General features: G+C 36.0%; 46 protein-coding genes, 2 tRNA genes, 1 other RNA gene and 1 pseudogene (1 of these 50 running past the window's edge). 19 read left to right on the top strand and 31 right to left on the bottom strand.

What is annotated here, in order from left to right:
• From murD to ettA, 13 genes are all read right to left on the bottom strand, one after another.
• Positions 1-873: the 5' portion of a UDP-N-acetylmuramoyl-L-alanine--D-glutamate ligase gene (gene murD / locus ACFIL2_RS07195; protein ID WP_375680372.1), read on the bottom strand. It extends 522 nt beyond the left edge of the window; 873 of the gene's 1,395 nt are visible here — the first part of the coding sequence; the start codon lies at positions 871-873; the stop codon falls past the left edge of the window.
• A 4-nt stretch (positions 874-877) separates the two neighbouring features.
• The gene (gene mraY, locus ACFIL2_RS07190) at positions 878-1,948 is read right to left on the bottom strand and encodes a phospho-N-acetylmuramoyl-pentapeptide-transferase (RefSeq protein ID WP_375633003.1); all 1,071 of its coding nucleotides are present in this window, start codon (positions 1,946-1,948) and stop codon (positions 878-880) included.
• A gap of 21 nt (positions 1,949-1,969) precedes the next feature.
• Positions 1,970-3,391 carry a UDP-N-acetylmuramoyl-tripeptide--D-alanyl-D-alanine ligase gene (gene murF / locus ACFIL2_RS07185; protein WP_375680371.1) on the bottom strand — a complete coding sequence of 474 codons (1,422 nt, stop codon included), beginning with the start codon at positions 3,389-3,391 and terminating at the stop codon, positions 1,970-1,972.
• Complete coding sequence (locus ACFIL2_RS07180) at positions 3,388-4,839, bottom strand: UDP-N-acetylmuramoyl-L-alanyl-D-glutamate--2,6-diaminopimelate ligase (protein ID WP_375633007.1); 1,452 nt, start codon at positions 4,837-4,839, stop codon at positions 3,388-3,390. The genes murF and ACFIL2_RS07180 overlap by 4 nt, the downstream gene beginning before the upstream one ends.
• Before the next feature lie 23 nt (positions 4,840-4,862).
• Positions 4,863-6,605, bottom strand: coding sequence for a peptidoglycan D,D-transpeptidase FtsI family protein (locus ACFIL2_RS07175; RefSeq protein ID WP_375633009.1), 1,743 nt, complete (start codon positions 6,603-6,605; stop codon positions 4,863-4,865).
• Positions 6,605-7,009, bottom strand: coding sequence for a hypothetical protein (locus ACFIL2_RS07170; protein ID WP_375634628.1), 405 nt, complete (start codon positions 7,007-7,009; stop codon positions 6,605-6,607). Before ACFIL2_RS07170 ends, ACFIL2_RS07175 begins: the two co-directional genes overlap by 1 nt.
• Positions 7,006-8,004 (bottom strand): 16S rRNA (cytosine(1402)-N(4))-methyltransferase RsmH, encoded by a 999-nt coding sequence (gene rsmH / locus ACFIL2_RS07165; RefSeq protein ID WP_375633013.1) that lies wholly within the window; start codon positions 8,002-8,004, stop codon positions 7,006-7,008. The genes ACFIL2_RS07170 and rsmH overlap by 4 nt, the downstream gene beginning before the upstream one ends.
• 264 nt (positions 8,005-8,268) lie before the next feature.
• Positions 8,269-8,659, bottom strand: an RNA gene (gene rnpB, locus ACFIL2_RS07160) — RNase P RNA component class A.
• 83 nt (positions 8,660-8,742) lie between these two features.
• Entirely contained in the window at positions 8,743-9,252 is a 510-nt protein-coding gene (locus ACFIL2_RS07155; protein WP_375633015.1) for a lytic transglycosylase domain-containing protein, read from the bottom strand.
• Between the two features lie 1,306 nt (positions 9,253-10,558).
• Positions 10,559-10,936, bottom strand: a complete 378-nt coding sequence (locus ACFIL2_RS07150) for a hypothetical protein (protein ID WP_375618214.1) — start codon at positions 10,934-10,936, stop codon at positions 10,559-10,561.
• 1,566 nt (positions 10,937-12,502) lie between these two features.
• The gene (locus tag ACFIL2_RS07145; protein ID WP_375633017.1) at positions 12,503-12,763 is read right to left on the bottom strand and encodes a hypothetical protein; all 261 of its coding nucleotides are present in this window, start codon (positions 12,761-12,763) and stop codon (positions 12,503-12,505) included.
• A gap of 650 nt (positions 12,764-13,413) precedes the next feature.
• Positions 13,414-14,352, bottom strand: a complete 939-nt coding sequence (locus ACFIL2_RS07140) for an ArsR/SmtB family transcription factor (RefSeq protein WP_375680370.1) — start codon at positions 14,350-14,352, stop codon at positions 13,414-13,416.
• 586 nt (positions 14,353-14,938) lie between these two features.
• A complete protein-coding gene (gene ettA / locus ACFIL2_RS07135; protein WP_375633021.1) occupies positions 14,939-16,588 on the bottom strand; it encodes an energy-dependent translational throttle protein EttA in 1,650 nt (549 codons plus the stop codon).
• A 160-nt stretch (positions 16,589-16,748) separates the two neighbouring features.
• Between ettA and ACFIL2_RS07130 the strand changes: the two genes are divergently transcribed.
• Together ACFIL2_RS07130 and pncA are read left to right on the top strand one after the other, a co-directional pair.
• Positions 16,749-17,285: a hypothetical protein gene (locus ACFIL2_RS07130; RefSeq protein WP_375618210.1), complete on the top strand. Its 537-nt coding sequence runs from the start codon at positions 16,749-16,751 to the stop codon at positions 17,283-17,285.
• A gap of 46 nt (positions 17,286-17,331) precedes the next feature.
• Entirely contained in the window at positions 17,332-17,940 is a 609-nt protein-coding gene (gene pncA, locus ACFIL2_RS07125; protein WP_375618209.1) for a bifunctional nicotinamidase/pyrazinamidase, read from the top strand.
• A 451-nt stretch (positions 17,941-18,391) separates the two neighbouring features.
• Here the strand turns inward: pncA and ACFIL2_RS07120 are convergent, their stop codons facing one another.
• Positions 18,392-19,444, bottom strand: coding sequence for a DUF475 domain-containing protein (locus ACFIL2_RS07120; RefSeq protein WP_375633023.1), 1,053 nt, complete (start codon positions 19,442-19,444; stop codon positions 18,392-18,394).
• Positions 19,445-19,802: 358 nt separating this feature from the next.
• Between ACFIL2_RS07120 and ACFIL2_RS07115 the strand changes: the two genes are divergently transcribed.
• Both ACFIL2_RS07115 and ACFIL2_RS07110 read left to right on the top strand, forming a co-directional pair.
• Positions 19,803-20,342: a helix-turn-helix domain-containing protein gene (locus ACFIL2_RS07115; RefSeq protein ID WP_375611979.1), complete on the top strand. Its 540-nt coding sequence runs from the start codon at positions 19,803-19,805 to the stop codon at positions 20,340-20,342.
• 390 nt (positions 20,343-20,732) lie between these two features.
• Positions 20,733-20,912 (top strand): YegP family protein, encoded by a 180-nt coding sequence (locus ACFIL2_RS07110; protein ID WP_375680369.1) that lies wholly within the window; start codon positions 20,733-20,735, stop codon positions 20,910-20,912.
• Between the two features lie 529 nt (positions 20,913-21,441).
• Here ACFIL2_RS07110 and ACFIL2_RS07105 read toward each other — a convergent pair.
• From ACFIL2_RS07105 to ACFIL2_RS07095, 3 genes are all read right to left on the bottom strand, one after another.
• A complete protein-coding gene (locus ACFIL2_RS07105; protein ID WP_375621377.1) occupies positions 21,442-21,612 on the bottom strand; it encodes a hypothetical protein in 171 nt (56 codons plus the stop codon).
• A 52-nt stretch (positions 21,613-21,664) separates the two neighbouring features.
• Entirely contained in the window at positions 21,665-21,976 is a 312-nt protein-coding gene (locus ACFIL2_RS07100) for a hypothetical protein (RefSeq protein ID WP_375613354.1), read from the bottom strand.
• A 306-nt stretch (positions 21,977-22,282) separates the two neighbouring features.
• A complete protein-coding gene (locus ACFIL2_RS07095) occupies positions 22,283-22,531 on the bottom strand; it encodes a hypothetical protein (protein WP_375633025.1) in 249 nt (82 codons plus the stop codon).
• 756 nt (positions 22,532-23,287) lie between these two features.
• On the opposite strand from ACFIL2_RS07095, the gene ACFIL2_RS07090 reads away from it, so the two are divergent.
• Positions 23,288-23,602, top strand: coding sequence for a helix-turn-helix domain-containing protein (locus ACFIL2_RS07090; protein WP_007347852.1), 315 nt, complete (start codon positions 23,288-23,290; stop codon positions 23,600-23,602).
• Here the strand turns inward: ACFIL2_RS07090 and ACFIL2_RS07085 are convergent.
• Entirely contained in the window at positions 23,526-23,717 is a 192-nt protein-coding gene (locus ACFIL2_RS07085; protein ID WP_375633027.1) for a hypothetical protein, read from the bottom strand. The genes ACFIL2_RS07090 and ACFIL2_RS07085 overlap by 77 nt on opposite strands.
• Before the next feature lie 1,698 nt (positions 23,718-25,415).
• A tRNA-Ile gene (locus tag ACFIL2_RS07080) sits at positions 25,416-25,492 on the bottom strand.
• A 171-nt stretch (positions 25,493-25,663) separates the two neighbouring features.
• Between ACFIL2_RS07080 and ACFIL2_RS07075 the strand changes: the two genes are divergently transcribed.
• Positions 25,664-26,407, top strand: a complete 744-nt coding sequence (locus tag ACFIL2_RS07075; protein WP_375633029.1) for an SIMPL domain-containing protein — start codon at positions 25,664-25,666, stop codon at positions 26,405-26,407.
• A gap of 29 nt (positions 26,408-26,436) precedes the next feature.
• Here the strand turns inward: ACFIL2_RS07075 and ACFIL2_RS07070 are convergent, their stop codons facing one another.
• From ACFIL2_RS07070 to dnaG, 3 genes are all read right to left on the bottom strand, one after another.
• Positions 26,437-26,898, bottom strand: a complete 462-nt coding sequence (locus tag ACFIL2_RS07070; RefSeq protein ID WP_375680368.1) for a YcgN family cysteine cluster protein — start codon at positions 26,896-26,898, stop codon at positions 26,437-26,439.
• A gap of 610 nt (positions 26,899-27,508) precedes the next feature.
• Positions 27,509-29,524 (bottom strand): RNA polymerase sigma factor RpoD, encoded by a 2,016-nt coding sequence (gene rpoD / locus ACFIL2_RS07065; RefSeq protein ID WP_375611971.1) that lies wholly within the window; start codon positions 29,522-29,524, stop codon positions 27,509-27,511.
• 373 nt (positions 29,525-29,897) lie between these two features.
• A complete protein-coding gene (gene dnaG / locus ACFIL2_RS07060; protein ID WP_375680367.1) occupies positions 29,898-31,835 on the bottom strand; it encodes a DNA primase in 1,938 nt (645 codons plus the stop codon).
• Positions 31,836-31,969: 134 nt separating this feature from the next.
• Between dnaG and ACFIL2_RS07055 the strand changes: the two genes are divergently transcribed.
• The 4 genes from ACFIL2_RS07055 (at position 31,970) to ubiC (ending at position 37,725) form a co-directional block, all read left to right on the top strand.
• Entirely contained in the window at positions 31,970-33,181 is a 1,212-nt protein-coding gene (locus ACFIL2_RS07055) for a mechanosensitive ion channel family protein (protein ID WP_375680366.1), read from the top strand.
• Positions 33,182-33,255: 74 nt separating this feature from the next.
• Positions 33,256-34,947 carry a Na/Pi cotransporter family protein gene (locus tag ACFIL2_RS07050; protein ID WP_375633036.1) on the top strand — a complete coding sequence of 564 codons (1,692 nt, stop codon included), beginning with the start codon at positions 33,256-33,258 and terminating at the stop codon, positions 34,945-34,947.
• Between the two features lie 856 nt (positions 34,948-35,803).
• Complete coding sequence (locus tag ACFIL2_RS07045) at positions 35,804-36,055, top strand: GlsB/YeaQ/YmgE family stress response membrane protein (RefSeq protein ID WP_375611967.1); 252 nt, start codon at positions 35,804-35,806, stop codon at positions 36,053-36,055.
• Between the two features lie 1,163 nt (positions 36,056-37,218).
• The gene (gene ubiC, locus ACFIL2_RS07040; protein WP_375633038.1) at positions 37,219-37,725 is read left to right on the top strand and encodes a chorismate lyase; all 507 of its coding nucleotides are present in this window, start codon (positions 37,219-37,221) and stop codon (positions 37,723-37,725) included.
• A gap of 675 nt (positions 37,726-38,400) precedes the next feature.
• On the opposite strand, the gene ACFIL2_RS07035 is transcribed toward ubiC, so the two are convergent.
• Positions 38,401-38,853 (bottom strand): GatB/YqeY domain-containing protein, encoded by a 453-nt coding sequence (locus ACFIL2_RS07035; protein ID WP_375609255.1) that lies wholly within the window; start codon positions 38,851-38,853, stop codon positions 38,401-38,403.
• A 259-nt stretch (positions 38,854-39,112) separates the two neighbouring features.
• Here ACFIL2_RS07035 and carA point away from each other — a divergent pair, with 259 nt between their 5' ends.
• Positions 39,113-40,309: a glutamine-hydrolyzing carbamoyl-phosphate synthase small subunit gene (gene carA, locus ACFIL2_RS07030; protein ID WP_375680365.1), complete on the top strand. Its 1,197-nt coding sequence runs from the start codon at positions 39,113-39,115 to the stop codon at positions 40,307-40,309.
• Positions 40,310-41,178: 869 nt separating this feature from the next.
• Here carA and ACFIL2_RS07025 read toward each other — a convergent pair.
• Positions 41,179-42,399 carry an MFS transporter gene (locus ACFIL2_RS07025; RefSeq protein ID WP_375680364.1) on the bottom strand — a complete coding sequence of 407 codons (1,221 nt, stop codon included), beginning with the start codon at positions 42,397-42,399 and terminating at the stop codon, positions 41,179-41,181.
• Positions 42,400-43,157: 758 nt separating this feature from the next.
• Here ACFIL2_RS07025 and ACFIL2_RS07020 point away from each other — a divergent pair.
• Positions 43,158-43,997 (top strand): DUF1460 domain-containing protein, encoded by an 840-nt coding sequence (locus tag ACFIL2_RS07020; protein ID WP_375638346.1) that lies wholly within the window; start codon positions 43,158-43,160, stop codon positions 43,995-43,997.
• A 1,291-nt stretch (positions 43,998-45,288) separates the two neighbouring features.
• On the opposite strand, the gene ACFIL2_RS07015 is transcribed toward ACFIL2_RS07020, so the two are convergent.
• Complete coding sequence (locus ACFIL2_RS07015) at positions 45,289-46,197, bottom strand: cation diffusion facilitator family transporter (RefSeq protein WP_375680363.1); 909 nt, start codon at positions 46,195-46,197, stop codon at positions 45,289-45,291.
• Between the two features lie 762 nt (positions 46,198-46,959).
• Between ACFIL2_RS07015 and ACFIL2_RS07010 the strand changes: the two genes are divergently transcribed.
• Positions 46,960-47,769 carry a TrmH family RNA methyltransferase gene (locus ACFIL2_RS07010; RefSeq protein WP_375680362.1) on the top strand — a complete coding sequence of 270 codons (810 nt, stop codon included), beginning with the start codon at positions 46,960-46,962 and terminating at the stop codon, positions 47,767-47,769.
• Positions 47,770-48,044: 275 nt separating this feature from the next.
• Here ACFIL2_RS07010 and mnmA read toward each other — a convergent pair whose 3' ends face one another.
• Positions 48,045-49,268, bottom strand: coding sequence for a tRNA 2-thiouridine(34) synthase MnmA (gene mnmA, locus ACFIL2_RS07005; protein WP_375633044.1), 1,224 nt, complete (start codon positions 49,266-49,268; stop codon positions 48,045-48,047).
• A gap of 390 nt (positions 49,269-49,658) precedes the next feature.
• Here mnmA and ACFIL2_RS07000 point away from each other — a divergent pair, with 390 nt between their 5' ends.
• Complete coding sequence (locus ACFIL2_RS07000; RefSeq protein WP_273758311.1) at positions 49,659-49,934, top strand: DUF1153 domain-containing protein; 276 nt, start codon at positions 49,659-49,661, stop codon at positions 49,932-49,934.
• A 141-nt stretch (positions 49,935-50,075) separates the two neighbouring features.
• Here ACFIL2_RS07000 and ACFIL2_RS06995 read toward each other — a convergent pair whose 3' ends face one another.
• On the bottom strand, positions 50,076-50,462 hold the full coding sequence (locus tag ACFIL2_RS06995; RefSeq protein ID WP_375634637.1) for a flagellar export protein FliJ: 387 nt from the start codon (positions 50,460-50,462) through the stop codon (positions 50,076-50,078).
• Positions 50,463-51,027: 565 nt separating this feature from the next.
• Between ACFIL2_RS06995 and ctrA the strand changes: the two genes are divergently transcribed.
• Positions 51,028-51,729: a response regulator transcription factor CtrA gene (gene ctrA, locus ACFIL2_RS06990; RefSeq protein WP_273790819.1), complete on the top strand. Its 702-nt coding sequence runs from the start codon at positions 51,028-51,030 to the stop codon at positions 51,727-51,729.
• A 224-nt stretch (positions 51,730-51,953) separates the two neighbouring features.
• Here ctrA and chpT read toward each other — a convergent pair whose 3' ends face one another.
• The gene (gene chpT, locus ACFIL2_RS06985; RefSeq protein WP_375632317.1) at positions 51,954-52,592 is read right to left on the bottom strand and encodes a histidine phosphotransferase ChpT; all 639 of its coding nucleotides are present in this window, start codon (positions 52,590-52,592) and stop codon (positions 51,954-51,956) included.
• Positions 52,593-52,806: 214 nt separating this feature from the next.
• Here chpT and ACFIL2_RS06980 point away from each other — a divergent pair, with 214 nt between their 5' ends.
• Genes ACFIL2_RS06980 through ACFIL2_RS06970 form a run of 3 tightly spaced genes read left to right on the top strand, consistent with a single transcriptional unit; the run spans position 52,807 to position 54,073 of the window.
• Entirely contained in the window at positions 52,807-53,403 is a 597-nt protein-coding gene (locus tag ACFIL2_RS06980; RefSeq protein WP_375613340.1) for a DUF1134 domain-containing protein, read from the top strand.
• A 27-nt stretch (positions 53,404-53,430) separates the two neighbouring features.
• Positions 53,431-53,817, top strand: coding sequence for a hypothetical protein (locus ACFIL2_RS06975; RefSeq protein WP_375611956.1), 387 nt, complete (start codon positions 53,431-53,433; stop codon positions 53,815-53,817).
• The gene (locus ACFIL2_RS06970) at positions 53,807-54,073 is read left to right on the top strand and encodes a hypothetical protein (RefSeq protein ID WP_375634638.1); all 267 of its coding nucleotides are present in this window, start codon (positions 53,807-53,809) and stop codon (positions 54,071-54,073) included. Before ACFIL2_RS06975 ends, ACFIL2_RS06970 begins: the two co-directional genes overlap by 11 nt.
• Positions 54,074-54,397: 324 nt before the next feature.
• On the opposite strand, the gene ACFIL2_RS06965 is transcribed toward ACFIL2_RS06970, so the two are convergent.
• Both ACFIL2_RS06965 and ACFIL2_RS06960 read right to left on the bottom strand, forming a co-directional pair.
• Positions 54,398-55,516 carry a DegT/DnrJ/EryC1/StrS family aminotransferase gene (locus ACFIL2_RS06965; RefSeq protein WP_375618185.1) on the bottom strand — a complete coding sequence of 373 codons (1,119 nt, stop codon included), beginning with the start codon at positions 55,514-55,516 and terminating at the stop codon, positions 54,398-54,400.
• A 49-nt stretch (positions 55,517-55,565) separates the two neighbouring features.
• A complete protein-coding gene (locus ACFIL2_RS06960; RefSeq protein ID WP_375633056.1) occupies positions 55,566-56,522 on the bottom strand; it encodes a Gfo/Idh/MocA family protein in 957 nt (318 codons plus the stop codon).
• Positions 56,523-56,686: 164 nt separating this feature from the next.
• Between ACFIL2_RS06960 and ACFIL2_RS06955 the strand changes: the two genes are divergently transcribed.
• Positions 56,687-56,763 (top strand) — tRNA-Met (locus ACFIL2_RS06955).
• A gap of 176 nt (positions 56,764-56,939) precedes the next feature.
• On the opposite strand, the pseudogene ACFIL2_RS06950 reads toward ACFIL2_RS06955, so the two are convergent.
• A pseudogene (locus ACFIL2_RS06950) lies at positions 56,940-57,671 on the bottom strand (DnaB-like helicase C-terminal domain-containing protein); the annotation flags it as partial.

Genomic DNA, 57,671 nt, shown 5'->3' with positions numbered 1-57,671 from the left:
ACTCCCACGTAACACCGCCATAGGAGCAAGATCTGCAAGCATATGGCGCTGTCCTTGACGAACAGAAAAGAGCTTGGTCCCATCTGCATAAAAACCATTTTCAACAAAATGATCCTTGGAAACTGCCTCAATTTGCTTCCCATCATGAAGTAACTGTTGATATAAAACCCGACAAGCTGCATCATCAACTGAAATGAAAGCCTGAGAAGCCTGAGCAATCAGATGCCTTTTGGTTTGCACATAACAGGCAAAACTCCCATGTCGATCAATATGATCAGGTGTTAAATTCAATAAAAGTCCAATGGTCGGCTGAAGAGAGGGAGTAAGATCAATTTGAAATGATGAACATTCAATCACATAGATACGTTTTTTAACAAATGGCTTAAGCGTCAATATTGCCTTTCCGATATTCCCCCCCACCTGCACATCATAACCCATTTTTTCCAACAAATGCGCAAGTAAAGCCGTTGTGGTTGACTTTCCATTCGTCCCCGTAATCGCAATGAAAGGAACATCTTGGTCACAAAAACCATAATGCTGTAAAAAATGCTGGCGCGCACGAACAAATAATTCAATATCACCGATAATTTCTATATTTTTTTTTCGTGCTTTTTCAACAACCCAATGGGGTTGAGGATAATTTAAAGGAACTCCAGGAGCTACAATCAATGCAACAAATTCTGACCAATCTTCATAACGGAGATCTCGCGTTGGAATATTGTGCCGAAAAGCCATCTGCACGCTTGAAGGACTATCATCCCACGCCACCACTTCTGCACCGCCACGCATCAATGCTTGTGCCGTTGCTAGTCCAGACTGTCCCAACCCAAACAGAGCAACTTTTTGACCTTTATAACACGTAACAGAAATCACATTCTCACCGCAATTTAAGTGTTGAAAGACCTATGAGAGCGAGAACAATTGAAATAATCCAAAAGCGTATCACGACTTGGCTTTCAGTCCAGCCTTTTTTCTCAAAATGATGATGTATCGGTGCCATAAGAAACACTCGTTTTCTTGTTAATTTGAAATAACCAACCTGAATAACGACCGAAAAAGCTTCCACAACAAAAAGCCCACCAATAAGAGCCAAAACAATTTCGTGCTTCGTAGCGACTGCAACAGTCCCTAATAATCCTCCAAGAGCCAACGAACCAGTATCTCCCATAAAAATAGCTGCAGGTGGTGCATTAAACCATAAAAAACCAAGCCCTGCCCCAACAACAGCTCCCAATAAAACAGCCAATTCACCTGCTCCCGATACATAATGGATTTGGAGATAATCAGCAAAATTCATATTACCAGAAAGATAAGCAATCAGAGCAAAAGATAAGGCTGCAACCATCACAGGAACAATAGCAAGGCCATCAAGTCCATCCGTCAAATTAACCGCATTACCCGTCGCGACAATAACAAAAGCAGAAAAAGGAATAAAAAACCAGCCCAAATTGATAAGATAATCTTTCAAAAAAGGCAAAGCGAATCCAGATGAGCCAATTTGTAGGATGACAAAAGCAGCAATTGCGGCAACACAAAACTCCAAACTTAACCGTGCTTTCCCAGAAAATCCTTTGTCTGTTTGTTTTGTGACCTTAAGATAATCGTCATAAAATCCAATTGCCCCAAAAGAAAGCATAACCAATAGCGATACCCAAAAATAAATATTCGATAAATTACACCACAAAAATGCCGATACCACAATACCGGTTAAAATCATCAATCCACCCATTGTAGGTGTTCCAGCCTTTTTAAAATGTGTTTGAGGACCATCCGCACGAATCGGTTGCCCCTTACCCTGCCGCAATTTAAGAGAAGCAATGATGCTAGGTCCAAACAAAAAGACGATGAGCCCCGAATTAAGCATAGCCGCTATCGTGCGAAAAGTAATATAACGAAATACATTCACACCTGGAAGCCAATCACTAAACGAAGAAAAAAACAGCATCATGGTACAAAAAACCTCTTAAAACTATGAAGAAACCGCTTTATAGCGGTCAAGCAATGCAGTCACAATATTTGATGAACAAAGGCTATTGGATGATTTAACCATAAGCAGATCCCCAGAAGAAATTTCTGCTAAAAGGAGAGATAAAATTTTCTCAATATTTTCAGCATAATGAACCTTAACACCAGCAGACAAATCACTGACTAAAGATTTCATCGCCTCACCAAATAGAAAAACCGGATTAGCACCGGAAAGACGTATTGGCTTTATTAAATCACGATGAAGCTTTTCACTATACTCCCCTAACTCTAGCATATCTCCTAAAATAGCAATTCGCCGCCCTTCTTCCCCGACTGGTCCTGTAGCAAGAAGCTCAAGCGCAGCACGCATAGAAGCAGGATTTGCATTATAGCTTTCATCAATGAGATAAAATTCACCCCCATTTGATAAAGACAGTCGATAACGAACACCTCGCCCCTTTTGAGAAGAAAAATAGCGAAAAGAAAGAAGAACAGGCTCTAACTCAACTCCCATAGCATCACAAGCAGCAATAACCCCTAAACTATTTTGCACAATATGGCGTCCTGGAGCACTAATTTGAACCTTCCTATCCCGCCCCCCAATACGCACAATCATAGAAGTACTATCAGCTAGAAGACGTATATCTCGCGCTTGATAATCAGCATCTTTAGTCTCACCAAAGCTTAAGATCTTCTTTACACCGTATTTCTTTGCTTTTTGAACAAGATAAGAAAAAAAATCACTATCCGCATTTAAAATGGCAATTCCTTTTTCATCTAATCCTTCAAAAATTTCAGCTTTTGCCTTTGCTATTTCTTCAAGATCTTTGAAAAAACCCATATGTCCTGCACAAATATGCGTAATGAGAGCAACATGCGGACAAACAAGTTTGACCAGAGGGCGAATCTCATCTCTATGATTCATGCCAATTTCAAAGATACCATAATCACTCTCCATAGGCATCCGCGCTAAAGTGAGTGGAACCCCCCAGCAATTGTTTAAAGAAGCGAGATTCGCATGAACATTCCCAACCGTTGCAAGTGCTTGTTTCAAAGCCTCTTTTGTCGTTGTTTTTCCCACCGATCCTGTTATCGCGATAATCTTAGCTCTTGAACGTTTGCGTGCAGCTTGTGCAAGTTTTTCTAAGGCTTGCAAAACATCAGGAACAACAATAAGTGGAGCCGATATCTTTTTCATATCCCTCAAACGGTGTTCCGCAACGATAAGAACGCCTGCACCTCGTTCATAAGCTTGCGCAGCAAAATCATGACCATCAAGATGATGCCCTTTAATACAGAAAAAAACATCCCCTTCCGCAAGAGTACGGCTATCAATGGAAACCCCAGAAAAAGTTTCTGGCAGGCTTCCCATTACAACACCATTAACTGCAGCAACAAGTGCTTGCTTATCCCATAAAGTTGTCATTTCTTTCGGTCCTCTAAAGCTTCTATCGCTTTCAGACGATCTGAAAAAGGATAAGTTGTCTGCCCTATAATTTGGCCATCCTCATGACCTTTTCCAGCAATGATTAATGTATCACCAACTTTCAAAAGCTCCACCGCGTAAGAAATAGCCTCTCCACGATCTGCTATCTCTATTGCTGTTGGCACCGCCTGTAAAATATCCTTGCGTATTTTTTCTGGCATTTCTGTGCGAGGATTATCATCCGTTACAATAACAATATCCGCTTTATCCGCCGCAATTTTTCCCATCAAAGGTCTTTTTCCTTGATCACGATCTCCTCCACAACCAAAAACAACGATCAAACGCCCTTGCGTAAAGGGACGAACAGAAAGCAAAACCTGCTCCAAAGCTTCTGGTTTATGGGCATAATCAATATAAACAGGCGCATTATTTTCTGTCTTTCCCACAAATTCCAACCGCCCAGGTGCCCCCTGCAAAGTTTCAAGCGCAGAAAAAACCTTACGAGGTGAAACACCAGTTGCAATTGCTAACCCCGCTGCCATAAGCGCATTGGCTACCTGAAAATCTCCAGCCAAAGGCAAATCAAATGTATAAATATTATTTTCCACACGACACTCAATACACTGTTTTGAGCGTTGATGTTCAACACGATTAATCGTGATAAATTGCCCCTTACGACCAATTGTCAAGACACGGCGGCGTGCTTGTGTAACAACATCAATAACCTTTTGTGAATAAACATCATCAGCAAAAATCAAAGCAGGAGAAGATACAGGCAAAAGTGTATCAAACAACCTCATTTTAGCCCGCAAATAATCCTCTACCCCCGTGTGATAATCCATGTGATCTCGCCCTAAATTAGTAAAGGCACCAGCCGTTAAACGGACTCCATCAAGTCGTCCTTGATCAAGCCCATGCGAAGAAGCTTCAAGAGCTGCATGAGTCACACCTTCATGAGAAATTTCATAAAGAAGACGGTGCAAGACGACCGGATCAGGTGTTGTGAGAGAACCATAAACATTCCGTTTAGGAGAAACAACACCAACCGTTCCTATACTCGCAGCACAAAATCCAGCATAAGTCCAAATTTGCCGAAGAAAAGAGACAACAGATGTTTTACCACTTGTACCAGTCACAGCAACGACCGTTTCAGGCTGAGAACCGTAAAAACGTGCAGCTGCCAACGCTAAACTATGACGAACATTAGAAACACGTAAAATGGGAACAGATAAATCCTCAAGAACAGCAGGACAGTCTGTAACGATTGCTCGTGCGCCACGCTTTATCGCATCATCTATATAGTGTCTTCCATCACTTTTTTTCCCCTGAACAGCGACAAAAACATAGCCCGGCAAAACTTGCCGAGAATCCACACTTATTCCTGTTATTTCTATTGAAGAAAGACTTTCATCTTCAACACATTCTGTAAAAACTGTTCCAAACAACATAACGATGCACCTTTGTATTTATTTTACTGTTGTTTAACGAAACTTGAATTGCTCTTTTTACTTAAAAGAAGCTCATATTCTTTTTTAAAATCGGGTTTTACACCAAGAAAACTAGCTGTGCGACGAACAATATTAGCAAGCATTGGTCCAGCATTCATTCCCGCTGTTGCTGAGCGCTGTCCCTCTGCAGGCTTTGGTTCATCAATAATTGTTAAAACAACATAAGCAGGATCTTCAATAGGAAAAGCAGCAAGAAAACTATTGAAATTTTTTGTTTTAGAATATTTTCCATTTTCAACTTTTTCAGCTGTTCCTGTCTTACCACCTACACGATAGCCTTCTACTTTTGCATTACGTCCAGAACCAATATCACTATTTAATTGATAAAGGTAACGCATATTTTGACTTGTTTTAGCCTGCAAAACCCGTTTTGCATGGTGCAGAGTTTGTTCTTTTGTCCGTTTTAAAAATGTCGGAGCAATTAACCAACCACCATTCATTAAAGCAGCAGCCCCGACAGCTGTTTGCAAGGGTGTTGTTGCCATACCATGCCCAAAAGAAATCGTCATAGAATGGATATCCTTCCAATGATGTGGTACAATAGGGTGGGCAACTTCAGGCAACTCTGTTGTGAGACGATCCAGTAATCCAAGTTTTTGCAAAAAACCACGATGTTTATCAATCCCTATCGCCAATGCCTCTTTAGCAGAACCAATATTAGAAGAATAAATAAAAACCTCCCATAACGTTAAGGGTCGATTTTTTCCATGAAAATCATGAATAGTATACCCACTACTTGTTTTTATTGGTTTTGAAGCATCAATAATACTGTTTAAATAAAAAATATTGGAATCAAGTGCCATAGCTGTCGTAAAACTTTTAATAATTGATCCCATTTCAAAAGCTCCTGCCGTCATCCGATTGAGACGATCACTTTTTAAAGCTTCGATAGGATTTCCAGGATCAAAATCTGGTAGTGATGCCAAAGCCAAAACTTCCCCCGTATGTATATTTAAAATAACAGCTCCTGCAGCAATTGCCTTATAACGCTTCATAGCCTGAATAAGTTCATCATGAACAATTGCCTGAACACGCACATCAATCGAAAGCTGAACTTGTTTTAATGATTCTTCCATGGCAAGACCAGCGGCACGCAAAGCACTCAACCCCGCATCATCAATATATTTTTCCATACCTGCAATGCCCTGATTATCAACATTCACCATACCGAGAATATGGGAAGTTACAGGTCCATCAGGATAAAAGCGACGAATTTCAGTCCGAAAACCAATTCCTGGTATACCAAGAGCCATAATTTGCGTCTTCTGCATTGGTGTTAACCCCCGCTGTATCCAAGAAAAACTAGATTTTCTTTTTAAGCGCTTATAGGTTTCCTGCCAATTAAGATCAGGCAAAACTGTTGAGAGCAATTCAATTGTTTCATCCACATCAATAATACGTCGTGGCTCAGCAAAAAGTGAATAAGTTTTAATATCTGTTGCCAATAAACGACCATTACGATCAACGATATCAGGCCGTGCCATCAATTGAAGAACTCCTGGCCCTTTTGCTTCTTCAATCTGTCCACCTTCCAACCCATAAGAAATAAGGCAAGCCCCCATGATGCCATATAAAATTAAAAAGCAGAACAACGAAAAAAGCAAACGTGGACGACTAGAATAGGGACGACGAACAGAAACATTATGATTATTCAACGAATTCTTTAAGCGCTTTTTCTTCTGTGAGAATAAAAAAGTCGATTTCATTACTGCGCGCCTTTTTGGACAACACTATTGATCTGAGAAGCCCGATTATTTGTCAAAATATTTTGATTATCTTCCAAGATATTTTGTTTAATCACTTCTTCAATTTGATCATGTACCCATACCGGAATGTCTTTAAACTCCACGATTTGACGCGGCTGTATAACCTCTAACCCAAGTTCTTTCTGATAACGTTTCGCAAGTTTTTGCATGCGTGAAGGACTTATCATCACAGCCCACTCAGCATGAAGCAAACTTACCGTATTTTTTGCTGCAGCAATTTCATGCTCAAGATGAAGAACTTCGTTCATTCGTTTTTGAACATCATATTTTACCTTATAAGTAAGTCCTGCCATACAAATCATAATCAACACTAAAATCATATCAAATGTACGAAAAACTGTCATTTTTTGCTGCCTTCAAAACTGGCAATCTCTGCTAAACCAAATAATTTCATATCTGCTGCAAGAGCCTCTGCTTCAGTCCGTACACCAATACGCAACCTCGCAGAACGTGAACGAGGATTTTTCTGTAACTCCTCTTTAGTTGCCGTGATCCCACCTCTAAACAAAGGAAAAAATGTTGCTGGAGCAGCCTTTATTTCTGGCAGATAGCGTGATCTCATACATTCTCCAGAACGAGCCGAAAAAAATCTTTTGACCATACGATCTTCAAGAGAATGAAAACTGACAACCCCCAAACGGCCTCCAGCTTTTAAAACGCGTTCAGCAGCAAATAAACCACATGCCAATTCACCAATTTCATCATTAACATAGATACGAAGAGCCTGAAATACACGTGTTGCCGGATGAATACGATCTCCCGGTTTACGTCCTATCAACGTTTCGATAGCATCCGCCAAATCACCTGTACGCAAAAAAGGCTGCACAACACGACGCTTTTCAATCATCCGTGCAATTCGCCCCGCATAACGCTCTTCCCCTAATATCTTAAAAATACGCGCCAAATCCCTTGCTTTTAAATGATTGACAACATCGCTGGCTGTAAAACCAGTCTGAGCCATTCGCATATCCAATGGACCATCTTTTTGAAAAGAAAAACCTCTTTCTGCTTCATCAAGCTGCATTGAAGAGACACCAATATCCAAAATAACTGCATCCACCTTCTCTTCAACGACACGATCGAGCTGTGAAAACGCCATATGGACCAAAAGAAGGCGTGGAAAAAATTCTTCAACAAGCGATTGTCCTGCACTTATAGCATGAGGATCACGATCAAGAGCAATCACCTGTGCCCCTGCCTTTAACAAAGCGCGCGTGTAACCACCAGCACCAAAGGTGCCATCAATCACTTTTGCTCCAACCAATGGCATAAGCCCAGCCAAAACTGGCTGTAACAACACTGGAATATGGCGTTCAGCTCTTTGATCCTGCTTTATCAAAATAATCCGTCTTGAAGTTAGGCTGTCTTAAATCAACAGCTCTCTCATGGCAACTGATCTTAGAATAACCTGGCCTTCAACTTTCACATTAATCACAATGAACGAAAAAACTAAAGTTATCCCAAAACAGATCCTAACGCATTATACTTAAAGAAATGTTATAATTTTTTAAAACACTCTTTGCTCAAGTGTCCATTTCAAACACATAGACTCCATAAAAGACCATATATAATTGATCTTATAAAATATCGCGTATCATCATGAAATATCAGTCGGCCTATAAGCCGGGTTCTGTAGAGTAAAGCTTACACTTTACATGGCAACCATTCATCTGGGACGGATGTTACCATCCGCCTCGTGCAACCTACCCGAATGACTCGCCCGGAAATCGGCTGCAAATTAAATTTTGCACGTCATTTCTATTTGGTCTTGCTCCCGGTGGGGTTTACCTTGCCACATTCATTACTGAATGCGCGGTGGGCTCTTACTCCACCCTTTCACCCTTACCTATAAAAATAGGCGGTTTACTTTCTGTGGCACTTTCCCTAGGGTCACCCCTGCCGGGTGTTACCCGGCACCGTCTTTCCATGGAGCCCGGACTTTCCTCACCTGCCGTATTTCAGTATCAGACAAGCGCGGCTGCCCAGCCGACTGACATACTAATTTATAAAACATTTTCTGCTCCGTGAAAATAGCATCTTAAAATATTTTATGACAAACCTCTCTCAACAGATGTTTTTATTTTAATGAAGCCAGATAAGTCTTTACTTTTGCGCAATATTTCGCTGAAATAGAATTCATTTTTTTTGCAGCATGGCCTGCATTATATTTAAGGATTGTACCACATGTACTTCCACCACTGAGTTTATAGGCCCGTGCCAAATAACGCATACCATATTCAAGATTGGTCGCAGGATCATACAAATCCTGTACAGAACCACTAAAGCCCAACCCTCGTGCCGTAGAGGGTTTAATTTGCATTAAACCTATTTCGCCAGCAGCCCCCTTTATACCTGCCTTATAATTACTTTCAACTTTTACAACAGCATGTGCTAAATTAACGGGAACATTATATTTATTCGCAAGTTTCTGAATAAGAAACTCATAAGGACGATCAGGAATCTTAGAAGCAACAATCACTGAGGATTCTCCTGATTCCGCAACATTTAAGACACTATGAGTCCAACTTACATCAAATACAAAAAATACAGCACACGCTGTATTTAACAAGATTTTCAAAAATTGCATTTTCTTTCTCTTTACTCAAACATTCTCAAATTCTAGCTGCAAATAATTTGCAAACGTATTGTACAAAAAAAGAAAGCAAAAGAACGGCTTGAAAAAGGAAAGAGTAAGACAATTTCAAGATAAAATTCTGCAACAAAAGAAAATCTCTTTATGCACAAATTATAGATTTATCTATATCATAAAGTAAAAAAATAAAGAGACTATAATTAATCTTATATCGTATTAAATAAAATGATATAATTTGTAAATTTCTGCTATCACTATTGTATCACTCAATTTTTATATTAAAAAAATAGCATCTTAAAGAGAGACAAGAACATCTTTTTACCGAAGATCCTCAATATCAAAAAAGTTTCACAAAAAATATAAACTGTTATCAACACTTCTCTCTGGTTAATAAACACCCACAGCACTCTTTATGTCCGATAAAACCCCAACAAATCATAAAACAAATCCCCGCTCCCATCATTGCGCATAAAAAATTCATAAATATACTAAAACCATCATACTCTTTATCAATTCAAAATATTGCAACAGACTTTTAGCTCTCAAGATGCCTCAAAGAAGCTTTTTACTTCTTTTTTTGAAAGAGCTTTTATCCACACAAGCCTCTCACTTGTAGTGCACAAGAAAGTGATTTTGATTTTTTCACCATGAATAAATTTAAAACGAGAGAATTTTGCAATTCTTAAGATTCTCACTTAATATGAAAATGACAAATTATCATTATAAAACAATATGCTAAAAAAGCTATATCCGTCTTTATCTCTACAACAAAGCTTAACAATTACTTTTGTCTGTTTTTTTGAAAAATGTTAGGAAACTCAATACCCCCAAAGCCTTTTAAATAAAAATAAACCCTCATCTTCATTCAAATATTTTTTCTTTGTCACAGACTACCATCTTATCAGCCTTGCACCTCATTTTCAGAAATCATACAAGTGGATAAATATCCTAAAATCCGTAGAACAAAGAAAGCTTAAATCCTTTAAAAAATTTTTATTTTCTCATATCAAATAAAAAAATAACCGGCATATAAAACACGGTTAACGTGTTTTTTTATAGTCAATACTGCTTTTGTCATTGTAGCGATTGATAATGCAATTAACTTGGACCAATACCCTTGATAGACTTTCTATCACTCCTGTAATGATTGCAACATTACCCTTATACTCCAATTGCTTACCTTTTGAGAGATAAATTTTGTTAATACCTTACAAATTAATTATCTCCTCGCACTTTTCAAGACTTCACGAAAAGCTCTTGCTCCTTAAAATAAAACCCAAAAGCGCGATTAAAAAAATAGCTAAAAATAAGCATTAGCAATGGAAGGACGAGAAATCGCTTTTGAAAGAGCCATAGCAACAGTTTCACCAGATTTGTGAGCCTGCTCACGACTCTGACCACTTTTAAAAGCAAGCGCAATTACATCACGACGCAGCTGCGCAATAAACACCTCTTGCTGTTGAGGACTCATCTTAGAAAGATGCTTGATAATATCTGGAAAAGATACAGACAATCTCTCTAACAACTCCTCCTCTGTTACATCAAGCTTCTGAGAAGAAAAAGAAGAGCGACCGGAAAAAAACTGATAAACAGCACTACTTTGAGAAGCAAAAAAGACAGCGCCAAAAATAAAAAATACAAATAAAATAAAAACAATACGACGCGAAAAAGATTCCATTATCTCTTACCTAAAGATCATAGAACACAAACATAGATTTCTTTTATGATTCTCCTTATAGCATTCAACGATGCTTCAATAAAGAAAAATCAAATTATTGAAAATGAATACGCTAACACTATCCGCCCAACAAAAACTGCCCCTCTATGTATTTAGGTAGTATAGGCGAAACAATAACAGATCTTACACTTCCCCCTAATAACACGCTACAACATCCCCCAAAACAATTATAAAAAGCCTGACTGAGGAAATCCTCAGTCAGGCCAGACAATCTAGGGGATCCACGCGGGGGGGGGGAGGAGGTTCCCCGATCGTCCTCTCACATCAACCACTAAGATAGCCGATGCAATATTCTTGCTATGGAACAAAATTCTTTAAACAACAAGAAATTCTTATCATCTTCTACGCAAAAAAACATAAAAGAGTTATAAATTGTTTAAAAATGTTTAAATTTAGGCAAAAAAAGTTTAAAATGACCCAATTTGAAGCAATTTTATTTCAAGAGGCATCAATTGGAATCTACGATCATTATAACTTTTAAATAGTTTCTTTCATAACTCTGATAATCATAATCAAAAAAAACCGTAATTTCTACGTATCCACCCTATAAAAATCAAACTATATAAAAGTAGAATCACTTTTCCAACAGCAATCACCACAAAAATAAAAATGTAGATTTTTAAAATCTTATCTATCTTCATAAAAAATTCTGTAAATGATTATTAAAATATTGTCGCATCTCTCATGTAACAATCAATGAAGAATTTAAACAGCTTAATTTTATGAAAAAATGAGAACTCTGAAGGTATTTGTTTCGAATCACGTCCTATAATCATTCCAAATAACGATAAACTATTTTACAATAACCAACAGGCTCTAACGCATTTTAACATAACAAACCGAGATCAATGCAGACCGTTTCTCTTAATCTCTATCATTTAAATGATCCCGTAAAATAATACACACAGTAGTTTCTATGCTCAAAAATTGTTATAGTCTGTTCTTCTAACGTAAATAATGCATTGATTTACAATCATAACTCATCATTTTACAACTTACATGAGAGATCTCAAGAACGTGAGATTCCCTTATTTTAAACCTTCGTCTATTGAATCAATGAATAGCCATACTACGGCACATCACAAACAAGAAAAAGCATATGGATAAAAAACATAAAACGATGATGCCCTATCAATTTTACGCTATACTAACGGGCTGCATCATAAAATGAGCAGTAAGCATAAAAAGAAAAAATCACTTTTGGCAAGAAAAATGGACTTATTTAATAACCTTCATACTTCTCATGATAAAGAGATACGAAACTTTAGTGTAATATCACGCTTTTCTTTTCTACTTTCAGCCACGGACTATCCATAGATTATCGTCAATCTTATTTTTATGAATATAATGAAAAACACATAGACAAACGCCATATATGAATGCTTGTAAGAAGAAATAAACGTAAAGTCAGATACGCTATTATAACCATTGTTGTACAAAATGTTTTTAAAATTCAGAATATCACTCCAATCCATTACTAATTTATGAGTAATTTTATGGCGTCATCTACCAAGCTTTTACGTTTTCTATTACTTGTAAATCAACACCTGCTCCTAACATGGCAATATGCTTGAGATAAAGACTAGAGCAAATGAGAACCATGTAAACAGTCCCAGCTTTTATATGCCCAATTAGAGTAAAAATATTTACGTCTGTTTGAGTAATCTTAAAAAAGCCATCATTTATTTTGAACGAAACATAAAAGCCCAAAGATAAAAACCTATTGCCATCTTTACCATCCCTTTCATTTGCCTTTACGACTTTCAAACACGCTCATAACGCTGTGTTTTAAATAATGAAAATCATGCATTGTCTTACCCTTTTACCCCTTCGTCTTTTTAGAGCATCTTTTTGCACCCCTCACTAAAAATTCCAAGGTACTTCTTATCTAAGCACCTGTTTAAAGAAACATCGTAAGATCTATTGGGTACCACCATTTTTGACATTTATGAAGGTATGAGCCATCACTATATTATATTGTGCGCTATTACATCATATCGCCGCCGCTCTCATATTTAGAAATATGTATTTCCTTTTACAAACGGTATTATTTAGATAAATATCTTCTCTTGTAACAAACAAACAGACTCTTTTGGATTCTGCAACAGGAAATTTGAAATGAAAAAATATTCCTATATTCGAGCCTCTCATTGAAATCTAAAAAATCAATATATTGGCTAATAAAACAAATATGATATCAAGACACCTTAAATAACGATCCTCATAGGCTTAACTCTATAGAAGATGCTTTCATTACACAGTACACAGCCACCAAGCCCCTGTAAAACACCAATACTCTCATATAAAAACATAATACAAATGTAAAAAACAATAGATTATCAATGATTGAATAAAGTTTTATCTCTACGCTATTCCTTAAGAAAAATCAGAGAATAAAGCAGGTCAACAAACGCGATTTATGCAAAATTGACTTGTTTATCTTTGATATCGTCAACTAATAAACGCGGATCACGAGCAAGCCAAAGCGTAACCATACCTTTCTCACTGTTTTCATTTTGTATAGGAGTAAGACAAACCGTTTGTTCTAGAACAAGTCTCGTATTTTTAAGCCATTGTTCTATTTGTAAAGCCGAAAATCCAAAACGCGTATGTGCTTGATCAGAATATGAAGACTCAATTTCATGATAACCAAAATCCACAATCAATAAACGTCCATGAGGACACAAAACACTTGATATCTCATGAAGGAATATTTCAGGGTTTTCAAAAAAATGTAAAACCCAATGAAGAATAACTAAATCAAAAGTTGTATCTCCAACAGACAAGTGAAAAACATTGCTATCAAGCACGACTTGAACCCCATGCGTATAAAGATTAGAAAACAATTTTAAGATAGAGTCTTCACCTCTTCCAATATTCAGCATCGTCTGAAATGGTTTATCGCCAATGATTTCAAGTAAAGCGTTTTCTACACCATAATCTGCCATATAAGATGACCGTAATACATCCCGTTGCAACGCATTTTGTAAGAAATACTTCTTCCTCGTTTTTTGACGCTGCTTTTTAACATCCTTCAAACGTTCTAAATCATGCGCTAACAACACATCATTCTTTGGCAAAGCCGAAAGAACACCCATCACAATGTCTTCACCCCAAAAATCATGACAAAGCTTAAAATAAAGGCTATCCCCCTTCTGATAACGCTCAATCAATCGTGCTTCGTACAATAAACGTAAATATCGTGATATACATGCTTGCGACTGATCAAGAATAAAAATAAAATCAGGGATTGTTAAATCTTCATGATGTAAGAGCCTAAGAACACGTAAATGGCTTACTTCTGCGACCGCTTTCAGCAGCTCAACCATTGCATCTAAACTTGCACTTTTTTTCATAATTATCCCCTCAACATTCCTATAAACATTTGTTTATAGGAAAAAAATTCAAGTATACAACGCATATTCTCATCTATTTTGTGCTCTCTATTTTATCATACTATGAAAAAAATAGGCTAATGTAAAAAACGAACAGATCTTATCCATCTGCTTCTCATTATAATATTCATGATAAATCAATCCAAATCATTCTCTTACAGCTCATAAACAGAGAGGACATATAGATAAAAATATCTTTTATGCCCACCTCAAAACAAAAACTGTATACCATTGAGAAAAAATAAATAACATGATGATGCCAGCTTGCATTTTTATTAAGTAAAGATGGTAATGCTCAATGACCAGAGCATTTGTAGAAGTAGTGCTATACTCTTCATCTCCTCCTTTTCATTGCAATTTTACAAGAAATAACCGGTTATATATCATGATTAGAACAACCATATTTAGGCTATAATTTCATAAAGTGTCTCTTACTCTTTTCAATGAATAAAAACTCCCACAGAGTACACACACTCTTTATTTATGAAATAACAAACGCAATAAAATACACTATTATTCCAACAAAGTTGAGATAAGATAAAAAATTCTAGCGTGTAAGAGGTTTATAATTTGCATGCTTAGGATTAAGAGATTCCGCCCCAAGACGACGAACTTTATCAGCCTCATATTCAGCAAAATTACCTTCAAACCATTCTACATGACCATCACCTTCAAAGGCTAAAATATGTGTTGCCAATCGATCAAGAAACATACGATCATGCGATATGATAACTGCACAACCAGCGAAATTTTCCAATGCATCTTCCAATGCACCCAATGTTTCAGTATCAAGATCATTTGTCGGTTCATCAAGAAGAAGCACATTCCCCCCCTCTTTTAGAAGTTTCGCCAAATGTACGCGATTGCGCTGCCCTCCTGATAAATTTGCCACCTTCTGCTGCTGATCTGCCCCCTTGAAATTAAAAGCCCCGCAATAAGCGCGGCTATTCATCTCATATTTGCCTAATTTAATAATGTCATTTCCACCAGAAATTTCCCCCCAAACAGTTTTATCCCCCACCAAGGAATCGCGACTCTGATCCACATAACTCATGTGAACTGTTTCACCGATACGTATCTGACCTGAATCGGGCTTTTCCTGTCCCGTCAACATTTTAAACAAGGTCGACTTTCCCATACCATTGGCCCCAATAACGCCGACAATGCCACCAGCAGGAAGTTTAAAAGAAAGAGAATCAATCAATACACGTTCACCATAAGCTTTAGAGAGATTATCAACCTCAATAACAACCTGTCCTAATCTTTCTCCAATAGGAATAATGATTTGCGCCTCTCCAGGACGGCGCTCACGTGCTGCTTGAACCAACTCATCATAAGCCTTAATCCGAGCTTTTGACTTTGCTTGTCGCCCTTTTGGACTAGAAGCGATCCATTCTTGCTCACGTGATAAAGCACGTTGACGCGCTGCCTCTTCACGGCCTTCCTGAGCCAAACGCTTGGCTTTAGCCCCCAAATAAGCAGAATAGTTCCCCTCATAAGGAATACCTCTACCGCGATCTAATTCTAAAATCCAACCCGTTACATTGTCGAGAAAATAACGATCATGGGTTATCAAAAGCACAGCCCCAGGATATTCACGTAGATGCCTCTCAAGCCAAGCCGTCGTTTCAGCATCTAAATGGTTTGTCGGTTCATCCAAAAGTAATAAATCAGGTTTTGACAAAAGCAATTTACAAAGTGCAACACGCCGCTTCTCACCACCCGAAAGTTTTGTTACATCCCCATCGGCTGGCGGACAGCCAAGAGCAGCCATAGCCATTTCCACTTGACTTTCTAAATCCCAAAGATTCTGACTGTCAATAATGTCCTGAAGCTGTGCACTTTCATCAGCCGTTTCCTCGCTATAATTCATCATCAATTCGTTATAACGCTCAAGAACTTCCTGTTTATCTGCAACACCTTCCATCACATTACCACGCACATCTTTGCTCGCATCAAGCAAAGGTTCTTGTGGTAGATAACCACAGCGAGCTCCTTCAGAAATCCATGCTTCTCCCGTATATTCCTTATCTAGCCCAGCCATAATACGTAAAATAGTTGACTTCCCTGCACCATTCGGCCCTAAAATACCGATCTTCGCATCTGGATAAAAAGACAAATGAATATTTTCTAGAACTTTTTTATTGCCGTAAGACTTGTTAAGCCCAGCCATATGATAGATAAATTGACGTGCCATAAATTTCTCTTTATATTATGCGATATTAAAGATTAGGATTTTGAAAAAACTGCTTTTGCTTTTTGAAACTGTACAGTAAATAGCACTTACGTCGTATCAAAAGCTTTCGCTTTATATTGGTACATTTTTTCTAATCTCACAAGCCCCAGTATGGTCCTGAATGCAAAAAAACATCCCCCTAAAGAGCAAAAAGCAAATCTTTTTAGCTGTACCTGAAACCTGTTATCAAACATTGCCTCTCTTTTCCATACCAGATATAACATTGTATTTTTATCGTATTAAACCGACTTATCAATGTAATATGGTACCACAAAGAAAAGCAATTCTCTATGCGCCTTCTTTTCTCGCTTTATGGGCTTTATATTACGCAGTAAAAAATCCTTCTCTTTTTTCATCGATTTTTTGCTACGGAAAGCAATGGACTTCACCCCTTGCCTTGATATGGCTTAAATTACGTTTACAAAACGACCGCCGCCTTATGGGATCTGACGTTCCAAGCCCAATGATCATGAAAGCTTTGCATCAACACGTAGCAACAAATGAATACAGTGCACTTCCCATTGGTACGTGGTTACAATTCGTAAAAAACTATAAAACCAATTGTAAAAACTTATCCATTCCCCTCTTTTGGCTTGATAATTATAAAAATAATATCAATATCCAGCATATCATTTCAAAACTTCAAGACGACATATAGCTTTTTAAAAATACGATAAAAGCTCATCTCGTATAGGAATATATTTATGGAAAAAAAAGCCTTAATCGTCATTGATGTTCAAAATGACTTCTTACTAGGTGGAGCACTTGCCGTACCACAAGGTGATGCTATTTTACCCGCCGTCAATAATCTCATAAATCATTTTGATCACATTATCTTAACCCAAGACTGGCATCCCAAAAACCATTGCAGCTTTGCTTCCTGCTATCCTGAAAAAAAGCCCTATGATACAGTCACTCTTGACTATGGTCCTCAAATACTTTGGCCTGATCATTGCATACGAGGAACACAAGGAGCAGAATTTCATCCATCTCTTAGAGTGGAAAAGGCACAACTTATCCTTAGAAAAGGCTATAATCAAAAAATGGATAGCTATTCTGCTTTTCTTGAAAATGATCAAAAAACACCAACAGGTTTACAAGTTTATCTTAAAGAACATGGTTTTACTAAGCTCATTATGTGTGGCTTAGCAACTGATTTTTGTGTCGGATTTTCTGCTCTTCACGCTATGCAATGCGGTTTTAAAGTCAGTGTTTCATTAAATGCCTGTGCTGGTATTGATGTAAACGGATCACTAAACACTATGCTTAAAACAATGAACGAAGCCGGTATAGAACTTTTAATGGTCTCTTAAAATATCCTTCTCTAATCTACCATTATAATACACTGATTTATAAAGGATAAATTATTTTGCACATATTTAAGTAAGAGTTCAGAATATCGTAAATTCTCTCATTTCAAACCTGTTTCAAAACCATTCTCTTACACGTTACAAAGAGAATCCAATGTATGAATAGAAATCATTCAAAAAAACAGCAAAAAGGCCTCTTATGAACCATTAATGCAAAAGCTTGTCATAATATTGAAAGCTGGTAAAAAGTATAGCATCAGCTTTCTGTCTTATATTTAGGTCAAAAAGTATCCTAGAGATTGTATATTATTCCCTTCATGGGTAGTATTATGCAATAAACTCAACTTAAAAAAACGCAAATAAGCAATAAAATAGTATTTTATTTTGCATAAAAGACCTCTTTCTATTCAAAGATATGCGATAAACAAAAGTTTGAAAAAGGAAGAGATCTCCATTACTTAGATACAACATGTTTATCCAATTGACGATGCTTAAAACGAATCGAAGAATATAATGCCATTCCAATAATACAGACTCCCACAAGTCCTGTTAAAACTTCAGGAACCGATATAATCGTTTGCAGATACATAATCACTGCAAGAACTAGAATTGCATAAAAAGCACCATGCTCTAAATAACGATAATGCAATAATGTTCCTGATTCAACCAACATAATTGTCATAGAACGAACGTAAAATGCTCCGATACCAAGACCTATCGCAATAATAAAAAGGTTGTGTGAAAAGGCAAAAGCACCAACCACGCCATCGAAAGAAAAACTAGCATCAAGAACTTCTAAATAAAGAAACGCCCCTACTCCCCCGTGAGCTACTGTTGTTAAAGTCTTTTGAGGAGTATCCAAAAGATGACCGACAACTTCAACACCGATAAAGGTCAAAAGTCCATAAAGTGCTGCCAATAAAAAAGTTATTTTATTTTCTGCGTCAATCTGACCTGAAACCAATAAGATCAAAATCAAAACAATTGCAATATCAATTCCAACAAGCGCCCCAAACTTTTGAGCAGGTTTCTCTATAACATTAAGCCAATGCACTTCTTTTTCAGAATCAAAAAAATATTTTAAGCCAACCATCATAAGGAAAGTTCCTCCAAAAGCAGCAATCCCCATATGCGCATCGGTTAAAACTTCAGCATATCGATGTGGTTCCCATATCGCTAATTTGACTGCCGCAATTGGATTAATCCCAACAGCAACGACAACCACCAATAATGGAAAAACAATTCTCATCCCAAATACAGCTATCAAAATGCCCCACATAAGAAAACGACGACGCCACAATGGACTCATTCTACTAAGAACACGCGCATTGATAATAGAATTATCAAAAGATAAAGAAATTTCCAAAACTCCTAAAACAAAGCAAATAAAAAAATATTTAAGAAAACCAGTAATACTTTCCGTTTCAAACCAACCAATAACCCCTCCTAAAAAGACACCAATAATCGTGAAAAAAAAAGCAAACCCAAAATAGCGTAATAGGGCCATGATCATTCCTCAAAGTTTATTTTCTACTTCATCTAAGCACACCCAGTACCAATCCAAAGTTTGCATCTCTTTAAAGTTGCATCTATTAATGCAGAGGTGTATAGAATATATATGGTAAAGTTACATGAAAATTCTCTCAAAAAAAGCAAGAGACAAATGTAGCAACAAGGAATTTTGTTTTGAAGTGAATATCAATTGTCAATACAATAAGTGCAAGATTGCTTTCTAGCTACACAAATAAAAAAACAACAAGAAATTAAAGCTATAATATTGACATTATATCATAGAATATTAATACATAGTGTGCTTTTATTATTTAATGATTTATACCATGATGATTTACCGAGGGAGATAATTCGTGGCACGTCCTGAAACTGAATCAAAAACCATATTTGGAAAACGTTTACGTTATGTACGTCTTGCTTTAGGCGATCCATCACGTGAAACCTTAGCTAAAAGTTTTAGCATGACAAAAAATTCCATTGCTTTTTATGAGCGTGGAGAGAGAGAACCCAATCTTAGTGTCTTACAAACATACCGCACGTTATATGGTGTCAATATTAATTGGCTTTTAACTGGACAAGGAAAAATGTTTGACACCGAATATACAAAAGGTGATTTTGACTGGAATTATTTTATTAAAAAAATCGAGGGACTGGAAGAAACTCTTGCCGATAGTGATCGTAACGAAAAACTAAATCAAGAAAAAATCGACAGTTCTTATGAAAAATTGCAGCAATATTTGTCAAGACAAGGTTTATCAAATGGTTTTAATCCTAAAACTACAACCTCTCTTATCGATATGAAAGCTAAAATGGCCAATTCTTATACCCTTAGCTTATTCATTGATTTACTCATTCGAAGCGTATCCCAAAAAGAGGTTATAGCTAATCAATAAACGTCTATTTAAAAAGAAAAAACAAGAAATGATTAAACTCTACCAGTATGGAAAAAAGTATTTTTTACTTTATCCTTGCTGGTGAAATTTTATATAATTTATAAACTTTTTTCTGTAACGACAGAAAAATATTTGCGTTGTAAATGAAAGTATAGTGTCTTTAAATTAAAAAAAATAATTTTATAGTATAAAATTCTCATTCATATCTTATTGACAATAAATTTTTTCTTGTTAAAAGAATAATAGCTCTCATAGAAATTATTTTTTAAGGTCAGAAAATTTAAGGGGAATATATTGACGACTTCCTAGAGAGACATACATTAATGTTTACAAGCGGATTAGTTAAATATTTATCCTGAAAATTATCAGCTATTTTATGAGGTGGGAAGCATGTATTTTGAGGTGTTTCAAGGAGTTCACAATCAATGGTACTGGCGTTTAATCTCAGGAGATGCACAAAAAATTGCTTTTTCTAGTAAAGGTTATCCAACAAAACAAGATATCCTAATCAATATTAAGCAAATAAAAGAAATTACACATAAGGCTCTTATTAGAGAACTACAGTCCTAACGTTCTTTACCATTAAAACAAGCGTCTATTTTGTATAATGGTATGGGAGTCACTTTTGTGATAAATGAAAAGTGATTGATTTCCCCTCAATGAGAGGAAGTTCTGTATTATTTCTGACACTCACAAATAACAGTCATATTCTTACAGATTATATGTTTATTTTCAATCATACTCAAATCTCTATAGCCTTTATCAAAAAGAAAATCTTTTAAGTTTTGTATTTTTCATAAAAAATAAACGCACATGAAGAGAAGATAAATCATCAATGAGAAATATATGTACTCTACAAGATATTAATATCTTTTACGTTCATATTCCTCTTCTGTATCTGATAATCATAACTGACTTACCCATTTCATCTTCATAAAAAGCAAATATCTCTTTCTTTCTATTATCATGCAATTTTTTATACCTATTAGCTGAAACTATCGTAGCATTTATACCTTACATCTAAAAAGAACGTGCAAAATTGTTTCCAGTAATAATATAAAATTGCTGGATTGTATAGACGCGCTTTTTAATAACCAGCCTACCTATAAACTGGTTTATCATCATAAACTCTTATTTTATGATCAACGACGCTCTGTCTTATAAACTTAAATGTTGTCATAAAATCAGAGTAAACTTGAATATTCTCTTCCAATACAATCTCTCCATCAGCACCATAATTGGCTTCATTAAAGTTTATCTCTCTCGTCATTCCAATCTTCCTAACACATTTCCAAACCCTTTAATGCAAAATATGAATACAATCACTCTTTATCATCTTCAGATTTAAGCATTTTTTTATATTTCTTTTCATTTTTTTCATATTGCTTAATTTGTTTTTTCAGTTTTTCAATTGCTTGGTCACGTCTTTTAATCACCATACTTTGCTCTCTAATAGCCCTATCTCGTTCTTCAGTCATCTTCATAGAATCTCTTAAAAACTCATGCTTTATTCTTCTAGATTCCTCTTTTAAAATTTTCACTTGACTGCGATAATATAAAGAAAACCGAAATATAACCCCACTGCACAACAAAACAACAATCATTGCTCCCAATAAAATTTCGTTTACACTCATTTGGATCTCCCTTAATTGTCGCTCAAGTGATCATCTTGACCAATTTGTTTCATCCTCAATCAAAAAAAGAATGCAATAAATTGCATGTTCCAAGTGTGAACAGTCACTCTCGGCGTTCTTATTTTCTCCATTAAAGCATTGATAAATGACGCAAACAAATCTCTGAAAGCGGCTAAATCTACACTCACACCAATTATTTGCGACACGTTTATTGACACAAAATACAAAAAATAAGGAACGTCAAATAAAACTAACGACGCAATCCAATCATACAAGCCTTGCCCAAATCGTTCCTATCTTCCTTTTTTACGCCATGAGGAATGCGGCTATATATGAAAGTTTTTCATTATTACAAAAATCTTCAGTGTCACAAAGCACAGCATTTCTGTAAAATTTTTCCTTCCCACAAATCTTTACATCACCACAAACTAAAGCATCATTATAAACTCGAGCCTTTCTAAAATCACGAGTATCACCACAAAATTCAATACATTGAGCATTCAAAACTTGATCAAAAAAGACCGCATTAGCATAAACATATGCATCTCCACTCATATTCAAATAACGATAAAGTTCTTATTTTTCATAAACATGCGAACTCTTACGAACAACTAAACAACCATATGTTAATGCATTGTTATCAATAACAATATCATTATAAACACAGACTTCATTATAAACCGCAGCATCATAAAAACACATTCATCGCCATAAGGGCATTGATCGAATGTACAATTCTACCAAACAACCACCTTTGTGGATCAGATTACCTTCCTGTTTAATAAAATATCCAAGATCACTTTTTTGATATTTCCCATTTTTTTACGCATATATACGATATACCATCTGATAGTGATCTAATTTATTACAATAAAGAAGAAATCAGTATTCTTTGTCTATGCAATTTACATTTTTTCTACAGCCATTATCCTATCTCTTAAGGCTCTAAAGCTTCGTTATATTCACACACTACCTCAACGCAGAATTTTTTTTACAAATTCTGATGTTGGGGTATATCTTGATTTATAATGCTGCTACGTATACTATCATAGTGAAATCTCATAAACATACGAGTGTGTATCGCCCTTTCTGGTATACACATTTACTTTTTCACAACCGTGGAACTAAGCAACCATTTTTATTGATTCGAATCTGAAAGTGTATGGGGACATTTTGTTATTAGTTAAAAACAACTCTATATGCTTCCTTAGCGAAGAGCTACACATGGATATTTTCACGCTCCTTGTATCATATATTCTGGATTCGCAACGCAATATTAACGCTATAGCGTAAATATGTAAAGGTCTAAAAATGACAAAGACTGAAAAAGATTGGTTCCAACGCTTAGTTGAATTAATAAAAAGTGACGGACGAACAATGATTGAAATAAGCAGAGCTGCAGGCTGTGGACAAAATTACGTCCAACAAATGATAAATGGAGGCAAGAGGCCTTCTGTAGACAAACTCATGGCTATTTTGAATACACTGGGAAATGCTAGTGCCATATATGTAATAACTGGTTTCAACATCTCCGATGAAGACTTAAAACTCATAACTTTGATTTCGTCTGGAGATAAAAAGAAGATTGAAGCCTTAAATGTTCTGTTGAATGAGCAGAATCTGTAGAATCTGTAGAATTTTCTACTTTATCCAATATCGCTTGCTTTTGAGACGTCGATAAAGACTCCCATTTCACAATAATATCAGATAAAGTTGTTTCAAATTTTTTATCATTCTTCATAGTCATACTCCATGTAGTCACACTATATAACGCTAAAGCGTTTAAAATATATCTCATACCTTAGAAAAAAATATTTGCAATAGGCAGTATGGAAGCAATTGTGTACAAACTTATTTTACAAAATCAGATGAAGTTCTATTAGTCATGCACCATGGTGAAACAGAAAGCATCACACGATCCAGACCTTCTTATGAAAATTGGTATAATCTATCAAAAACGCGAATAATGTTACGCAGATCTTGCGATTCGGACCAATAAAAACTAATGTGAAAATATCCCTGAAGACACTCCTGAACTCTATATAAGAGAACACGAAAAAGCTTTTTGAAAAAAATACATCACAATTTATTCTACATAGCACCATCTATGTTTTTTTAACAATATTGCAAAGCAAGAATATAACAATGTTATAGGAATAAATTCTTATAAACAGAGCCACATTACCTAAAACTCTGTAACACGTTTACAGGTAACCTCCCCTCTAAACGCCCCTTGTAAATACTAATATAAGTCTCTATCATAAGCAAAAATGATACTATTAAAAAATAAAACGAATCACCACGCACAATCTTTGTACGTAAATTTTATACAGATTTACAACAAGAGAGAAATTCCCTTATGCAAATTATGAAGAATTATATTTTCAAAGTATGACTTTGAAGAAAAAGTATACTTTTCCAAAAAAACACCCTCCCTGCCAATAATTTTTCATAAGAGAAAAAACTCATAATAAAGATAAAACTCTCTATACGATCAATACGAGAAAAATGTTAGCAATACAAAAAAGTGCTAGGGTTACCGCAATATTGCCAATTCCTTATGAGAGTAAAATCAAAAAAGACGTCTGTTCTTCAATAATAATTCGGATCACATGAAAACTCTATAATTTAAACATTAAGCAAAAAATACACAAAAACAGAAAATGGCATTTTAATGAATTTTCCAATATCATAGAAAATTTTCTTACAGAATAATAAAATGCTTATTACAATAGAATCTGGATGATGCAAAGCGATAGAAATAATCACTCAATTGACTTTTCAAAGAACAATTAATAAAATTCTTTTCAGAAAACACGCCACCGTCACTATGAACAATATTTCTCAAAATATCAAATAGAATTCCTTTCTTGGGAAAAAAATATCAACAAATGTTATTATCATCGTTGCCCCATGATACATATGAATGCCCATAGATCACATTCTCTTATACACTAACCTTTCATCACGATGATGCTATTCGAACGTCTAAAAGACCTTAGCATCACTTAAGAAAAAAGCAAATTTACACTAAATGTTTTTTGAGCCATTTGTTCTGAACAGGTCCAATCTTTAAAATTGGTTTTATTGAGGTCTATTTATTTGCAGAACAAGTATAAATAAACTTATCCAATGAAGCTTTTAGCCTTCTATTTTATGAAGAACACCACACAGAAAAAGTACAAAACAGTATATGAATTAAGAAAGTAAATAGCGCCCCATATCAGTTAATCCAAATGCTAAAAGGTTGCAAATGAGAGAACTTCTTTGATGAGACTAAGAAAACATACCATCATATTAAAGCGACTGAGAGAAAAAACTGCAACAAACAACGACCAAAAGCTTCTAAAACAAACAGGAAAATAAATAAAAAACAAAAAAGGTAGAATCTCAAAACTTTTATATAAGCGATCCATTTTTCTATTGGACATTTCCCTATTGGTGGGCCCGGAGGGACTCGAACCCCCAACCAAGCGGTTATGAGCCGCTGGCTCTAACCAATTGAGCTACAGGCCCCACATACGGTTGTTTCTCTCTAAACTAAAATGCCCTATGATACAAGAGCTGACAAAGATTATAACCCATCTTTTTCTCTTTTCTATTGGTTTTTTTTTCAGTGCTCTAATTTCTTTACAAAAACTCTTAAAAATGAGAGAATAATTAACTGACAAATATAAAGGTATAGATATGATAGAAAAGAAAATTCAACCACTGAAGGGTTCTCTGGTTAAAACAGTTATATTAGCATTTACACTCTTAGCCACATCGTTGACTGTACGTGCTTATGCTGAAGAAAATAAAATGAAAAATGCAACGATTACAGTGACAGCAATCGGAGAAAGTCAAGCAGCACCGGATATGGCCATTATTAATCTAGCCGTTGTTACCTATGACAAAACTGCCCAAAAGGCATTAGCTTCCAATAATCAATCCATCAATGATATTATAAACGCTTTTAAAAACAATGGCATCCAAGAAAATGATTTGCAAACATCAGGCTTATCCATTTATCAGTCGACCTCTGATAAACACCACGAAAAAAAGAATAATGAAAAACTCTATCATGTTTCAAATTCTTTAACCGTGCGCATTCGTGATCTTACCAATGCTGGTAAAATCTTTGATCAAGCGATGACACTAGGTGTTAATTCAGTTAACGGCATTACTTTTACCAACGCAGATACAAAGCCATTTTATCAAGAAGCACGTAAAAAAGCCATTACTGAAGCCATTGAAAAAGCGCAAACGATAGCGCAAGCAGCCGATTTAAAATTAGGAAAAATTATTGAAATCAATGAAAAGGATGATTACTATCACCCAACACCACGGCTCATGAGTAGAGCAGCAGATGTAAGCTACGCAAATACAAATTTTGCAGGTGGTGAATTAAATTATAACGTGAGCGTCACTGTAGTCTTTGCGATCGATTAAGTCACAAACAAGTTGTATAAAAAATCATATTACTGGCCTTCACGTAGAAGACCAGTAATGTGATAAAGATAATCTTCCTCAGATAATAATTCGTCTTCGTAAATCTCTATTTGTCCGCGTGCAGAAATATGCGCTGTATGTATCGTCTGACAATCCCCTGATACCAATGGATGCCACCAATGAAGATCTTTTCCCTCATAAATTAATCTATAAGCACAACTTTCTGGAAGCCAACGCGCTGTTTTAACTATCGTAATATCTAGCGATATACAATCTGGTACAATTGATTTACGATGAGCATAATCTCGACACCTGCAAGTTTGCCCATCTAAAAGACGACAAGCAATACTGGTTGCATAAAGGTCACCCGTATCATCATCCTCAACTTTATGGAAACAACAACGGCCACAGCCATCACAAAGGCTCTCCCACTCAGAAATGGAAATCTCTTCTAATTTTTTTACTTTCCAAAAGGGAAGTTCTCCACTCATAAACTCAGACATACCTTTTTTAATTAAGACGATCTATAAAAAATGAAACGTTTAATTTCTATAATTTCATCTATTTCTGTCTCTTAAAAAGATTCAACTCAATGTATACTTTAAACCATGTTCTTAAAAGCTATCTGAATAAAAAGAGAATATTCAAAAATAGCGCATATAAATGAACATAACCTATTGAAACATCTCTTTGTAAACTTAACGAAGAATAAAATGCGTCACCTAAAATGATAGAAAAATTCCGCAAAGAATATACATTTTTCATCAAAAAGTCCGTATGTTGCAATATAAGTTTATTCCTAATAGATCTCATTTCTTAAAAACGAGCCGCGCTATACGCAAGGTAATGTTTTTATCGTTCATTTCTTGAAAGCCCCCTACTCTCTACTCCATAACCACCCTTTGCCCTATATCTATTCTTTTGAGACAGAGAAGTATAAAGCCCCAAAGCTAAGAAAAACATTAAACATCGTAAACTTTCTAGATTGTTCAAATTCTTCCTATGTTTTTCTCAAGAAAGTATCCAAGTACAACATGAAGCACCTCCCCCCTTCATTAAGAAGAAGGAGGAAGTTATTAAAATGCACACGAATTCCTTTATTTAAGAATCGAGAAAACTGCGCAATTTTCGTGAACGGCTAGGATGTTTCAATTTACGAAGTGCCTTTGCTTCAATCTGACGAATACGCTCTCTTGTAACTGAAAATTGTTGTCCTACTTCTTCCAACGTGTGATCTGTATTCATCCCTATTCCAAAACGCATCCGCAAAACACGTTCTTCTCGCGGTGTTAATGAAGCAAGAACGCGTGTTGTCGTATCTCGCAGATTAGCTTGGATAGCAGCATCAATTGGTAATAACGCATTCCTATCCTCAATAAAATCACCCAAATGGGAATCATCTTCATCACCAACAGGCGTTTCGAGAGAAATAGGTTCTTTTGCAATTTTAAGAACTTTTCGTACTTTTTCTAACGGCATAGAAAGCTTGCTAGATAATTCTTCTGGTGTTGGTTCTCGTCCAATTTCATGGAGAATCTGACGCGAGGTACGAACAATTTTATTAATTGTTTCAATCATATGAACAGGAATACGAATTGTACGTGCCTGATCAGCAATTGAACGTGTAATAGCTTGACGAATCCACCATGTTGCATAAGTTGAAAATTTGTAGCCGCGCCGATATTCAAACTTATCCACAGCCTTCATCAAACCGATATTGCCCTCTTGAATAAGATCAAGAAACTGCAAACCACGATTGGTGTATTTTTTTGCAATTGAAATGACAAGACGCAAATTAGATTCTACCATCTCTTTTTTTGCAATTGTTGATTCGCGTTCACCTTTCTGCACCTGCATAACAATCCGACGAAATTCACCAATCGAAATAGCCGTTTCTTGCGCAAGATTTTGTATCTCACTTCGCAGTTTTTGGATTTCTTTTGCTTCACGCACCGAAAACTCTTTCCAACCAGGTGTAGGCAAAGCAGCAATATAATTCATCCAATCTGCGTCCAATTCACGCCCTTGGTATTCTTTTAAAAAGTCCTCATGGCCAATGCCATAGCTATTGGCAATCCGTTTCAGCTTACCTTCATTATGAATCAATCTCTTATTGATGTCATAAAGCTGTTCAACCAAAGCTTCGATACGATTTTGGTTTAAAGAAAGAGATTTTACTGCTTGAATCAACTCACCCTTTAATTGAATATATTTCTTCTTCTGAGAAGATGTAAGGGCCCCCTCTTTACGCTCTGCCAAACTGCTTTCAACATGCTGATCTTGTAATTTTCGTAATTTTACATAGGTTTGAGCAATAAAATCCAATGTTTCCATAACTTGAGGACAAAGTTCATTTTCCATTGCAGCAAGCGATAAGTTAACATCGTCCTCGTCCTCTTCATCATCGTCTTCAATGTTTCTCTCTCCTGCGCTCTCCCCCATATTACGTATACCAGAAGACATTTTTTCTTCTACGGTCTTATCAACTTCACTTCGCTCAATAACAGGAGCCTGCTTTGCTTCTGGACCAGCATAAGTCGTTTCAAGATCAATAATTTCACGAAGAAGAATACGCTGCTCTTTTAACTCGTCACGCCAGATAATAAGAGCCTGAAAAGTCAAAGGACTCTCACAAAGTCCCGCAATCATTGTCTCACGCCCTGCTTCAATACGCTTAGCAATGGCAATTTCGCCTTCCCGCGAAAGAAGCTCAACAGCTCCCATCTCACGCAAATACATACGCACCGGATCATCCGTACGATCTGTTACTTCGCGTTTATTCGTTGTCGTTGCAATTGCGTGGCTAGAGGCTTCTACTAAATCACCCCCCTCTACCGTAACTTCTTCTTCATAATTTTCAGACTCAACTTCATCCTCATCATCCACAACATTAACCCCCATCTCAGAGAACATCGCCAAGATATCTTCAATTTGTTCGGATGTAACCTCGTCAGAAGGAAGAACTGCATTGAGTTCATCCATTGTTACGTAACCATTTTTTTTGGCAAGTTTAATCATTTTCTTGATGGCATCATCAGAAAAATCAAGAAGAGGACTATCCAAACTCGCTTGGTTTGTTACTTCTGCATTATCTTTCTGTTTAACCTTTGTTGCCATACCATAACTCCACTCGATCACTTCACAGTTTCCATGTGACCAGTTTTTTTGTTCTCACTAAAATCTACCAATAGTTACTCATATATACTTCCTGTTAAGAGATTACCATTGGAAAGAATACATTTTGTATACGCCCTGACATCCAGACAAACTTGACATCCAGACAAAAACGCGGGAAAACTCCAGAAGTTTCCCCGACACCTCTCAGCCCTTCTGAGATAATCTCTGCACCCTATCGTAAGAACCAATTTCCCGCTTTTCCTAAAATTTACCCGCTTTTCCTAAAATTTAATTGTCATCTTTATAAAAATGTCACTCCAAATAAACTTCCTCATCTAAAATTTAAGTGACTGATTCGCATTAAAAAAGCGAATCATTTTATCGTATCTTGTGTATTCCCGTCTATTTTTTCATCCAACCAACTTCCAAATCCTTCAATTAACGCTTCTGTTGCCTGCATCTGCTCCAGCTCATTTTTTACCTCACGAAGCAGATCAAAAACCTCACTCTTAGGATTTTCTACAAGTTGCTCTTCAATATCCTGTAACCTCTTATGTAGGTGGTGTTCTTGAAGATGCAAGTAGACAGCTTGTTTTAATATAGCACGCGCATCTTCTATAGGGGCTCCACCAAGAATAATACGCATACCAATATTTTGCACAAGATGTTTCATACGCTCTAACAGAGCCTTTTGCCCTCTTTTTTCTAAGAACGCAACCATCGTCTCTTTATTATGAAGCTGTTGGTCCCCAAGAATTTCCAACATAGCTTGATGAAAAATTATCAATTGAGTATTTTTTAATTCTAACTCAGAAAGAATTTCAAAATTTTCATACCACAACTCAGGATAGTAAGCTAAAGTAAGTAAAATCACTGCTTCACGCAAAGGGATAGATTGCGAAGAATTTCGTACTATTTCAGAATTTGCTAACAGAGAAAAGGTTTGATCTTTAAAGGTCCTATTTGGTGAAGATTGACCATATCGCCCTTCCCCCCTTTTTTTTGAAAAAGAGGGACGAAAAAAATCAAAAAGGCGTTTTTTTACATCTTGCAAATAATAACGACGGACATCTTCATCCTTAATCGTAAAAATTTGTTGTTTTAGTTGTTTTTCTAGCGCTGCTCGTGCCTCTGGAATTTCAAAATGCTTTCCATAGGTAGAACGCCACCATAAAAGCTCACTCAAAGGAATAGCTTTTTGCAAAAAAGAAGAAAAAAGCTGTGCTCCACCAGCACAAACAATTTCATCAGGATCTTTCCCTTGTGGCAATAAAACAAAGCGTACACAAACCCCAGCCTTTAAAAGAGGCAACACACGATCAGCAACACGAAAGGCAGCTTTTAAACCAGCATCATCACCATCAAAACACAAAATAGGTTCCTTCCCCATCTGCCATAAAAGCTCAATTTGCGCTTCCGTTAATGCTGTCCCTAAGGGTGCTACAACTCCTTCAAAACCAGCTTTAGTCAATGCAATGACATCCATATACCCCTCAACAACAAGGAGTGAATGAATTTTTTCATCGCCAACAAAGCGACTATTTTTGCGAGCTGCTGCCGCGTTATAAAGTATATTTCCTTTATGAAACAGCACTGTTTCAGGGCTATTGAGATATTTTGCTCGTGTCTCTTTCTCTAATGCACGCCCTCCGAAAGCCACCACACGTCCGCGCAAATCTTCGATAGGAAACATAATGCGATTTCTAAATCGGTCATAAGAATCCGCGCTCTCCTCATGCACTGAGAGAAGCCCACATTCTTCCATTTGCTTTATTGAAATGCCCCGTGCACTCAAAGCTTCTTTCAAAGCTGTACGCCTTACCGGTGCAAAACCAATGCGGAAACGCTCTACAAGCTCTGGTGTAACACCACGTGCATCCAGATAACGACGTGCTTGCATACCTCCTTTATCGCGTAAATTATATTGAAAAAAATCTGTGGCAATTTTCATCACATCATAAAGGTCAGCTTTTTCCAGTTGACGTTTATGACTTTGTGAATCCAAAATAGGGAGTTTCATTCCCGCAAAATCAGCCAAACGCTCTACACTTTCTGAAAAGTGCAGTCCATCAAGCTCACACAAAAAGGTAAAAATATCTCCACTTACACCACAACCAAAACAATAATAGCGCCCTTTATGATCATCACAATGAAAACTTGGCGTTTTTTCACCATGAAATGGACAACAACACCAAAAGTCTCCCCGTGAAGGCTTACTTTTTCGAGGATCAAAATCCACCCGTTGACCAATCACTGTTGAAATTGGGAGTCTCGTACGCAGTTCATTAAGGAAATCGGGCGGAAAACGCATTATCTCTCACAGAGTTTGAAAATTCTTTTTTGCATATTTAACGACTTTAGAGCATAATTCCAATACTTCCTCTTAAGCAGTTGTAAAATTTTAACCCCTCAACTGCATATATTTTTAGAAATGGAGAATAAAAAGTGATCGAATTTATTGCTCAATATCCGTGGTTAGAGGCTATTTCTTGGCTTGTTATTCTTACTATAGCTGCCCTTTTAGTGAACTTTCTAGGACGAAAATTACTTATTCACGGAGCAAAAAAACTCTCTTCTTTTCTCCCAAAAAATACAACGATCGATATTAATAATGCTATTCAATACATAGCGGATATCATTTCAGCTTTTATTCTTTCAATTGGTGTTAATTTTATCTCAACATTGCCCGATGCATTTAGCACTGTCATTGGTAATGTTGCCAACGCCTTCATTATCTTCTTTGTCGTCCTGACAATTTCTTCCTGTCTCAATGTCATTAACATCCTTTACGAACAACGACCAACAGCACGACTAAAACCAATAAAAGGTTATATTCAAATTGCTAAAATTGCACTTTTTGCTGTGGCAACAATTTTAATGGTCGCTACATTGATTGACCGCTCCCCTCTTATTCTCTTCTCCGGTCTTGGTGCAATGGCCGCGGTTCTCATGTTAATTTTTCAAGATACGCTTCTTTCTCTCGTTGCCGGTATTCAAATTTCATCCACTGATATGGTTCGTGTTGGGGATTGGATTGAAATCCCCAATCTCGGTGCCGATGGTGATGTTATTGAAATTGCCTTGCATACTGTTAAAGTTCAAAATTTCGACAACACCATCACCTCAGTTCCTATCCGCAAACTTGTGACCGACCCTTTTAAAAATTGGCGTGGAATGCAAGAATCGGGTGGAAGACGCATCAAACGCTCTCTTTTTATTGATCAATCAAGTATCCATTTTCTCACAAAAGAAGAACAAAAATATCTTTCCCGATTTAATTTATTAGAAAATTATTTCACGCAAAAAGTAGCAGAAATTGATCAATGGAATGCTCAATTAGATAAAAATCATGATATCTTAGCCAATACGCGCCGTTTAACCAACATTGGAACTTTTCGTGCTTATGTTTTTGCTTATCTACAACAGCATCTAAACATCAACCCTAATATGACCTATATGGCACGACAATTACCTCCTACAGAAAATGGTTTACCCTTAGAAATCTATTGCTTTACGAACACCACCGTTTGGATCGACTATGAACAAATTCAAGGCGATATCTTTGATCACCTCTATTCCATTCTACCCTGTTTCGGTCTAAAAGTTTTTCAAAATCCAAGCGGTTATGATTTTAATCAAGTATTAAAGCAAAAGTGAAATAAAAACAATAAACTTCAATTTATTAATTTGAGGCAACCACATTCACAACAACAAAGAAAGAATAAAGTATCATGAATGGTTCATTGGTACTCCTTCATCTTGCCGGCGCTATTTCTTTACTTCTCTGGGCCACACGCATGGTGCGCACAGGAGTTGAACGCGCCTATGGTGACAGACTTAAATATAAAATGTGCCACGTCGTTTCAAAACCATTGTTTGCCGTAAGTTTTGGGCTTTTTACAGCAATGATTTTACAAAGCTCTACAGCAATAACACTCCTCGTTGGCTCTTTCGTTGAATCTGGTTTTGTCTCTGGGGTAGCAGGACTTATGGCTGTACGTGGAGGAGAATTAGGATCAGCAATCGTTGTAAAAATTCTCACCTATGACCTCACTCTTGTTGTACCCTTGTGTCTTTTAATTGGCACTTGTATCTTCATGACAACAGAAAAACGTGAATGGCGTCAAATAGGACGTATTGTCATCGGTATTGGTCTTTTGATTTTATCTTTAGAGATGATAAGTACCGCGACAGAACCTTTACGTGAAAGCGAAATTTTGCCTAGCATCATTCGTTATCTTTCAACCGATCCTATTTCCACTTTTTTGTTGGCTGCTGGCTTAACCTACCTCTTACATTCGTCCATTGCAGGAATCATTTTGCTGGTCAATTTTGCCAACTACGATCTTATCCATACGCAACTCTGTGTTGTCATGGTTCTTGGTGTCAACTTTGGCTCTTCTCTTATAGCACCACTTTTAACGCGCAACGCCTCTCCTAATACCCGCCTCGTTCCCTTAGGAAATTTACTCATGCGTGGGGCAGGGTCAATCCTTATACTTATCTTATTTCTCTCCTTTCACCCTCCCATCACATGGCTTGGCAATAACGCCCCTACTCAAGTGATCAACGCCCATATCATTTTTAATGTTTTCATTCTCCTTGCTGGAATACCGCTTTCAAAATGGGTTTTAAAATTAACCACTCAGATCGTGAATATAAGTGCAAAAAAAATGCAAGCCGACAAAAGGCTCAATTTATCTGATCAAACAGCTCTTGATGACAGTGTTCTTGATCGCCCAACTCTCGCCCTCTCGAATGTCATGCGTGAAGTCATTCATATTTGTGATCTTGTAGACATCATGCTAGAAAAAATTATGGGACTTTATGAAAAGCCTGATCCCAATATTATTCGTGAACTCAACCAACTCAACACCATATTGGACAAAAAACATATCGCCATCAAACTTTATCTGGCCCGATTAGCGGGACAAAAATTATCTGACGAAGAAGCTCTTCAAACGCAAGAACTTCTAGGCGCCTGTATAAAATTAGACCAAGCAGGCGATATCATTATTCATAATATGTTGATGCTGGTTAAAAAGAAACAACAAAAAGGTTTACAGTTCAGCAGCGAGGGCTGGAGTGACCTCCTTCGTTTCCACGCCATTGTACTAGCCAACGCGCATATAGCATTTAACGTTCTCGTCTCACGTGATACACACACTGCACACCTATTGGTACAAAAAAAAGATCAACTACGAAACTTAGAAAAAGAGATGAGTTTAAAACATTTTAAACGTCTGCGTGAAGGGGATCTCAAAAATGTAGAATCATCCAGTCTTCATCTCGACACTGTGCGCGACCTCAAACAAATCAACTCTCTTTTGACCTCAATGATCTACCCCATTTTAGAAGAACAGGGACTTCTTCAAAGTTCTCGTCTACGCAACCCTGCTGAAGAACAAGCAGAAAAAACTTAAACTTTTCAAATAACTTGAATAAAACACACATCACATCGATTATTCAATTTTGAATATGGTCAAAATATTGGTTTAATCAAAATATCTTATTATTCGACAATTTAAATGAGCTTTCTTCATCGTAAGTTTCTTTCATTTAAAATCTATTCATGATGAATTGCTCAAAGTCATTTGCTTGCACATTACAAACAAAGCAGCATGTAGAATAGAACTCTTGAAGAAAGACGTAAAAATGCCTAACCATATCAAAGCCAAAACTGTTAAACACATAAAGAATAGGTCAAGAGTATGATAGTTCTAACCTAAACCCGCCTTGTAAAAAGGGAACCGCTTCACAGTAGCAGCGAAACAGAAATACTCTATAAGGAATACAAAACCCCACAAAAATGCAACGTTTATATCAAGATTGGTAGAGGTTCAACCTATACAGCCATGCTATAACGTGTCAACGAAACAGTTTTCATTTCAAACATCATTGATATCAATTGGCAAGCTCCAAATTTTTAAATATACATTTTACTTATTACTTTAATCACAATTGTTTTTTAATTTAAGAGAGAGCTTAAAAAGCTTATAAATACACTTTATGAGTTATTAGAACATTTTCACTAATATTTTCTTCTTTTATTCATATTTCTCAATTAATTAATTTGTTTATAAATTAAAATGTATTATATAATTTATACTTATTAATTATTATATATAATATAAATGTGATTATTATTTTAATATAAAGGAAATTAACAAGTAAAATCTCTAACAGAAATATCCTTTCCACTGGGTAAAAAAGGAATAAACCTTGATTTTTACAAAGTTTACTCTAGTTACAATTTAAATTCAGGCAAAGGAGGGTATCATGGAAAATGCAAACATAGGTTGGATTGCAGCTATTATTATCGGCGGGATTGCCGGTTGGGCTGCACAGTATATTATGAAAAGCCAAACAGGAATATTGTTAAATATTATCTTAGGGATTATTGGCGCTGCGCTAGCAAGCTTTCTTTTTAGTCTTTTAGGTGTAAGTTTTGCTGGTTGGCTTGGCTATCTTATTTCAGGTTTTATAGGAGCCTGTATTCTTATATGGATAGGACAAAAAATTCGATCATAGAGTATTTATTTTTTACACCTTTTTGGGATTCAATACAAAACTAGGAAACAACGAGCAGAGTTTAAAATATTCCCCTGTAACTTGTTGTTACCAATTTTGATATGATGGTGAGATGCTTAAGCTGTGATTTTAGGCATACACCATCACTGTATTATAAAACCAAATGCAGTAAACAACTTTATAACGCACCATTTCATACCTATATAAACTTACGCATATCAGGAGAGATGTGTTGCGTTACTTTAACGAAATACGAACTGATTTTTGTACCACGTGCGCAAATCCAGCTTATCTCACTGTAATAACAACCCATAAGGTTACAAAAATCACTAACGATGATTAAAGATTCTACCATATAATGCTTAATAGCTTACACTCTATCAACAATACCCTTTTTACCAAGAAAACTCGAAGAGCTTTTTTGCATCTTAAGAAATAAAGAGAGACGGCAAGAACAAAATGATAAATAATTTTTTCCTAATATGTGAAATAACATAGTATATAAAATAAATATAAAACTTAAATTATGATGTGTTTTTTTAATTTATTTTTAATAATAAAAATATATAAATAAATATGAATAATATTAATGCAAACTTTATTATAAAATTACTACATACTCTGTAATATAAATTAATACTTCACAATTTTAATAATATAATATATTTAAACGTTTTAAAAAGTATATTCATTAATATAAATTTCTTGATTATAAAGAATACGATCTCCTTTACATCTCAATTCAAAAGTTTTGTATATCTCTTCACTTTCTAAAGTATAAAATAAAGTTTTGTTCCTCTTAAAACTTCCTCTTTATATCATCTTGCATAGATGAATTTTTAGCTCTTCTTTATATGCGTTACAAACGAATTTTAAAGCACGAAACATTTTTCCCATTGCTCTCATGCGATAAAGAAATTTCCGTAACGCATTGTGAAAGCGCCTTGAACAAAACATAATACTTTATTTTGCTTTTTTAAATGAAAATAATCCTATAATATATACTTCCTGCATATCTTCTTTTAAAGACCTTTGCTTTCGATTTTCCCTTTGATATCTTCCTGTTAAAATCTTGCTGCTTTTATACTCCTTGTATTACAATAGAGCTATCTATTTAACCCAACATAACATATGGAATAAGACTTTAGCTGTGGAGTAAAACGATGTCTGATCTTGAAGATTCCATCTTACCACCTCTAAAGTGGTTTTCTGATCAAAGTCCTCCAATACCAGAAAACGTTCGCGATTGGCTCATGGAATCGGGCTCAATGACGCTTCGATTAAAGAAATATTGTACCTGCCTCCAAGTTCAACCACAACGCGAATGTTTTATTACGCGAGATAAATTAACAGAAGAAGCAGAGCATCTCCCCGAAAGTGCGCGTTATTGGCTACGTGAAGTCATATTAATGGGAGATAATAAACCTTGGCTCCTTGGACGCACTGTAATTCCACAAGAAACCCTCCTACACAATCAAGCCTTAATGCATTTGGGAACTGTACCTCTAGGACATTATTTATTTAACAATGACAAATTAACCCGCGATTACATTCATATTGGTCAACAAGGTGCACTATGGGCACGCCGTTCCCGTTTGTGGTTAACGGGTAAGCCATTATTGCTAACTGAACTATTTTTAACAGATTCACCACTGTATCCCCACAAATAGAGGTTACTCATTTTATTCTGCATAATTTATAGATTTTATATAGCTTATAAGGGATTTAATCAGAGAAAAGAATTTCAAAATTATCTCAAGAACACATTACAAACAGAGACTTCTTTTCAAAAGATCTTTTTATTTCATAAACTCAACTTAAAAATCTCTTCCCTAGAAAAAACGTTTTAAAGTTTTGATTTTATTATCATTAAAACCAGCACTTGAATTAAAAAGATACACAACATATTGATAAAACCATCTATATTTAAATTTCTTGCTAAATAATCACCACTCTAAAATACGGAAACTTTTTATCAAAAAAATACTTTGAAACAGCAAAAAAGACAATAATACACTCCCCAAAATTGGAAATCTGTATCAATTACCTTAATCATCCTATTTTAAAATTTTTAACAGTGCTGACAATAGATCTTTTTAAAAAAGTAAAAACTCTATAATACTTTTGTTTTTTAATGGTCTAACAGCTTTGAAAAACAGAAAATATAATACATAAAAGATGTTTCATTGCTCTATGAGAGCCCAAAAAGTTTCATTGATATCAAAAAGTTATTTTTTTTATAATAGTATGTGTGTACAAATAAATGAAATTTATCAACATTCTACTGACTTACAAAGGCGACGCACAATAAAAAATATTTTCCAATCCCCTTGAATTAACAAGATCTATTGCAATTTCTTACGAAGACTATTGCACACTTTAGAAAAATTCATTTGCCCCGCATACCGTTCCTTAAGCCATGCCATCACCTTACCGATATCGCGTAATTTTTCAGCCTTTGTTTGTGCCAAAGCTTCACAAAGAACCTGTTCTACTTCCATCTCCTTAAGTTGATAGGGAAGAAATTCACGAATAACTTCTATTTCTGCTTGTCCTCTCTCTGCCAATTCCAAACAACCAGACTCTTTATAGGCTCGCATCAATTCTTCACGCTGTTGAAGCATTTTAGTGAAAACAGACTGTATCTGCTGATCATCCACTTCTAGCTTCCCCTCATCATAATAAAGAATATCACGATCCCTAACTGCAGCATTCATTAAACGAAGTGTAGCAAGACGCGCACTATCTTGCGCTTTCAAAGCAGCCCTAAGAGCCCCATCAATCTGGTTACGCAACATAAATTTATCCAATTTTGTTCAAGAAGAAGATGCCTTTTAACCAATCTTTATCCATCTTGCAATGGAGGATAAAAAAAATAATTAAGGACTCGATCTTCGAAAAGCTAAAACAAGACTTTACCTCTTCATGGAATGTACTTATACTGCCTAATTCAAGCAAAACGTTACCAGAATAATATACACAGCATCTGCTAAAGGTATGATTTTTGTGTAAAGTTGATCATTATACCTTTCAGAGAATAAATTGTGGATACATACTATGATACAAGCGACTTCACCCAGCCACCCTTGGAGTATCAAAAAACCTACAGCCCTCTTAGTCTTAGCAGATGGAACCGTTATTGAAGGCAAAGGAGCAGGTGCTACAGGTATCGCTGAAGCTGAAGTGTGTTTTAACACCGCCATCACAGGCTATGAAGAAATCCTCACAGACCCGTCATACACACAACAAATCGTTAATTTTACTTTTCCTCATATAGGAAATGTAGGGGCAAATAGCGAAGATATTGAAGATCTCTCTCCTCTCAATTGTCATGGTGCTGTTGGCGCTATTTTCAAGGCAGATATTACAAATCCTTCAAATTATCGTGCCAATGAAAATCTTCATCAATGGCTTAAAATGCGTAAAATTATTGCACTTTGTGGTATTGATACACGTGCACTCACAATTCTTATTCGTGAAAAAGGTGCACAAAATGCTGTCATTGCACATGATGCTAATGGAAATTTTGATATTCCTTCTTTAAAGAAACGTGCGCAAAAATGGCACGGTCTCGTCAATCTTGACCTTACGAAAGATGTGACATCTCAATCTTCAATGCAATGGGATGAAAAACCATGGAGTTGGAATAAAGGATACGGTACAAACAATGTGCACAATCTTCATATCATTGCAATTGACTACGGTATTAAACGTAATATTCTTCGCCTTATGGCAACACAAAAAGCCCGCATTACTGTTGTGCCTGCCCACACAACTGCAAAAGAAATTCTGGCAATAAACCCTGATGGCGTTTTTCTTTCTAATGGACCAGGAGACCCCGCAGCTACGGCTCAATATGCCATTCCAACAATCAAAACATTAATTGATCATAATTTACCAATTTTTGGAATATGTCTTGGTCATCAACTTCTCGCTCTTACGGTTGGTGCAATGACCGTGAAAATGCACCAAGGACATCATGGTGCCAACCACCCAGTTAAAGACCTTAACACTGGAAAAGTTGAGATTGTATCGATGAATCACGGTTTTGCCGTAGATTCTGCCTCTTTACCACAACATGTTCAAGAAACACATATTTCTCTCTTTGATGGCTCAAACTGTGGTATTCGAATCATTGGAAAACCTGTTTTTTCTGTTCAATATCACCCTGAAGCTTCTCCGGGACCACAAGATAGCCACTACCTCTTTCAGCATTTTAGTGATCTCATTATGAATTATAAAAAAATATCTTAAAATAAAAAGCCTCACCTTTTAGCTTCTCTCCTTCAAATTATATCATCTTCCTACGCACAATTATATTATTTTTATACCTACAACTTATTGAATAAATATTCTTATTTATCATTCTGAAACTAAAAAGAGCGCTCTGAATAGCTTAAATTTTTCTCATTCCTCTCCTCTTAAGGTCGTATCCATCAAAATCATTGGCTTCTCCCCCCAAGCAAGATAAGTGGGTCGATAAAAACCATTTTTAAAAAGAGTAAAGTGCCTAACCTTCAAATAAGTATTTGATTCACAGTACAATTTTAAGCATTCTATTGTGCATGAGAAACATAATCCCTCCTAAAGAATAAAAAAATTAAAGTGTGAGACAATGCAACAAATCTCTACTTTTTAAAAGATATTGCCGTAGATGGTTTTGAAAACTGTAAAGTCGAATAAAAAAGTAATCGCAAAACAGAAAACATCTTTTCAATTTTACAACTTTATATTCTTCCAAAATGAGGTTTTCTTTTGATTCCAGAAGTTATGCCAACAAATATAAGCAATATTTTACTTCCAATTTTCCATATAAAATTTGGAATTGTTCATACAATACTGATAAATCTAACTCAGATACGTTTTAATCTTTGTTTTCAATATGCTGCTGCATTAGCATTGGATATTAATTTGCAAGCAATAGAAAAAATACGGACTCCCCTATACAAACAATATCACAAAATAAAAAAATTATTTTCACTAAATGAGAAGGATATATCGATATTCTATACAACACTTTGTGAAATAAATATCACAAAAAACTTTCTGCCTATAAAATGATACATTTTGTTTATCTTGTGCATTCTCTAGCAAAATAGTACGTACCAGCCCCTCTCAATAAATTAACGTACCCGCAAGACAAAAATAACTGTCGCAACAACAAGAAGAAAAAAGCCTCCAACAAAAGGAGCACCAGAAAAATAAAACAGTGCATTTTTATCTGTAAAACATTCAAAAAGAAACACATAAAAAACAGAACCAAATGTTAAACTCAACGAAATAACAGATGTCATCGCTCCTTGCAGTTCTCCTTGTACATTTGTAGGTACCTGCGCTGAAGCAATCGCACGTATAGGTGCATGAACAAGATATTCAAGCATTGTACACGCACAAACCATATAAACCATCCACCCCTGCGTCGCGAATGTATAACCCAGCATAGCAACGGAGGCAAACAAAAGCCCCACTATAACAATATGCCAATCACTCCATCGTTTAGAAAAATAAGGCAAAATGAGAGCGACTACAATAAATTGGCCTACCCCAAAAACACTATAGGAGAGTCCAATAGAAAAAGAACTCCAATCATAGCGTTCTTTTGCAATGAAAGCCCAAATGCTTAACCATACAGATTCCGCAAACCAATAAAGAAAAAAGACCAATAACACCCAAAGAACCATCGGGTATTGTTTCAGATGCCAAAAAGCACCTAAGGGATTTGCCCGCTTAATATCAAAAAAGCGCCTATTCCATAAAGAAAGGGTTTCTGGAAGCATAACCCAAGAAAAAATAAAATTAATGAGAGAAAAACCAACAGCAAAATAAAACGGAATACGCGGACCAAACTGACCTAAAAAACCACCTATAAACGATCCTAAAATAAACCCCAATGCGGATGCAATGCCTAACAAACCAAAATTGCGTGTACGGGTTTTATCATCGGATATATCCGCAAGATAAGCTGTACAAGTTGCAAAACTAGCGCCACTTATCCCTGACAAAAGACGTCCGATAAATAACATAGAATAGCTCCATGCTATAGCACATATGAGATTATCAAGAGCAAAGCAGATAATAGAGAGAAGCAAAATAGGACGACGACCATAACGATCAGAGAGATTGCCAATAACAGGAGCAAACAAAAACTGCATCACTGAATAAGCTGCAAGTAATTTTCCTCTTTCTACAAAAGATGTACTGACCTCTTTTCCAGTTAATTGAGAAAAATATTCAGGCAAAACAGGACAAATGATCGCAATACAAAGAATATCTAACAATAAAGTGATGAACACTAAAACGAGCCCACGCTGAACAAATTTCGGATTGAGCATTTGGTCTGGCATAACATACACACTATTTTACGCATACAATGACTCCCCCGCTCTCTTTTAACTCCCTTTTCCTTTTAAAAGTATTCTATACCGTATACTTTTCACATACAAAATAATAACAAAGTAAAAATTTAAGTAAGAGTCAAGATAAAACTATAAAATTACGTTTTAATTGGTATATATTTAATTGCTATCTCATTGTCAAAGAATAAAATTTTTTTTGCATTATACGAACAAAATATTTGTGCGACAAACTCATGAACAAAATTTCATGAAACACAAAGTATTTCCAATAGTTTTAGAGACATTATGATGAATTTTATCAGACATCGTTTCCCCCTCTCATCCCACCGTTTTCAGGAATCTCAATTCCATCAGATACGTTAGATATACTATAGTAATTGAAACCTTTTAAAAGATAAGCTCTTAAAAAAATTTCTTACCCTCAGAATATGCTATAAGGTTAAAGCAGCATCACCAGAATAGCTTAACAACGTAAAAAGCTCATCATATTTTTAAAAGTATTTATTTGACAATAATTTTGATTAAAAAATAAGTATATTATAGAGAAAGTTCTTTAATTCTATAATCTTAGAAAATATTCATATCGCTTGCAATTTGTGGAACCTTATTTTATCTTTATATTCATATATACTCTTAATGATTGTATGCTACCATTAAATCTAACGATGATCATGATAAGCATTTAAAAAAATAGCACTTTTAGAAATAGTTCGTCATGAATTTTTAATTCAAAAATGGTGTATAAAATGCGAAAAATATCCCTATTAATTCTCATATTAATGTTGGTAACAGGATGTGATGTTCAGGATTCTGATTCACAAGAGAGTATTTTAGAAAATAAAATAAAAACACAACAAACAACCAACGTAAACCTAGATCCCTATACTCTAAATAAATTAAATACTCTTCTCAAAAAACGTTCAGAAACAAATTATCAGGAAAAAGGGGCACTAATTGACTTTCTTTCTGAAGCTTTTTTAGGGACACCTTACCAAGCAAATATGTTACATGGCTCAGAAAATACACCAGAAAAACTGATTATTGACTTTAGAGGCTTAGATTGCTTCACTTATCTGGATTATGTTGAAGCATTGCGCAAATCAACATCCCAAACAGAATTCATAAATAACGTCATAAAAACGCGTTATATTAACGGTAATGTTGATTTTTTAAATCGGAAACATTTTTTTACGGATTGGGCTTATAGAGAATATAAACTCGCCACTGATATTACCGCTGAAATAAGTCCCCATGCGGTAAAAATAGAAAAATATCTCAACAAAAAAGCTGATGGTGAAAGCTATCTACCTGGGTTGCCAGTTGTGAAACGCACGATAACGTATATTCCAAGTAACTTTATTAATGAGGAGGTGATAGGTCGTTTACAGTCTGGTGATTTCATTGGTATTTATACGAAACTTGCTGGATTGGATGTAACACATGTGGGCTTCTTTATCATGACAGATAAAGGGCCAATGTTAAGAAATGCTTCTTCACGAAAAGAAAACGAAAAAGTCGTTGATTCTCCTTTTATGAATTATGTTGAAAAAACACCAGGAATCATTGTTTTAAGAGCTCTTGAATAACATCATAGCGATATGAAATATCTTCTCTATTCTTAAAATATATACTGTCGTTATTCAGGTAAACATCTAACTTCGTTCAAGCTATACGGATATAATATATTTGTTTACAGTTTTAAGAGAAAAAAGTCGTTTTGATCTAACTTTGTTTATAGGTATGACAAAATCATTTTTGGAGAAATCACGGATTTGTAATCACTTTTACTGGTTGAAAGATTAAAGACAGAAAAGACTCTATTATAGTATCACGCTTTCCTTTCATATTCTCAACCAAGAGTTATCTTTAGATTACCGCTAATCTGATCTTTACGAATATAACGCAAAAAACACAAACGAACGTTTGTAAAAATAAGTAAAAGTAAAGCCAGATATGTTTGGTGTTGTTTCATAAAGTATTTTATAAAAATTCAATCTACCTCTCTAATTTATTGCATATAAATTTTTGACTTTATAGCATTGTTTTCCTTATAAAGTCTTTGCTTTTTGTTATTGTCTATCAATTAAAATAGCTCTAATGTAGAAGCATATTTATGATTAGGATGCACCAATACTGTACGAGTCCTTGTAAAATTTTGATGTCAGATGAATGAAAATATGAAAGCATCAATTAAAACCAGTTTCTATCTTTAGCATCATTCTTTAGTTCAGCTTTGCGATTTTCTACAGCAACGACAATAATATCCTTCAAAGAGTAGAGACATGAGCATTATTTTTTTTCATTCTTTAATGAGTCCCCCATCCTTCATGCAATAAAGAACACTCTAAACAGAACACATTGTATCGATAAAACAACACATTTATTAGCAACAATAATGACGATTAATCTATGATCACAAACTTTAAAACCCTATTCATAACTTTTATACAAAATTTATAATTAAATCTCATTAAACTTATTACGAAGGCTTCACTCCTCTTCGCCCTAAGAGACGAAACATCTACTCCTGAAAGTCTGTAAACAATCCGTTCTCTTAAGTGGATTTAAGCTGCTAACCATTTCATGAGATTCACTTACAAAAGAATACAGCGGTAAGTCCTATTTTGAATATTTACTCCATACTCTAAAAACACTTAATAGATCAAATTTTATATGCCTTATCTCACCACACCTTAAATGACAGTGTTTTAACAAAATAGAATAAATCTTGCCTTAAATACTCTGTTTAACCTTGTATACTTGATTGATGCAAAAATAAAATCAACAAAAGAGCATCATCGTATTTTCGAGAGGTATGAATCGCTCCATCATAAAAAACAGCCCTTATAACATAACAGACAATTTGAAAAAATCTTTTTATATAAAAGGGATCACCGTTGTACCAGGAGGCAATTTTGCCTCATCTTCAGGCTCGACATGAATAGAAATACGCACATTATCAAATTCTTTTTGAAGAACAGCTTCGATTTTATCACAAATTTTATGTGCTTCTCCTACCTGCATTATAGCAGGCACAACCAAATGAAACTCTATAAAAGTAACCCTCCCAGCAACACGCGTCCGCAAATCATGGACCTCAAGCGCACCCGATGCATTTGCAGAAATCAGCTCCCGAATCCGCATGCTTTCATTCAATTCAACGCCAACATCCATTAATCCCTGAACAGCACTTCTAATCACCTTCCAGCCCTGTAAGAGAATATTAATGGCAACGATTATCGCTAAAATTGGATCTAAAGCTCCCCATCCTCCGACAAAACCAGCAATCAAACCAATTAAAATTGCAAGCGACGTAAAAACATCAGTTATAAAATGTACTCCATCAGCTTTAAGAGCCGGTGAGCGATGGAGTTTTCCCTGCCCAATAAGAACCATTCCCCACATACAGTTTATGACAGTTGCAATAAGATGAATAGCAAGCCATATTCCAGGTTTCTGCAACAATTTAACGGTAGAAAGAGCTATCCATGCTTCTCTTAAAATAACAATTGCCGCAATAATAATGAGTACCCCTTCAAGAATTGCGGAAAAATATTCCGCTTTATGATGCCCAAAGGGATGATCATGATCTGCTGGCTTCATACTCACTTTAACAGCCCACCATGCTGCCAATGATGCAAGGATATTAACGATTGATTCCAATGCATCAGAATAAAGTGCAACCGAACCTGTGATGTGATATGCCCAATATTTCAAAGCAAAAACAATACACGCAATAAAAATAGAGTATAAAGTTAAGCTTTGTATATTGATTTTTACATCCATGAACCTCATCCTTTTCTTCACGAAATAGGGAATTAATATTTTCAACCATATCATTATACTTTTGGCATAACGACGATCTTTCCTCAATATTACAGAAGCTTCATCATACAATAAACGCTTCAGCTCACCATTATTATCGTAAAAACTGCTCAGTTACACGAACAGCACCAATAAATAAAGAAGAGAAAAATAATAGAAAGAAGAGCTTTCCCAAGAGCAATCAAACACATAACCTTCATTATTAATCGTTTTCTGAATAACTTAAAGCCATCTCACTTCTCATAAACGAAAAACTTGTTTTTGCTCAAATCTATCATAATCATGCATTTTTTTAGTCTTATGATGTGCATTATAACCCATCTATAATCCATCTTTGCACCTTAGAAAAAATATCTTAGCACTCTACTGTAACCTTACAGGTCAACTGGATTTTAAAATATGATTTACTAAAAAATTTAGATATAAAAAGAAGAACAATGATTACCCTCAAAAAAAGAATCTGGGCATTGGGGACCCAGATTCTTTTCCCTTAGAAATTAAGGGCATACAGAACTTGGGAAATAGCGGGGACCCAAGATACTGCACCCGATACGAGAAAAATATATGATTCCGTATCAGTATTTTTACATTATACCTATGGTTGCATATTGTCAACATAAATTCTACCATAAGTTTTAAAAAAGTATTTTTTTATCTCTTCTTTTAAAATAAAACAAATTCTAACATCTGGAAATCATAAGAAAAAAGCACTAAAAATCTCGCATGCATTTGAATATCACAACAATCAATGAAACAGATGATCCACGCCTAAAAGCCTATCATAATATCCGTGAAAAAGATCTTGTTGGACGGCAACATCAATTTATTGCTGAAGGCAAAGTAACATTGTCCGCATTACTGCACTCAAAAGAGTTTTCTGCCATCTCACTGCTTATCGTAGCAAACCGTCTCTCTGGACTTCTACCGCTTTTAGAAAAAACACAGCCCCTATGTCCCATTTATTGCGTTCCACAAAAAATTATGGATAATATCGCCGGCTTCCATGTTCATCGTGGTATTCTGGGTATTGGTAAACGCAAAATACTGCCATCTTTACAAAGTTTTTTACAACATCTTCCAGAAAAAGCTTTGATTCTTGTTTTATGTGGTATCTCGAATCACGATAATATGGGATCAATTTTTCGTAATGCAGCAGCCTTTGCCAGTAATGGCATTATTGTCGACAAAACCTCATGCGATCCACTTTATCGCAAATCAATAAGAGTTTCTGCCGGTGCTGCTTTAAAAGTACCCTATACGCAAAACGCTGATATAGATGACATTATAGCTGCTCTAAACGATGAAAACTTTCATCTTTATGCACTCTCCCCTTCTGCCTCACACACTCTCAAACAAGCCAACAAAACCAAAAGAATGGCACTTATTTTTGGAACAGAAGGCGATGGCTTACCACCCCATATACTACAACAATCAAACACCTTACGTATTCCCATGACTGACGGTTTTGACAGCCTTAATGTTGCCACAGCCTCAGGTATTGCACTTGCTCATTTTACCAACTTTGACCACTAAAGATGATAACACTTCAAGTTATAGAACATACCTAATGTTGTGTGTTATCTACCAGTCTCCAATAATATTGCCGTTCCCTAGCCTTTGAAAGCATTGATAAAAAACATTTTTACATTTTTTTCATCACTTTCCACACCCTAACCCCACTTATGACGTGCAGAAGATATAATGTTGATGGATTCAATCATAAAACAAACTTTCAATGAGAAAATCTTCCGGAAGTCTCTCATTCAAGTTTAAGGTTAAAAGATATCATTAAATCAATTTACTATGCTTTATAAAGCTGTTGTTTTTAGTTCTGAGGAAACAGAATCTTTTGTTTCGAGATTGCATAAAACGCGCTTCAACATCATTTCAGTATCGGCTGCACGTTCTGAATGTGTTACAAATCCTCCCCCAAGAATACGCGCCTCATGACCATTTCCATCATAAAGAACGCAAGCTTGCCCTGGTGCCACACCATTTTCACATTCCAATAAATCAACGGAAAAAATACCTTCTTTATAATGTAAGCGCGCAAGATGAGGAGGACGCGTTGAACGCACCTTTACAGCCACCTCAATACCTTGAGAAGGGAAATTATCTAACGACTCATCACCAAGCCAATTCACATCACGTAAAAAAAGCTTATGCGTTTCTAACATTTCACGCGGTCCAACAATAACACGTGCATTTTCCACATCGAGATAAACCACATAAAGCGCTTCACCCGTTGACACCCCAATACCACGACGTTGACCAACCGTATAATTAACAATTCCCGAATGTTTACCTAAAATCTTTCCATCAATATGGACAATAACGCCAGGATTAGCTGCTTCTGGACGCAGTTTTGCGATAACATCTGAATATTTTCCTTGTGGAACAAAACAAATATCCTGACTATCATGCTTATTGGCAACCACAAAGCCCATTTCTGCTGCCATTTCACGAACGCGGGCTTTTGGAAGGTTACCAAGTGGAAAACGCAAATAATCAATCTGTTCTTGTGTCGTTGCAAAGAGAAAATAACTCTGATCACGATCATTATCGAGAGGACGAAAGAGTGCTCGATGCGCTCCGTGGGAACGCGAACGAATATAATGTCCCGTAGCCAAAGCATCTGCCCCCAATTCGCGTGCCGTTGCTAATAAATCAGCAAACTTAACCGTTTGATTACATGCAATACATGGTACTGGGGTCTCTCCATGAGCATAACTTTCTGCAAAAGGATCAATAACAGCTTCGCGAAAGCGCTTTTCATAATCAAGAACATAATGCGGTATTCCTAGTGTTTCTGCAACGCGGCGTGCATCCTCAATATCTTGTCCTGCACAACACGCCCCCACCCGATGCGTTGCTTCCCCATGATCATAAAGCTGCAACGTAATGCCAATAACATTATACCCTTCCTTTTTCAAAAGACCTGCAACAACCGATGAATCAACCCCCCCCGACATTGCAACAACAATGCGAGAATCCTCAGGTTGCCCTGGTAAATCAAGACTGTTTAAAAACATGTATTCATTCTCTATTTAATGCTCTGTTTAATGGCTACCCATATGTTGACATTCTGATGCACGCTCTTTAGCACTTTTACACGATTGATTGTCTTTATATTATTTTTTTATCCTTTCCACAACCATAGGCATTACTTTCTTAAGAGCTGCTGCAAACAAAAAAAGAATGATGGAAATAAGGCATAATGGTAATCGTTTAGGAGAAATCCTTTTTTCTCTTTTGAAAAATCCAGTAAAATATTGCAAGAATCTCTTCTACACACTTCAACTTGAGCTTCTTTTTACAGACCCAATCACTTTATTAATTTTTTCTTTCAGCGCTTTTAGCTCTTTTTTAAATTTCATGCTCTATAAACGAATCAAGTCCTTGACTAAAGGTAGAGGATACGAATGACCAACTTGATAAAAACACAAATGAAATATGTTATTGGGCCAGATGGAAGTCCGCTTACAATTGCCGACCTACCGCCGCAAACAACACGGCGCTGGGTGATTCGTCGCAAAGCTGAAGTTGTTGCGGCTGTCAGAGGTGGATTGTTAAGTCTTGACGAAGCGTGCCACCGTTATACTTTGACTGTAGAAGAATTTCTTTCATGGCAAAGTTTAATCGATGAACACGGTTTAGCGGGATTACGAACGACCAAGATTCAACACTACAGGCATTAAGTTGCCATTGATTAATAAAACATAAAGCAATCTATAAAACAGCCAAACTTGATAAAAGTTTGGCTGTTTTATACTATACCCAAAAGATAAACCTGAAAGAATGGATTTTTCAATAATTGCTTTTATCATCCAGCCATTAAATTAGCCAACCATTGAATTAGATTGAATCAAAATATCCTTATCATCCGCAGCAATCTTCTTTTCTCGTGCTTCCAAAAGCTGTGCACGTTGCAGCTCTGTATTAGCTTCATGGAGAGCAATTTCAGCATTTGTTTTTTGAAGTTCTAAATCACGAATTGAATTGATCAGATTATCACGTCTTTGCCGCGCTGCACGCGCAAAAGCAGAATAAGCAAAATGGTGAACATCATTGTTTCCAGATTTACGTTCTTCATGAGTAATCTGTGCTTCCAACTCTAACACCATTCGTTCAAATTCTGCGATCATCATCTCAAGCTGTGTAATTTCACGGCGCTTTCCACGCACTTGAAACATCCTTAATCGCACCATATTTTCTCGTGGCTTCATACTCACTACTCCTTGATTGCGCCAACTCAAAACTCGCATTCACACCCAATAAATATCTTTTAGTTATATATCTATCCGACAAAAACAGTCTATTAACTTGAAATTATAATAATTTTTGCCTTTCATTAAAGCATCTGAAAATACAATCTGCTTTAATAGAGCAATAACTATTTCTTTAACTTTTCCCCCATTATAAACTGAAGAGGTTTAAAGCTCAGTAAATAAACACTGAAATTGTAAAAAAGTAATTTATAAAGCTCTTTTACAAATTTTTTTTAAGTTAAAGTTTATAGAAAAAGCCCTCCTTTTTTATTATGTTAAAAAATATAGGATTTTTCTAAAATAATTTTGTAGCCTCTTTCAAAAATAAAAATATTTTGTTAACCACTATCATGGATAGTGGGGAATTTAGTAGTGATTGTTACGCGTACTACTGAAATGTTCATAAACGCTTTGTTATAAGTGTTTGATTTAATGAATTGTTTTTATAACAGTGGTTTTGCTAACTGATATAAAATAGAAATGCTCCTTATGATTCGTGAAGGAGCAAAGTGAGGGATCTAAAATGCGCGTATTATTAATTGAAGATGATAGAGCAGTTACTCAAAGCATTGAGTTGATGTTAAAGTCGGCTAACTTTAATGTTTATATCACTGATCTGGGTGAAGAAGGTATCGATTTAGGAAAACTCTATGATTATGATATCATTTTGCTTGATCTGAATTTGCCTGACATGTCAGGGTATGATGTCTTGCGGACTCTAAGGTTGGCAAAAATAAAAACTCCTGTCCTAATCCTTTCTGGTATGAATGCCATTGAAGATAAGGTTCGTGGTTTTGGCTTTGGAGCAGACGACTATATGACGAAGCCTTTTCATAAGGATGAGCTCATTGCACGTATCCATGCAGTTGTTCGTCGTTCAAAAGGACATGCACAATCGGTTATTGTTACCGGAGATCTCACCGTTAACCTTGACACAAAAACTGTCGAAGTTGCAGGGCGCCCTGTTCATTTAACCGGTAAAGAATACCAAATGTTAGAGCTTCTCTCTTTACGCAAAGGCACCACCCTTACCAAGGAAATGTTTCTCAATCATCTCTATGGTGGAATGGATGAACCAGAACTAAAGATTATCGATGTTTTTATCTGTAAATTGCGGAAAAAATTGGAAGCAGTCTCTTCCAGTGTAAATTACATTGATACAGTTTGGGGACGTGGTTATGTATTACGTGATCCAGTTGAAGAGAACGTACGAAAAACCGCTTAAGCAGTGAATATGCACATTGTAAAATCTCGGAGTGTAGCGGGCCGAGATTTTTTCCCCGAGATCTTTTCTCTATTAAAAGTAGAGAACTCGCACACTAAAAATCTCATATAGAAAGCGCTTAAAGCTTAAGAAGTAACCACACCCAATTTACACATATAACCTTATCGCTCATAAGTTCAATCGAAGCCACTTTTCCCAACACAGCTTAAGCGCTTCTCTCTTATTCAAAGCTTTTTTACACTTTCTAAAACAATACAACCATCACTTTCATCAATATTTATTTTCATCTCTGTCATCTGAGCAAGTAACATTGTGTAATAAAATTGGATGACATGTGCATCAATAAGCTCTTCTTGAACTTCTCCACGAAATAACGCAAGAAAATGAGGGGGGATACGGAGAGTTCTACCGAAAACCTCAAATCGAAAAGAACGTTTATTTTCTTCTTGCAAAATCATAACAACAATTTCACCACCACGAGAAACTGTTGCGTTTGCAATCAATAATAAATTAAGCAAAAGTTTAACTTCATCTTTTTCTAACAATAAAGAAGAAGCTTGCCATTTTAAAGTTGCTTTTTCTTCTTTCATATATTGTTGAGCAACCTGCTCTGCAGTCCGTGTATCTATTTGTCCTCCACTTGCACCAGCAAAACCAAAAGCCAATCGCGCAAATTGTAGACGTGCAGCAGCACTCGCAACGGATAAACGCACCAATTGTAAAGCATCTTCTTCAGCTCCTCCTTCATCATAAAGCTCCATTGCATTTTGAATAGCCCCCACAGGTGAAATCAAATCATGGCAAATACGACTACAAAGCAAAGCAGCAAGATCCATAGGCTTCAAAGAAATATCTAACGTCATAATGATTGAAAACTCCTAGATTCAAAAAAACAAACTTTATTTTAAAGAAAAACTCTTAACATCTGATGCATAATAGGAAACATTAACAATCATGCTAAAAAATTCAGAAATAAATTCAAGAATTTAAATAACCTTATATCTTATTTTTTATTTGAATAGAATGAAAATTCTAATATTATCTTTTTGTTTATCACTAATAAAAGGAGAAAACTCCATGGCTCTCTCTCTGCTCAAATACTGGTACAAAAATATTATATCTTTAATCTTCCTTTTATTCATCACCATAAACACTACACAAGCTCGACTAAAACCAATAGAGCAAAACGAACCTCATTATTCACTCCAAGAAATTATTGATTCTGGTCATATTTTTTTTGGAAAAACAGCTAGTGGTCTGGCTGTTGCAATTCAAAATATTTTTTCAAAATACGGTTATCCCAATGCCTATATTTTAGGAGAAGAAGCTTCTGGTGCCTTTTTTGCTGGATTAACCTATGGCGAAGGAATGGTTTTTACCAAAAGCTATGGTCAACATAAAGTTTTTTGGCAAGGTCCCTCAGTAGGATGGGATTTTGGCGGCCAAGGCTCCCGTTTAATGATCTTAGTTTACAATCTTAATGGCATAAATAATTTATGGAGACGCTATGGTGGTATTTCAGGTTCGGCCTATTTAATTGCAGGTGTTGGTTTTCATGTCCTAAAATACCATAATACCTTGTTAATCCCAATACGTACAGGAGTCGGCGCACGCCTTGGTATCAATATAGGATATTTAAAATTAACACATAGACCGACATGGAATCCGTTTTAAACGTATTCTTATTTGAAAAGGGGTATTATGCTTATTCAATCATTTCTTTTTTTTATACTTGGAGTTGCTTTCACTTCCTGGTTACTGGTGCTTTTATCTCCTTTTATTTGGCGTAAAGCCGTTCATTTTGCGTATAAAGATGTTTGTGCGAAAATGCCATTATCACTCGCGGAAATAGAAGCAAATCACGATTTTCTTCGTGCACAACATGCTGTAGAATTAGCAAACAACCAACAAAAGTACGAATTTTTGCAAAAAAAATATGTCCAACAAAAAATACAACTGAGCCAAGTAACAGAACAGTTTTATCGGCTATGCCTCCCCACAAAAGATACTCTCACCAAAGAAGCGATAGCAATCAAACAAAATATCGCCACACTACACACTTCCAAAGGAAAGACAAATGATGCGTGAAAAAGTCGCACACTATCAGCAACGCTTACAAAAAATCCAAACTCATGAGCTGGACACGACCGCTAACCACCAATTGCTAGAAGAACTCCGAGAAGAAACAAAAGAACTTGCAGCAACATTAGCAGCTCAAATAGCGCTACAAGAAGGGAATACATCACCCATCAACACATTGATTCAAAAATCCAAAAGCAAAAATGACCTAGCATCACGTATTCGCCAAAAAATAACTTTTCTCTCCAAAATCCCCGTTAAATAAGTTATCTTTTAAAACACCTTAAATGAAGAGTAAAATCAACAAAGGTTCATTGTAACTTTCATAACCCAAATCCTTTTTATTAAACGTGACTTTTTTGCTAAGCTAAAGGACAAAGTTTCTTAGCCCATACAGTTCTGTTAAAAAATATCTTCTTGTCTAGAAGCTTCACTTTCTAATCATATCACCGCTCTAAAGGACAACATTTCATAGGTCCTAGAAAGGAAATAATACCAAAACATTGGCCACACACTCTAACAAAAAATACCTTCTAAGATGGATCACCAATAAAGCTTTGACCATAATTTTAAGGATAAAAACACGCTCTCAAGAGTGATAAAAATCTCTTATTTTTTTGATAATCATATCCTGATCCGTTTGTGTCAAGTAAGGATGCATTGGTAAACTTAAAACACACTCTCCTAAAGACTCTGAAACAGAAAGGGAATCTTTTACATAAGGGAAGTGTTTATAAGCTGGCTGTTGATGTAAAGGAGTTTTATAATAAATCATTGTAGGGATAGAATTTTTTTGTAAAAAATCTTTTAATTTATCCCGTTCTTTTACCTTAATCGTATATTGTGCATAAGCAGAACGAATATTTTCTCCTATTTCTGGAACTGTAACAATATCTCTTAAGCCATTGGAATAGCGTTGAGCAATTTCCACACGCTTTTCCATTTCATCTTCAAAAATTGCAAACTTTTCTAGTAAAATTGCAGCCTGAATGCTATCTAGGCGCGAATTCATACCAATACGTACATTGTCATATTGCGTTTCACCTTTACCATGAAACAAAATAGAGCGTAAAAGTTCTGCAAAATGATCATCATTGGTCATCATAGCGCCTCCATCGCCATAACATCCTAATGGTTTTGCAGGATAAAAACTTGTAGCAGCCACATCACCAAAAGCACCACACATAGTATTACCGCTTCTCCCCCCCATAGATTGAGCAGCATCTTCAATTATAAAAAGATTTTCCTTTGCAGCCACTTGAGCAATTTGCACATAGTCAGCAGAAAGCCCAAATAAATCAACGGCAATAATAGCTTTTGGCTTTAGACGTCCCTCTTTTTTTACCATTTCGATAGCGTGAGAAAGTTTTTCAACATCAATATTGAATGTATCAGGTAAAACATCAACAAAAACAGGTTTAGCCCCCACCAAAGCAACCACTTCAGCCGTTGCTGAAAATGTAAAACTAGGACAAAAAACAGCATCCCCTGGACCAATATTTTTAGCCATAAGAGGCATCTTCAAAGCATCTGTTCCATTAGCACATGCAATCACATGTTTAACGCCAAGATATTCTGCCAATTTCTCTTCAAATTCTGTTACTTTTGGTCCCAAAATATACTTACCACTAGCGACTACATGCGCAATTGCAAAATTAATTTTATCTTCAATACGCGCACGCTGCGCCCCAAGGTCGATGAATTGCATATTAACTCCATTGATCATCACAAGAATGCAAAAGCGCTACCTATCTCTTTTATCTATCATAATTGACATCAGCAGCTGTTAAAATCCGTAAAACCGCAATAGCATCATCACCATTTGTACGAGGTGATTGACGCGTTTCAATACAATGGAGGAAATGCCGTAATTCGCAAGTAAGCGGCAAATCTTCACAAACATCAATGTAATTCAGCTCATCCATGCTAAAAGCCCACTCTTGATTTTCTTTCCAAACGGCAAAATAGTGCATTGCCAATTTACGACTCCACGGTTCCATATCATCAAAAACGAGTATAGCCTTTGTTCCAACAACAATTAAACGCCTCTCACGATAAGAACTCAAGCGTGAAGTAAAAAGATGACTACGCACGCCATTTGGAAAAATCATATGAATATGAGAAAAATCAGAAATCTGATCAACGACAGCAGCCCCCTCACCGCGAATTTCGGAAGGTTCACATCCTGTCAACGCCAAAATCATTGAGAGATCATGAGGGGCAAGATCCCATAAAGCATCACTGTGTGTGTGAAATTTTCCAAAGCCTAATCTATGAGAATAAATATATCGCACATCTCCCACATCTCCGTTTTTCACCAATTCACACATTTTTTCAAAAGCTGGATGAAAACGCAAAATATGGCCCACCATAAAAACTCGCTCATAGGCCTCAGCCTCCTGAACTTGGCGTTTAGCATCAGAAACATTCAAGGCTATTGGTTTTTCCACCAAAACATCTTTACCATTTTTAACAGCACGGAGCACATTTTGCGTATGCAATTGTGGCGGCAACGCTAATACCAGCGCATCAATATCTCGATGCGTAAAAAGATCATCTGGTGTAACAACCTCTACACCATACAGTGTTGCAAAACTAGCAGCACGATCATTATCAATATCAGAAACTGCTGCTAAAGCCCCGAGAGAGTGGAGTGTCCGTATATGATTTTCACCCCAATGACCGCATCCTAAAACCGCTACACGTGGCACCATTTTCATGCCTTACCTTACTTTATCATATGAAAATTACACTTTTACATATCGAGGATAAAATAGAATGACAAGAGAAAAGCTTAAAAACGATGCTTGACATCTTACTATTCTACCCCTTATATCCGCAAAAGATGTAATTATTGGCAATTATGATTGCTTATTTTGGCGGAGTAGCTCAGTAGGTTAGAGCAGAGGAATCATAATCCTTGTGTCGGGGGTTCAAATCCCTCCTCCGCTACCATTACTTGTTTGTTGTAGCTTGTAGCTGTAGCTTGCCTGTATGTAGCTTGCCAGCTGTAGCTTGCCAGCGGGTTTTGTATATTTTGCCACTAGGTTTTGTACCAATTTATTTTTTCTCAAAGAGTTTTTAAGGGGTTCTCAAAGGATCTTCAAAGACCTTTCAAAGGGTATTTAAAGCTCTNCATTTTTGAGATAGTATTCTTCACGATAAACGAACAAAACAATGTCGGCATCTTGCTCGATTGAACCAGATTCACGTAAGTCGGAGAGTTGTGGACGTTTATCGGTTCGGTTTTCAACTTGACGCGAAAGTTGTGACAGAGCAATGATGGGAATATTGAGTTCTTTTGCAAGTGCTTTTAATCCGGTGGTAATGGCTGTAATTTCTTGAACGCGATTTTCTAATGAACGCTTTGAACCGCTTGTCATGAGTTGGATATAATCGATAATCAAGACATCTAGACCATGTTGTCGTTTAAGACGCCTTGCACGGGCGGCCAATTGTGCTAGGGATACACCCCCCGTTTGATCAATATAAAGAGGGATTGTTTGTAAGGAACGCATTGCGTAAATGATGTTGGTAAATTGCTCTTCTGAGATATTACCACGACGCATATCAGAAGAAGAAACCTTTATTTGTTCTGAGATAATACGAGTTGCAAGCTGTTCTGTTGACATCTCAAGTGAGAAGAAACCAACAATACCCCCTTCATTTTCTTGGCTATTATCATGACGCTTGCAAGCATTGGCAATATTAAAAGCAATATTGGTCGCCAGAGAGGTTTTCCCCATACCAGGGCGCCCTGCAAGGATAATTAAGTCAGATGCTTGTAGCCCTCCCATTTTTTCATCAAGGGTTTTGATATGGGTAGCTATCCCTGAGAGCTGTGAGGAACGCTTTTTTGCAGC

The organism is Bartonella sp. AP30XZML (genome assembly GCF_042195945.1).
In the GTDB taxonomy this organism is placed as follows: Bacteria; Pseudomonadota; Alphaproteobacteria; order Rhizobiales; family Rhizobiaceae; genus Bartonella.
This window is presented reverse-complemented; position numbering and strand designations above follow the sequence as displayed.

Coding starts and splice junctions, on each gene's coding strand:
- mraY (WP_375633003.1), bottom strand. CDS start 1,948: ATGATGCTGTTTTTTTCTTCGTTTAGTGATTGGCTTCCAGGTGTGAAT.
- murF (WP_375680371.1), bottom strand. CDS start 3,391: ATGACAACTTTATGGGATAAGCAAGCACTTGTTGCTGCAGTTAATGGT.
- ACFIL2_RS07180 (WP_375633007.1), bottom strand. CDS start 4,839: ATGTTGTTTGGAACAGTTTTTACAGAATGTGTTGAAGATGAAAGTCTT.
- ACFIL2_RS07175 (WP_375633009.1), bottom strand. CDS start 6,605: ATGAAATCGACTTTTTTATTCTCACAGAAGAAAAAGCGCTTAAAGAAT.
- ACFIL2_RS07170 (WP_375634628.1), bottom strand. CDS start 7,009: ATGACAGTTTTTCGTACATTTGATATGATTTTAGTGTTGATTATGATT.
- ACFIL2_RS07155 (WP_375633015.1), bottom strand. CDS start 9,252: ATGCAATTTTTGAAAATCTTGTTAAATACAGCGTGTGCTGTATTTTTT.
- ACFIL2_RS07150 (WP_375618214.1), bottom strand. CDS start 10,936: ATGGAATCTTTTTCGCGTCGTATTGTTTTTATTTTATTTGTATTTTTT.
- ACFIL2_RS07140 (WP_375680370.1), bottom strand. CDS start 14,352: ATGAAAAAAAGTGCAAGTTTAGATGCAATGGTTGAGCTGCTGAAAGCG.
- ettA (WP_375633021.1), bottom strand. CDS start 16,588: ATGGCACGTCAATTTATCTATCATATGGCTGGGCTTAACAAGTCTTAC.
- ACFIL2_RS07130 (WP_375618210.1), top strand. CDS start 16,749: ATGCAAAAAAACATCCCCCTAAAGAGCAAAAAGCAAATCTTTTTAGCT.
- pncA (WP_375618209.1), top strand. CDS start 17,332: ATGGAAAAAAAAGCCTTAATCGTCATTGATGTTCAAAATGACTTCTTA.
- ACFIL2_RS07120 (WP_375633023.1), bottom strand. CDS start 19,444: ATGGCCCTATTACGCTATTTTGGGTTTGCTTTTTTTTTCACGATTATT.
- ACFIL2_RS07110 (WP_375680369.1), top strand. CDS start 20,733: ATGTATTTTGAGGTGTTTCAAGGAGTTCACAATCAATGGTACTGGCGT.
- ACFIL2_RS07105 (WP_375621377.1), bottom strand. CDS start 21,612: ATGACGAGAGAGATAAACTTTAATGAAGCCAATTATGGTGCTGATGGA.
- ACFIL2_RS07100 (WP_375613354.1), bottom strand. CDS start 21,976: ATGAGTGTAAACGAAATTTTATTGGGAGCAATGATTGTTGTTTTGTTG.
- ACFIL2_RS07095 (WP_375633025.1), bottom strand. CDS start 22,531: ATGAGTGGAGATGCATATGTTTATGCTAATGCGGTCTTTTTTGATCAA.
- ACFIL2_RS07090 (WP_007347852.1), top strand. CDS start 23,288: ATGACAAAGACTGAAAAAGATTGGTTCCAACGCTTAGTTGAATTAATA.
- ACFIL2_RS07085 (WP_375633027.1), bottom strand. CDS start 23,717: ATGAAGAATGATAAAAAATTTGAAACAACTTTATCTGATATTATTGTG.
- ACFIL2_RS07075 (WP_375633029.1), top strand. CDS start 25,664: ATGATAGAAAAGAAAATTCAACCACTGAAGGGTTCTCTGGTTAAAACA.
- ACFIL2_RS07070 (WP_375680368.1), bottom strand. CDS start 26,898: ATGAGTGGAGAACTTCCCTTTTGGAAAGTAAAAAAATTAGAAGAGATT.
- rpoD (WP_375611971.1), bottom strand. CDS start 29,524: ATGGCAACAAAGGTTAAACAGAAAGATAATGCAGAAGTAACAAACCAA.
- dnaG (WP_375680367.1), bottom strand. CDS start 31,835: ATGCGTTTTCCGCCCGATTTCCTTAATGAACTGCGTACGAGACTCCCA.
- ACFIL2_RS07050 (WP_375633036.1), top strand. CDS start 33,256: ATGAATGGTTCATTGGTACTCCTTCATCTTGCCGGCGCTATTTCTTTA.
- ACFIL2_RS07045 (WP_375611967.1), top strand. CDS start 35,804: ATGGAAAATGCAAACATAGGTTGGATTGCAGCTATTATTATCGGCGGG.
- ubiC (WP_375633038.1), top strand. CDS start 37,219: ATGTCTGATCTTGAAGATTCCATCTTACCACCTCTAAAGTGGTTTTCT.
- ACFIL2_RS07035 (WP_375609255.1), bottom strand. CDS start 38,853: ATGTTGCGTAACCAGATTGATGGGGCTCTTAGGGCTGCTTTGAAAGCG.
- carA (WP_375680365.1), top strand. CDS start 39,113: ATGATACAAGCGACTTCACCCAGCCACCCTTGGAGTATCAAAAAACCT.
- ACFIL2_RS07025 (WP_375680364.1), bottom strand. CDS start 42,399: ATGCCAGACCAAATGCTCAATCCGAAATTTGTTCAGCGTGGGCTCGTT.
- ACFIL2_RS07020 (WP_375638346.1), top strand. CDS start 43,158: ATGCGAAAAATATCCCTATTAATTCTCATATTAATGTTGGTAACAGGA.
- ACFIL2_RS07015 (WP_375680363.1), bottom strand. CDS start 46,197: ATGGATGTAAAAATCAATATACAAAGCTTAACTTTATACTCTATTTTT.
- ACFIL2_RS07010 (WP_375680362.1), top strand. CDS start 46,960: ATGCATTTGAATATCACAACAATCAATGAAACAGATGATCCACGCCTA.
- mnmA (WP_375633044.1), bottom strand. CDS start 49,268: ATGTTTTTAAACAGTCTTGATTTACCAGGGCAACCTGAGGATTCTCGC.
- ACFIL2_RS07000 (WP_273758311.1), top strand. CDS start 49,659: ATGACCAACTTGATAAAAACACAAATGAAATATGTTATTGGGCCAGAT.
- ACFIL2_RS06995 (WP_375634637.1), bottom strand. CDS start 50,462: ATGAAGCCACGAGAAAATATGGTGCGATTAAGGATGTTTCAAGTGCGT.
- ctrA (WP_273790819.1), top strand. CDS start 51,028: ATGCGCGTATTATTAATTGAAGATGATAGAGCAGTTACTCAAAGCATT.
- chpT (WP_375632317.1), bottom strand. CDS start 52,592: ATGACGTTAGATATTTCTTTGAAGCCTATGGATCTTGCTGCTTTGCTT.
- ACFIL2_RS06980 (WP_375613340.1), top strand. CDS start 52,807: ATGGCTCTCTCTCTGCTCAAATACTGGTACAAAAATATTATATCTTTA.
- ACFIL2_RS06975 (WP_375611956.1), top strand. CDS start 53,431: ATGCTTATTCAATCATTTCTTTTTTTTATACTTGGAGTTGCTTTCACT.
- ACFIL2_RS06970 (WP_375634638.1), top strand. CDS start 53,807: ATGATGCGTGAAAAAGTCGCACACTATCAGCAACGCTTACAAAAAATC.
- ACFIL2_RS06965 (WP_375618185.1), bottom strand. CDS start 55,516: ATGCAATTCATCGACCTTGGGGCGCAGCGTGCGCGTATTGAAGATAAA.
- ACFIL2_RS06960 (WP_375633056.1), bottom strand. CDS start 56,522: ATGGTGCCACGTGTAGCGGTTTTAGGATGCGGTCATTGGGGTGAAAAT.